Origin of the sequence: Kribbella aluminosa (genome assembly GCF_017876295.1) — a bacterium.
Taxonomy (GTDB): domain Bacteria; phylum Actinomycetota; class Actinomycetes; order Propionibacteriales; family Kribbellaceae; genus Kribbella; species Kribbella aluminosa.
The window spans coordinates 1299208-1353115 of the sequence record NZ_JAGINT010000001.1; the positions used below are offsets into that span (position 1 = coordinate 1299208).

Consider the following 53908-nt stretch of genomic DNA (forward strand, 5'->3'; position numbering starts at 1 on the left):
CTGTGGCTGCAGGGCAACGGCCGCGCCACCACCGAGAGCGTCGGCCAGTCGGTCGCGATCCCGGCGTCGGCGACCGCCGCCGGCCTGTCGTTCTGGATCCGCATCGACACCGCGGAGACCACCACGACCACGGCGTACGACACCGTGAAGGTCCAGGTCGTCGACGGTTCGGCGACGAGCACGCTGGCGACGTACTCGAACCTGAACAAGAACACGTCGTACGTGCAGAAGACGCTGAACCTGACGGCGTACAAGGGCAAGACCGTGACGATCAAGTTCGTCGGCCAGGAGGACTCCTCCGCGCAGACCAGCTTCGTCGTCGACGACAGCTCGCTCACCGTCAGCTGAGAACGTCCGGGGCGCGCGGTGCCTCCGCCCAAGGCCCCCGCGCCCCGGATTCCCTTATTTCCAAGGTGGTTCTGGTCGCGTCGACTCCGCCCCCGTCGACGCCGCTAGAGCTTCTTGCAGAGCTTGCCCGGTGGGATGGCGGCCTCGATGAGCAGCTTGCTCACCGGGGCCGCCAGCACTTTGAGCTGCGGGTCCTCGATCCGCGCGGTCTTCCCGTTCGCGGTGACGGACACGATCATGTCGTCGGGGTGCTTCGTGGCCGGTTTCGTCGCCACGAGGCTCGCCCAGTCGACCTTCTCGACGGCCGTGGTGATGATGGCCAGCAGCCCCGGATCGAGCTTGCACCGGAGTGTCTGCTTGCCGCGCGAGCTCACGGTCGCGACGCCGTCCGTACCGATCTGCACGCTGTCGTCGAACCCGGCGAACCCCCCGGTCCGGGCCACCGTGACCGGCAGGCCGGCGCCGACCGGGGCCGACTGCGTCACCGTCGGCATGGTGGGTGGCGGCGTACTGCTCGGCGTACCGATCGGAGCAGTGCCGGATCCTGACTCGCTGCCGCACCCGGTCAGCACGAGTCCTGCGACGGCCGTGCACATGGCCACTGCTGCGTATCTGCTCAGGTTCCTCACGCACAATGGATACACGCAAGGGTGCCGTTCGTTGCAGCTGTGACACGACTGAAATGTTCAGATCACCTGCGACACCAGGTCGACGAGCGCCCGGGTCAGCCGAACCCGCTGCTCGAACAGCTCGGGCGACGCGTCCGCATTACCGAACAGCTCCAGCGGCAGCGCGGTGAACGTGGCCCTGACGAGAAGCGAGCCCAGGTACCCGTACAGCACCTGCTCCGCGTCCACGTGCATCCCGTCTGCTGCAAGACCTTCCTGAAACGCTTTGAGGATCACCTTGTGTACTGCGGGCAGCGCCTCCGTCGAGAGCTCGCCTGCGTGCGCAAGACCCACCAGCAACTGCCCTAGGTCGAACCCGACCGCTTGTGGGCAGTCGAAGCCCCAGTCGATCACCACAAACTCGTCAGGGCTGTCGTGAGGCACCAGGAGGTTCTGCGGGCTCGCGTCTCCGTGCTGGTAGCACTGGGGGAGCGCGTCCAACGCGTCGAGCACCGCGGGGATCTGCTCGCCGAGCCCCAGCAGGTCGTCCTTCAGGCGGTGGTCGCTGAGGTTGCAGACCGCTGCCGCGAGCATGGGGTGCCGCCAGGTGCCCGGGTCCGTCAGAGCGGGCAGGGCGGTCTGTTGGATCCGTCCCTCCGCGTAGAAGCGCAGTCCGATCCCCGGCGTCGTGACCTGATCGCGTGGGAGGAACGGCCCGACCAGGTGCGGCTGGCGCCGCGCCGACAGCCTGCCGAGCAGGTACGCCGCCCGCTCGAACCGGTTGATCGGCCACGGACCCCACTCCTCGATCACGTTCTCCATCCACAGCGTCGCCCGGTCGTCGTCGTACACATCGATCCGGTACGCCGTCGGCAGCCGCATCCCCTCGGGGAGGACGCCCGCGATGTCGCTGCGGTGCACCGCGATCTCCAGCTCCCAGGGGAGGTTGAGGATGAACTGCGCCTGGAACTCCTCAGGCAGCAGCTGGAGCATCGGCCAGTGCCGGGCCGACTGGAACTTCTTCACGAAGCACGACCAGCTCGCGTCTCCCGCCGTACCGAACACGCGGTGCAGCGACTCGGTGCTCGGCGTACCGATCGGATAGTCGACCGCTTCGACCCGGGCGCTGCTCGGCACCGCCGTCGGGTCGCCGGTGATCGTCCGTACCAGCGCGGTCAGGTCGTCGTCGGGCAAGGCGTCCCGGCCCAAGGGTTCGAGTCCGGTGATCATGTTCCCCCCACGGAAGCAAAGTCACTTTACTATCGGCATAGTAAAGTTGGTTTATGACTTCCGTCAACGGCGCGGACCATGTGGCGCGGCTGCTCGGCGAGGCACTGCGCCGCGTCCGCGAGGAGATCGTGGCCGACTCAGAGCAACACTTCCCCGGCCTGCGCGTCTCGCACTACCGCCTGCTCGAACTCATCCCGCCCGAAGGCGCCCGCATCACCGACCTCGCCGAAGTCGCGATGATGACCAAACAAGGCCTCGGCCAGCACGTCGACTACCTCCAAAAACTCGGCTACACCGAATCCGCCCGCCTCCCCGAAGACCGCCGCGTCCGCCTGGTCCGCCGCACCCCCGCCGGCGACGAAGCCGTCGCCTACGGCCAGGCCGCCATCGCCCGCGTAGAACACGCCTGGTCCACCCACCTCGGCCCCACCCGCTACGCAGCCCTCCGCCAAACCCTCCAAGAACTAGGCAAACGGCGCTAACCCAGATCACACACACCTCCGGCGCGCCCGCAGTTGGCCCGCTCCACCGGCACGTGCGGTGCTACGGCGCGGGATTACGCGGCGCCGGACGTTGGGGTCAGCCGGCTCGGTAAGTGGCGATGCTTACGGCTATGTAGTGGCAGATGAAGGCGGCCACGGTGAAGGCGTGGAAGATTTCGTGGAAGCCGAACCAGCGGGGGGACGGGTTGGGGCGTTTGGTGCCGTAGACGACGGCGCCGATGGAGTACAGGCCGCCGCCGACCGCGATCAGCGTGACGACCGCCGCGCCGCCGGTCTGGTAGATGTCGCCCATCCAGAAGATGGCGACCCAGCCGAGCGCGAGGTAGATCGGCGTGTAGATCCAGCGCGGTGCGCTCAGCCAGAAGATCCGGAACAGGATGCCGGCGGTGGCGCCGCCCCAGACCAGGCCGAGCATCAGCAGGCGGTCCTTGCCGTGCAGCAGGACCATGCCGAGCGGGGTGTAGGTGCCGGCGATCAGCAGGAAGATGTTGCTGTGGTCGAGCCGGCGCAGGATCGCCTCGCCGGTCGGGCCCCAGTAGAACCGGTGGTACAGCGCCGAGATGCCGAACAGCAGCATCGCGCCGACCGTGTAGACCGCGGCCGCCCAGCGGGCGTTGGCGTGCGGGGCCAGGCAGATCAGGACGATGCCGGCGGCGGTGGCGAACGGGAACGTGCCGGCGTGCAACCATCCGCGGAGCTTGGGCTTCAGCGGGCCGAGTCGGCCGGACAGATTGTGACCGAGTTCCTGGGGCTGGGCGCTGGTAGCGGTCATCGCCGTCCTTTCGAGGGGTTCGGTCGGGTATACCTACGAAACCGTAACCTACGGAACCGTAGGTTCAATGGTCCAGAAGAATGAAATGTAGGCGACGTCACCCGGACGACGCGACACCTCCGCGTGTTCGATGCACGAACTTCAAGGAAAGTTCGACCTTGCTGACAGCTTGCTGTGAGGCACTCCAAGACCTCTCGCACCGGGGCGAATCTGGGCTAGCCTCGTGATCGAGAAGTCATTGAGGAGAGCACCCTGCCCATGCGGACACCTGGCAAGCAGAAGCTGCGCGACGCGGTCTACGGACTGTACGAACGCCGGCTCACCCGATCGCTGTCGCCGGACCGGATCCCGCGGCACATCGGCGTCATCATCGACGGCAACCGGCGCTGGGCCCGTCAGGTCGGCGACCCGGTGTCGCGCGGTCACGAGGCCGGGGCCAACAAGATCGCCGAGTTCCTCTACTGGTGCGACGAGGTCGGCGTCAAGGTGGTCACGGTGTGGATGCTGTCCACCGACAACCTGACCCGCCCGGCCGACGAGCTGGAGCCGCTGCTCCGGATCATCGAGCAGTCCGTCGAGGAGCTGACCGCGATCGGCCGCTGGCGGATCCATCCGGTCGGCGCGCTCGACCTGCTGCCGGGCAGTACGGCGGAGGCGTTGAAGGCGGCCGAGACCGCGACCCAGGACGTCGACGGCATGCTGGTGAACGTCGCCGTCGGGTACGGCGGCCGCCGCGAACTCGCCGACGCGGTCCGCTCGCTGCTCCTGGAGGAGGCCGCGCAGGGCATCTCGATCGAGGAGCTGGCCGACCGGGTCGACGTCGAGCACATCGCCCGGCACCTCTACACGAAGGGCCAGCCGGACCCCGACCTGGTCATCCGTACGTCGGGTGAGCAGCGGCTCGGCGGCTTCCTGCTCTGGCAGAGCGCGCTCAGTGAGTTCTACTTCTGCGAGGCGCTCTGGCCGGACTTCCGGCACGTCGACTTCCTGCGCGCGATCCGCAGCTACGCCCAACGCGAGCGCCGCTTCGGCAGCTGAGCGTCCGAACGAGGATTGGTCCGGACCTATTCACCAGTTGTCCGGACCAATTTCAATAGCGTGATCGCCTGCCGTTCACGGCCAATTCGCCTGCGCTGAACAGGCTCCCGGACAACCCCGTGAGATCGGAGATGTCCGGATGACCACCGTTTCCCGCCGTACGGTGCTCGGCGGTGCCGTGGGCGCCGCCGTACTGGCCGCCCTGCCGCCCAGCCTCCAGCAGGCCCTCGCCGCCCCGAGCCGCCCTGGCCGACTCGAGGACGTCGAGCACGTCGTGATCCTGATGCAGGAGAACCGCGCCTTCGACCACTACTTCGGTACCGCCGCCGGCGTCCGCGGCTACGGCGACCGTACTGCGGTCCGTGGCGTGAACGGCCTGCCCGTGATGTTCCAGCCCGACCCGTCCCGCAACGAGGGCTGGCTGGCGCCGTTCAGCATGAACGCCGCGCACACGAACGCGTACCGCCAGGGCGCCGCCGACTTCGGCTACGCGACCTCGATGAGTGCCCGCAACGAGGGCATCGCCGACGGCTACGTGACCCGCCGCGGCAGCGGCTGGCTCGGCCAGGGGTACTACGAACCCGCCGACATGCCGTTCTACGCCGCCCTGACCTCGGTCTTCACGGTCTGCGACGCCTACCACGCGTCCATGGAGACCAGCACGAACCCGAACCGCGAGCACTTCATGACCGGCACCAGCGGCGGCACCGTCCGCGACCTGCCGCTCTTCGACAACACCGAGATCTCCGGCGGCTACGAGTGGACGACGTACGCCGAGCGGCTCGAGGCGGCCGGGATCACCTGGAAGACGTACCAGGCGCTGGACAACTTCGACGACAACGCACTGGCCTGGTTCTCGGCGTTCGTGAAGGCGAAGCCCGGGTCGTCTCTGTACGAGCGCGGCATGCGGATGGTCGGTGACAGCGGCCAGCAGGGTGATGCGTTCGCGATGGGCGCCGCGCTGGTGAAGCAGTTCGCGGACGACGTACGAGCGGACCAGTTGCCGCAGGTGTCGTGGCTGGTCGCTCCTGCTGCGCTGTCCGAGCACGCGTCGTACACGCCGCCGAACGGCGAGCACCTGACCGCACAGCTGCTGGCTGCGCTGGCTGACAACCCCGCGGTGTGGGCGAAGACCGCGTTCATCCTGAACTACGACGAGCACGGCGGCTTCTTCGACCACATGCTGCCGCCGACGCCTCCCGTGGCTGCTGGTCGCGGCAAGAGCACGGTCAGCCCGGACGGTGAGGTCGTCGTACGTGTCCAGCGCTCCAACGGCAGTGCGGGGTACCGGGTTGTCAGTCAGAGCGGTCAGTACCGGGTCCGTGCCGCAGACGGGAAGCTGACGTGGTCGAACACGCTGCCGACCGGTGAGACCCAAGTAGGCGGGCCTACCGCGCTGGGGCTCGGTACGCGCGTGCCGATGATCATCGCCTCGCCCTGGACGCGCGGTAGGGCCGTCGACTCGACCGTGTACGACCACACGTCGGTGATCCAGTTCCTGGAGCGGCGCTTCGGCGTACTGGAGCCGAACATCAGCCCGTGGCGACGGGCGATCACCGGCGACCTGGTGTCGGCGTTCGACTTCTCCGGTGCGGAGCCGCAGTGGCCGCAGCTCCCGGACACCAGTGGCAACCGCAAGAAGAGCGACGACGCTGCAGCCCGCCCTGCGCCGACTGTGCCGAGCCCGCAGACCCCGCCGCGTCAGCAGCGTGGCACGAAGACCCTGCGCCCGCTGCCGTACTCGCTGACGCTGGCCAGTCGCGTCGAGCCCAGCAGGGTGACCGTGGACTTCGCCAACCACGGTACGCAGGCAGCCGTCATCGCGACGTACCCGGAGCCTGGTGAGAAGCCGCGGTTCTACACCGTCGAGGGTGGCAAGCGGCTGAGCGACGTGTGGAGCTACGGCGCCGCCGGGTTCGACCTGCGCATGCACGGCCCGAGCGGCACGCTCTGGCACGTACGGGGTCGCGACGGGGCGCTGGACGCCACCGTCGACCTGAACGACGCCGTACTGCTTGTGAAGATCGTCAACCACAGCCGCAGGTCGGAGACATTCCAGGTCGGCGATCTCGCGTACGGCGAGGGCACGCGGACGGTCGTCGTACCGGCCGGGGCCTCGCGCGCCGTGCCTGTACGGATCGCCTCCCACGGCTGGTACGACGTGGCGATCACTGCGACGGGCGACGCGTTCTTCTTGCGGCGGCGTGCTGGACGGCTCCCCAGCCGCAGGTCGGGCATCACGGACCCCGCCCTTGGGCTGCCGGACCCGGTGACCGTCTGGTTGACGCTGCCGGCTCCTGCGACAGGTGACCGCTCCAGCATCGTTCCTGGCCGTCCGACTGTGCTCACGGCCAACCTGTCGAGTGCGGACAAGGTCACCGGCGTGAGAGCAGTACTGGACGTTCCTGCGGGCTGGACTGCGAAGCCGGTGGCCGCCGCGCCGCAGAGCCTGGCTGCCGACCAGGTGACGACGGCGACGTGGGAGGTGACAGCACCGGCCGGAACAACCGACCTAGACCTGCGGCGGGTACGGGCGTTCGTCTACGGGCTGTCGGGCAACCGGCTGGCCGTCGCGGAGGCCGCGGCCGTCCCGAAGATTGCTGCGGTGCTGGGCGCGTCCGTGGGGTTGGGCAAGGTGTCGACGACGATCGACGAGCAGGTGATCGTCCCTGGCAAGCAGACGCCAGTGACCGCGACTCTCACGGCAGGCGACGACCTGACTGCGCTGTCAGCTGCTCTGACGGTGCCGGCGGGCTGGACGTCGTCCCTGGTCACTGCAGCGCCTGCCACGGTGGCCGCTAGCCAGGTGGTCACGGCTACCTGGAACGTCGCGTCGCCGGCCAACCTGACCAACCAGGACCCGCGCGCCTTGCAGGTCGCCGTACAAGCACAGGCACGCGGCAGGCAGGTCACGGCAACAGCCACGACCACACCGATGGTCGGGCCGGTGATGACCGGGCACTTGCTGGACGAGGACTTCGAGTCGCTGGCTGACCAGCTGCAGACGTCACTCGACCGCCCTGCGCCAGCCACGCTCCTGGGGTGGACAGCCACGCCTCCTGCGGGCTGGTCGGTGGTGAACGCACCAGGAATGCCGCAGGGCACGCGTGAGCTGCAGGGCTGGACGTTCATGACCAAGCGGCTGCACAGCACAGGTGCACAGGACCGTGACAAGTTCACGCTGGGCCTCGGAGTCCTGGCCGTCGCGGACCCGGATGACTGGGACGACACCGGTAACCCGTCGGCCAGTGGTGCCTTCGACTCCACGCTGGTGTCGCCGGCAGTACAGGTCCCCAGCGGTACGTCGAAGCTGTACCTGGTCTTCGACTCGCACTACCGCCAGGAGGCGCCGCAGAAGGTGTTGCTGACGGCCACGTTCGATACAGGTGCCGCCGTGGACCTGTTGCGCTACAGCAGTGACGCCTCCGGCAACGACAACGCCGGTAAGGACGCAGAGAACCAGGAGATCCGCAAGGAGATCGCCGTACCTGCTGGCGCCACGACCGTGACACTGAGGCTCCGTGTGTACGACGCCCGCAACAACTGGTATTGGGCGATCGACCACATCAGGCTGGACTCGAAACCGATCGGCTGAGCTCGGCCAGCGCAGGCGGTGTCGTCCCGCGGCCGCACCGCCTGCATGCCGTACGCCGACGCAGGTAGTACGCGTACGTCGCGACGCATTTCGAGCATCCCGGGCGTGTCGGCCATCATCTTGTGGAAATCGTCGCTGATGCCGACCGGCCCACCGACGAACAGGATGATCAAGTTCACGCGGTGCCAGTACAGGATGTCGCCGACGCCGCCCTGAGCGCCCGGTACGCCGGTGAACGCAAAAACCACCAGTGCTGGCGCGAGCGCGACAACAGCGACCAGTGTGTAGTCAGGAATCACCAGGGCGAGTCACCGGTGCGACCACGCGGTACGACGTACCCTCCAGAATCGAGGCCGAGGCGCGGTCGTCCGGGATCACCCAGTGGAGTGAAGCGGCTCCCCCGGGGTAGGGGGAAGCCGTAACGCCGTGTTAACCCCGTGGGCTGGCGTGTCGGGCTGCGCAGTTTGCGGGAGGCTCCTACCCTGGCAGAGACGGTCGGAGGGGAAGCCGGCTGTCACGGGAGGCCCGATCAGTTTGAGAATCTCGTTCCAGCCGGTTGCCCCATGAGGGGCCGAACGGAGTCCCCGAGACCTGAGGTCCCGGACTCACTGATCGCCGTTGCCGCACACGCGGCGGCGCGGACGGGGCCAACACCAGGCCCCGAGGGCGGCACCCGACCCATCACCTAACCACTGGCGGGCCGGGGCGAGGGTGTACGTCACGGCCTAGAAGAGGACGTGCGACATGGCCATCCACGCCAAGGCGTCAAGTACCTCATCCACACCGGACCAGCGCACCTTCGTGCTGGACACCTCGGTGCTCCTCTCCGACCCGCACGCGATGCTGCGGTTCGACGAGCACGAGGTGGTCGTCCCGGTGGTCGTCGTCACCGAATTGGAGGCCAAACGGCATCACCCGGAACTCGGCTACTTCGCCCGTACCGCACTGCGACTACTCGACGAGCTCCGGATACTGCACGGACGACTGGACGCACCCCTGCCAGTGGGGGAGGAGGGTGGAACGCTCCGGGTCGAACTGAACCACACCGACCCGGAGACGCTGCCGGCCGGTTTCCGGCTCGGCGACAACGACAGCCGGATCCTGGCCGTGGCCTGCAACTTCATGGCCGAGGGCAGGGACGTGACGCTGGTCTCGAAGGACCTGCCGATGCGGGTCAAGGCGTCGGCGTGCGGCCTGCAGGCCGAGGAGTACCGGGCCGAGCTGACGCTGGAGTCCGGCTGGACCGGGATGGCCGAGCTCGAGGTCGGTACCCAGGTCGTCGACGACCTCTACGAGAACGGCGCCGTGGAGCTGCCGGAGGCCGGCGAGTTCCCGACCCACACCGGGCTCGTGCTGCTGTCCGACCGGGGCAGCGCGCTCGGCCGGGTGATGCCGGACAAGCGCGTCCGGCTGGTTCGCGGTGACCGCGAGGCGTTCGGGATCCGTGGCCGGTCGGCCGAGCAGCGGGTCGCGCTCGACCTGCTGCTGGACCCCGACGTCGGGATCATCTCGCTCGGCGGTCGCGCCGGTACCGGCAAGTCCGCGCTCGCGCTGTGCGCCGGCCTGGAGTCGGTGATGGAGCGCCGGCAGCACAAGAAGGTGATCGTCTTCCGGCCGCTGTTCGCGGTCGGCGGCCAGGAGCTCGGGTACCTGCCGGGCAGCGAGGCCGAGAAGATGGGGCCGTGGGCGCAGGCGGTGTACGACACGCTGGGGGCGCTCACCAGCAGCGACGTGATCGACGAGGTCATCGACCGGGGCATGCTCGAGGTGCTGCCGCTGACCCACATCCGCGGCCGGTCGCTGCACGACGCGTTCGTGATCGTCGACGAGGCACAGTCGCTGGAGCGGAACGTGCTGCTCACGGTGCTGTCCCGGGTCGGCGCGAACTCGCGGGTCGTGCTCACCCACGACGTCGCCCAGCGGGACAACCTGCGGGTCGGCAGGCACGACGGAGTGGTCGCGGTGGTCGAGCAGCTGAAGGGGCACCCGCTGTTCGCGCACGTCACGCTGACCCGCTCGGAGCGGTCGCCGATCGCCGCGCTGGTCACAGAGATGCTGGACGACCTGCAACTGTAAGGAGTGTCGGTGTAGTTAGGTCATAGTTATCTGTAAAGCGAAGGTAAGAACGGTGCGGTCGCCACGCGGCGGCCGCGCCGTTGTTCCGTGACCTGCTTGTGATCACGGACGGTTTACGCCAGAGTATGTTCTCGTTGCAGCCGACGGGGGTCGGGTTTCTCGGAAGGACAGATGAAAGCGAAGCGCTCTGTCGCGGTTCTTGCAGTGACCGGAATCGCCGTGGTCTCCGTTGTCGCCGGTGTCGACCTCTTCAGCTCTCCTGGGAGCAGTAGTGCGTCGGAGCAGGTGTCCGGGCGGGCCGAGATGGCCGTCCTCAACAGTGGCAAGGTGCTGGCCAGTGACGACAAGCCCTCAACCGCGCCGAACTCCACCGCCGCCAGTGCAGCCGCCGACGCGATCCGGATGCGGAACCAGGTCGAGGCCATCGCGCAGCAGCAGGTAACCCTGCAGAACGCGGCCGACCAGAAGATGGCAGCCAAGAACGCCGCGCTGAAGCGCTACGAGGCCCTGGCACGCGCCGCCCGCTCGTCCAGCGAGGAGCGCGCCAGCCGGGACGCCGAGCGGAAGAAGTACGCGGGCACGCCTAAGGAGGTCGCAATGAACCTCCTCCCCGACCACGGCTGGAGTCAAAGCCAGTTCAGCTGCCTGGAGAAGCTCTGGAACAAGGAGTCCCGCTGGAAGGTCAGCGCGGCCAACCCGACCTCCTCGGCGTACGGCATCCCGCAGGCGCTCCCAGGCATCCGGATGGCGGCGTACGGCTCCGACTGGCGCACCAACCCGGTTACCCAGATCAAGTGGGGCCTCGACTACATCGAGGCCACCTACGGCTCCCCCTGCGGTGCCTGGGCCCACTCGATGGCCAAGAACTGGTACTGACTTCCCGCGTTCGCTAAGCGATCGGGGAGGATGGGGTTGTGCGGGAGATTGCGCGGGGCGTTGGTGGGCCGGGGGAGGTCGTGCTGCGGCGGCGGGACGACCAGGCGCTGGAGTTGCGCGTCAACGGCGTGTTCGTGATGGACGACCGGGAGACGTCGAGCGAGGAGTTGCTGGCGTCGGCGGCGCTGGAAGCGGTACGACGCCCCGACCGGGTGCTGGTAGGTGGACTCGGGCTCGGGTACACGGTCCGGGCGTTGCTGGGCGACGAGCGGCTCGGTGAGGTGGTCGTCGCGGAGATCGAGCCGGACCTGGTGGCGTGGATGCGCGCCGGCCTGGTGCCGTCGGTCCTCGACGACCCGCGGGTCGCGGTGGTCGTCGACGACGTCAGGACCGTGGTCGCCGACCTCCCCGACGCGTCCGTCGACGCGATCCTGCTGGACGTCGACAACGGCCCGGACTTCCTTGTCTACAACGAGAACTCGGCCATCTACACGTCCGGCTTCCTGACCACCTGCCACGGGAAGCTTCGCGCGGGCGGCGTCCTCACGGTCTGGTCCTCGTCGGCGTCCCCCGCCCTGCAGTCAGCCGTCGAGGCGGTCTTCGGCGCCTGCGAGGTGAAGCCCGTCCCGGTCGAACTCCAAGGCCGCGACGAGCTGTACTACGTCTACCAGGGCAGCTCGTAGCCGGCCGTGGCGTTGTCCACAGCTTGCCTATCAGCGCGTTCCGGCACGTCCGATCGACGTACTCTGCAGGTATGGGTGATGACGCAGAGTTCAGGATCGAGCACGACACGATGGGCGAGGTCAAGGTGCCTCGGGACGCGTTGTGGCGGGCGCAGACGCAGCGCGCGGTGCAGAACTTCCCGATCTCGGGACGGCCGCTCGCGCCGGAGCTCGTGCACGCGTTGGCGCAGATCAAGGCCTCGGCCGCGGTCGTGAACGCGTCGCTCGGCGTGCTCGACGCGGACCGGTCAGCCGCGATCGTCGGCGCCGCGGACCAGGTGGCCGCGGGGGAGTTCGACGCCGAGTTCCCGATCGACGTCTTCCAGACCGGTTCCGGTACGTCGACGAACATGAACGTCAACGAGGTCCTGGCCACGCTCGCGACCCGCGCGCTCGGCGCGGACGTGCACCCGAACGATCACGTCAACGCGTCCCAGTCCAGCAACGACACGTTCCCGTCGGCGATCCACGTCGCGGCCACCGCGGGCGTCGTGCAGGAGCTGCTGCCGGCGCTCGAGCATCTCGCGGATTCCCTTGCCCGTAAGGGATCCGAGTTCGCCGAGGTGGTGAAGTCCGGGCGGACGCACCTGATGGACGCGACGCCGGTGACGCTCGGCCAGGAGTTCAACGGGTATGCCCAGCAGATCCGGCGCGGGGCGTCCCGGGTGCGGGCGACGCTGCCGCGGGTCGCCGAGCTGCCACTGGGAGGTACTGCGGTCGGCACCGGGATCAACACCCCGCCCGGGTTCGCGGCCGCGGTGATCACCGAGCTGAATCGGCGGACCGGGCTGGAGCTGTCCGAGGCCGAGGACCACTTCGAGGCGCAAGGCGCGCGTGACGGTCTGGTCGAGCTGTCGGGGCAGCTGAAGACGGTGGCGGTCAGCCTGACGAAGATCTGCAACGACCTGCGCTGGATGGGATCCGGGCCGCGCGCCGGGCTCGGCGAGATCGCACTGCCGGACCTGCAGCCCGGGTCGAGCATCATGCCCGGCAAGGTGAACCCGGTGATCTGCGAGGCCACGCTGATGGTCGCCGCGCAGGTGATCGGCAACGACACCACGATCACCGTGGCCGGTGCCGGCGGCAACTTCGAGCTGAACGTGATGCTTCCGGTGATCGCCCGCAACCTGCTCGAATCCATCACCCTGCTGGCGAACAGCTCACGGCTGCTCGCCGACCGTTGCGTCGACGGCATCACCGCGAACGTCGATCACGCCCGCGCGCTGGCCGAGTCGTCGCCGTCGATCGTCACCCCACTGAACCGCTACATCGGGTACGAGAACGCTGCCGCAGTCGCCAAGAGTGCTTTGAAACAAGGGAAAACCATCCGCGAGGTCGTGATCGAGAACGGTCACGTCGAGAGGGGAGACCTCACCGAGGAGCAGCTCGACGCGGCCCTCGACGTACTGTCGATGACCCGGCCGGGCTCGTGACGCGGTACTGGCAGCCGGGTACGACGATCGAGTGGGTGTACGAGGGCAGCGGGCAGCATGCCGAACTGCCGAACGTGCGGCCGATGACGGTCGTGCGCGACGACGCCGACGGTCTGGTCGCCTGGCTCGCACCCGGTACGCCGTTGCTCAAACCGGTGCTGGTGGACGGGCGCGAGACGCGGTACGCCGGTCCGGTGCGGATGTTCACCGAGGACCGGGTGCTGAAGCTCGACGTCTGGCGCGGGACCGGGATCCTCAAGGCGTCGCCGTCGGGTAAGCCGTGGTCGGTCTGGTACTTCTGGAGCGACGACGGGACTTTCCGTGGGTGGTACGTGAACCTCGAGCGGGAACACGTGCGCGACCTGGCGGCCCGGCGTACCAGTACCGCCGATCACGTCCTCGACCTGTGGATCAATCCGGATCGCAGCACCGAGTGGAAGGACGAGGACGAGTTGGAGGGCGCGGTCACCGCGGGGAAGTTCACGCCTGCGGAGGCGGAGCGGATCGTTGCGGACGCCCATGCGGCGATCCGGGACGTCGAGGTGTGGGTGGCGCCGTTCTGCGAGGACTGGCAGGCGTGGGTCCCGCCGGCGAGCTGGCGAGTGCCGACCGCGCCGACGACCCACCAGCCGGCGCTGATCGCGGAGGAGCTGCACAGCTGACAACGGGTGGGTCACGAGCGGTTGCAAGTTGCCCGCGCGGGATTAGCTTGGAGGTATGTACACCATCGAGCTGCAAGCCGAGGAGCTTCAGATGCTGCGCTCGGCCCTTGGGTGCTACCTCCAAGCCTTCGGCCACAACGAGGCAGACCTCGTCCGCGCCGCCAAGGCCCTCCTACTCAAACTCCCCGAGGAGCCCGAAACCAAAGCCAGCTGACGGCACCCGTCCAGCTACGCGGACGCACCGTCAACGCCACCGGCTGACCCCAGCCATCGCTTTCAGCTGCGCGGGCGAACCGTGAGCGGGACCGGCTGACCCCCAGCCTTTGCTTTCCACCTACGCGGGCGAACCGTGAGCGGGACCGGCTGACCCCCCAGCCTTTGCTTTTCAGCTGCGCGGGCGAGCTGTCAGCGGGACCGGCTTCCTCGTGTCTGTGAAGAAGTCGTTCCCCTTGTCGTCCACCACGATGAACGCCGGGAAGTCCTCGACCTGGATCTTCCAGATCGCCTCCATCCCGAGCTCCGGGTACTCGATCACGTCGACCGACTTGATGCAGTCCTGTGCCAGCCGCGCCGCCGGTCCACCGATCGACCCCAGGTAGAACCCGCCGTGTTCCTTGCACGCCGCCGTCACCTTCGCCGACCGATTGCCCTTGGCAAGCATCACGAACGAACCACCCGCCGCCTGGAACTGGTCGACGTACGCGTCCATCCGCCCCGCCGTCGTCGGCCCGAACGACCCCGACGCGTACCCCTCGGGCGTCTTCGCCGGCCCCGCGTAGTACACCGCGTGCTCCCGCAGGTACGACGGCATCGGCTCGCCCGCGTCCAGCCGCTCCTTGATCTTCGCGTGCGCGATGTCCCGCGCCACCACCAGCGGCCCGGTCAGCGACAGCCGCGTCTTCACCGGCAGCTTCGACAGCTCCGCGCGGATCTCGCTCATCGGCCGGTTCAGATCGATCCGTACGACGTCGGACGCGTCGTCGAGGTGCTCGTCGGTGGTGTCGGGCAGGAACCGCGCCGGGTCGCGCTCGAGCTGCTCCAGGAAGACACCTTCCGGCGTGATCTTCGCCAGCGCCTGCCGGTCCGCCGAGCAGGACACCGCGATGGCGACCGGGCAGGACGCCCCGTGCCGCGGCAGCCGGATCACGCGGACGTCGTGGCAGAAGTACTTCCCGCCGAACTGCGCGCCGATCCCGAACTCCTGCGTCAGCTTGAAGACCTCCTCCTCCAGCTCCACGTCCCGGAACCCGTGCCCGACCGGCGATCCGGCCGACGGCAGCGTGTCGAGGTAGTGCGCGGAGGCGTACTTCGCGGTCTTCAGCGCGTACTCCGCCGACGTACCGCCGACCACGACCGCGAGGTGGTACGGCGGGCAGGCCGCCGTACCGAGAGAACGGATCTTCTCGTCCAGGAACTCCATCATCCGCGACGGGTTCAGCACCGCCTTGGTCTCCTGGTACAGGAACGACTTGTTCGCGGAGCCGCCGCCCTTGGCCATGAACAGGAACTTGTACGCCGGGTCACCCTGGGCCGGCGTCGAGTACAGCTCGACCTGGGCGGGCAGGTTGGAGCCGGTGTTCTTCTCGTCCCACATGGTCAGCGGGGCCATCTGCGAGTAGCGCAGGTTCAGCTTGGTGTACGCGTCGTACACGCCACGGCTGATCCACTCCTCGTCGACCGCGCCGGTGAGCACGCCCTCGGACTTCTTGCCCATCACGATCGCGGTGCCGGTGTCCTGGCACATCGGGAGTACGCCGCCGGCCGAGATGTTCGCGTTCTTCAACAGGTCCAGTGCGACGAACCGGTCGTTCCCTGACGCTTCCGGGTCGTCGATGATCCGCCGCAACTGCTCGAGGTGCGCGGTCCGCAGGTAGTGCGAGATGTCGTGCATCGCCTCCGCGGTCAGCTGCTGCAATACCTCGGGCTGCACCTGCAGGAACGTCCGGTCGCCGACGGTGAACGTACTGACACCCTCGGTCGTCAGCAGCCGGTACTCCGTCTCATCAGCACCCAACGGCAACAGCTCGGAGTAGTTGAAGTCCGCAGACACCGCACATACCTCCACACAAACTGGACTGGACGCCCCAAAGCCTAGTTCTCCCCACCCGCCACCCCCACGCGACCTCCGTCTCACCCCCGACTGAGGCCACCCTCACCCGATCGCACGAAACGCCAAGCGCCCGCCATTTCCAGCCCCAGCGACATCCGGTTCCAAGCCAGCGCCCGGCCGTCCCGCTGCTGACCTCCCGCGCGCAGCGGGACCACCTCGCGGAGGGCGAAGGACAGGGCGTTGATGACCAGTTGCCCGGCGACGAACAGCACCCCGCCGGGCATGGTCAGCTGCTGGTGACCCGTTGCCTGTGCGGTGAGCACCAGGACGATGCCGGCGACCGTGGCCGGGAACGCGATCAGGTAGGCGACGGCCAGTTGCCGTGCGCGGCGTACTCCACCCCAGTTCATGGCGGACAGTATGCGGGATCAGGGATGGGTTCAGGGGTGAATCGGGGAGGCAACCGGTCTGCGGCCGGGGGTGCGCCCGCGTATGGTTTCTAGCGTGGCTCAGGATGACGTTCCCCAGGAGAACCGACCGCAGGACGCGGTGCCGGCACCGATCGATCCGGCGCTGCGGCGGCGGGTGTCGGACCTCGAGCGGGAGGAGGTCGCCGACGTACTGCGCGACGCCGCCGGCGAGGGCCGGTTGTCGTACTCCGAGCTGGAGGAGCGGCTGGAGACGCTGTACGCGTCCAAGACGTACGGCGAGCTCGTCGAGCTGACCGTGGACCTGCCCAACGGCCCCCGCGCACCCGGTGCGACGCAGGGCGCCCCGGCCACGGCTCCGCAGTACGGCGGCGCGCTGGTGGAGACCGGGCCGGTGCTCAACGTGTTCATGTCCGAGACCAAGCGGATGGGCAACTGGCTGGTCCCGCAGCGCCAGGAGGTGAACGCGGTCCTCGGCGACGTGACGCTGGACTACACCGAGGCCCAGATCCCGTTCGACGAGATCCAGATCGACGTGAAGTCGATCCTCGCCGACGTGAAGATCCGCGTCCCGCAGAACGCGATCGTCCTCCTCGACAGCAACCCCATCCTCGGCTCCGTCTCCGAACAGGAAGCCGGCCTCAAAGCCGTCCCCGACCCTAACGCCCAGCCGGCCACCCCCAAACGCTTCCACATCCGCGGCACCGCCATCCTCGGCGAAATCAAAATCAAACGAGGCCCCCGCCTAACCAAACGCCTCGGCCTCACCTGATAGAACCGCACGCGCACTGCACAGAGAGTAGCCGAGTTGGTATAGCATTCTTGCTATGCCCTGGGGTACCGTTGAACTTGAGGCCGAGGTGCGCACCTGGCTCGAAGCACTGCCGACCGACCTGTTCGCGCGAGTCGCCTTCTATGTGGACCTGCTCGCTGAGCGGGGTCCGCTGCTGGGCGAGCCATACACCAAACAGATCGACGGAAAGCTTCGTGAGTTGCGCTTCTGGGTCGATCAGGACGCGATGCGGATCACGTACTGGGTTGCGACCGATCGGCGAATCGTTCTGCTCACCGTCTTCAGAAAGACTCGAATGCGGGAGGTGCGGGAGATCGGCAGGGCAGTGCGGGCGTACCGGAGATGTGTGCGGGAAGCGCATGTGGTCTCAGGTTTGGAGGAGGACTGAGGTGACTGAGCGCAGTGGTTGGGACGGGCTGCGGGGACGGCGGATGGCGGAGCCCGGTGCTTCAGATGCGTACGACGCCACGCGGCGTGCGTTCGAGCTCGGGGCAGCGGTGCGGACGATGCGCGAGGAGCGCGGGTGGACGCAGACTCGGCTGGCAGACGCTGCTGGGATGACTCAGTCCGCTCTGGCTCGCTTCGAGGCTGGTGGGACGGTGCCCACGCTCGTAGTGCTGGAGCGGATCGCGCACGCCTTTCATGCACAACTTGTGGTCCGCTTCGACGAGACAACCCCGGCGGCCTAGCCGCCGTTGGACGTACGGCGGTGTTCCTCGAGGAGGTCTGCCAGCCAGTACCTGAACGTCGGCAGGTTGCGTACGTACTGCTGGCCGATGCGTAGCTTTCTCTTGCGTGCGTCGGTACGACGGTGAACGAGCGACCAGCTGCCGGACCGTCCAGCTCGGTGATGGTCTCGCTCCAAGCCACGGCCCGCCTGCAGCTCAGCGGCCCAGACCTCCGTAAGCCCGTCGCCGATCGCCGTCATTGGCGTCCCGCGGAGTTCTCCGACCGCCGATGCTCGTCGAGTACCTCACTGAGCCAGGTGCGGAATGACTCGAGATCGTTGACGTGGTGCTGGCTGATGGTGAGTTCCTTCGCCCAGACGTTCTTCGGGTGCAGGCGAAGCTGCCGGACCAGCTTCGCGCCGGTGACAGAGCCGATCGAGCCGGTCTCGGTCCAGGGCATGGAACGGCGCCCGCGATGGATGCCTACTCGGTCGACGACTACATACGGCCGTTGCGTGACGAGTTGCCGGATGATCACGATCGCGACGCCGACGTACGCGAGGATCACCAGATACCCGAGGAAACGCCAGATGTCGTCGGCCAGCATGTCCGGCAGCTTGACCGCCGCCATCACCGAGTACCCGAGCACGAGGAAGATCGGGTACTGAATGAACGACCACCGCCGAAGCGGGAACTCGACGCGTCCGTTGCGGTGCCACTCAACCATCCAGGCCTCGGGCAGGCGTTCGCCCATCACCGTCATCTTTCCCCCAGGCGGTCATTCGATGGCCAAGGATGACAGCTCGGGGCGGGTGGAGGACAGCCCTTAGTTGGGTTGGGTGCGGCGTCTTGTGGTTGCGGTCCAGCGGCCGGCGTGATGGGTGATGGCTATCGGGTGGGCGAAGGTTGTGGAGATGAGGTCGGTGGTGATGACTTCGTCGACCGGGCCGGCTGCGAGGAGTTGGCCGTCGCGGATCAGGGCGGCGTGGGTGGTGCAGGTGGGGAGTTCCTCGAGGTGGTGGGTGACGAGGATCCAGGCCAGGTGTGGATGAGTGGTGTGGATCTGGTCGAGGACCTCGAGGAGTTGTTCGCGGGCGGCGACGTCGAGGCCGGTGGAGGGTTCGTCGAGGAGCATCAGCTGGGGGTCTGAGATGAGGGCGCGGGCGATCAGGGCGCGGCCGCGTTCGCCTTGGGAGATCGTGGTCCAGGGCGCGTCGGCCAGTGCACCGACGCCCAGCAGGTCGATGAGCTCCAAGGCACGCGCGGATTGAGCGGGCGTGGGTTCCCAGCGGGCCATGCGTTCGATGGTGCCGGTGAGGCCGGTGAGTACGACGTCCCGGATGCTCAGCGGCGACCGCAGCGGGTGGCGTGGGTTGACGTGGCCGATGGACTCCCGCAGTGTGCGGATGTCGACCGTACCGAGGCGCCGGCCGAGGATCTCGACGGTGCCTCGGGTCGGGTGGGTGACGGCGCCGCAGAGCCCGAGCATCGTGCTCTTGCCCGCGCCGTTCGGCCCGAGCAGCGCCCACCGCTCGCCTTCGCCCACGGTCAGCGTCACCCCGGACAGCAGCGGTTTGCCGTCCCGGACGAAGTCGACGTCCTTCAGTTCGAGCACCCGTAAACCTCCTCGTACAACGCCTTCAACTCTTCCGCACCCGCCTCGCGCCCGGTGGCATCGGTATGCCGCTGCACATGCCCGGCGAACTCCCGCTCGGCGGCAGGACTCAGCCGGATCCCGTACACAGACTCCAGCACATGCGCGATCCCACCCTTGCCCGACTGGCTGTTCACGCGTACGACGGCCTCGTACCCGCGGCCCACATCCGCCGGATCGATCGGCAGGTACGGCACCTCCCAGAACCCGTCGCCCTGTACGGCGAACCCCTTGCGGATCGCGTCCTGGTGCGTACCGGAGAAGGCCGTGTACACGAGCTCCCCGACGTACGGGTGCCGCGGATGGATCGGCATCCGCGTGCAGTACTCGACAACGGAACGGATCCCGTCGATGTCGGAGAAGTCGATCATCGGGTCGACGCCCTGCGCGTGCAGGTTCAGCGCGAGCGTGGCGATGTCGACGTTTCCGGTACGTTCCCCGTTTCCGAAAACGCATCCCTCGACCCGTTGGGCTCCGGCGAGTACGGCGAGCTCGGCGCAGGCGACGCCCGTACCGCGGTCGTTGTGCGGGTGCACCGACAGGATGACGCCGTCCCGGCGCGGCAGGTTCTGGTGCATGTACTCGATCTGGTCGGCGTACACGTTCGGCGTCGCGGCCTCGACCGTGGCGGGCAGGTTCAGGATCACCGGCCGCTCGGGCGACGCGTCCCACTGCTTGGTGAGCCGGTCCGCGAGCTCGAGTACGAAGTCCGGCTCGGTCAGGTTGTACACCTCGGGCGAGAACTGGAACCGCACCGAGTCCCCGGCCAGCCGCTGGATCTCCTCCGACCCGGCACAGATCATCGACGTCAGCTCGTCCCGGGACTTCCGCAGTACGACGTCCCGCCACACCGGCGCGGTGGCGGCGTACAGGTGGATGACGACGTCACCGCGCATCCCCGCGACCGACTCGACCGTCCGGGCGATCAGGTCGGGACGCGCCGGAGTGAAGACCACGATGGTCACATCGTCCGGGACGAGATTCGACGTAGCCAGCAGCCGGACGAAGTCGAAGTCGGTCTGTGACGCCGACGGGTACCCGACCTCGATCTCCTTGTAGCCGATGGCAACCATCAGCTCGAAGAACTTCCGCTTCCGCTCCGGATCCATTGGTTCGGCCAACGCCTGGTTGCCGTCCCGGAGGTCGACCGGGACCCAGAGCGGCGCCGCGGTGATCCGGCGGTCCGGCCAGGTGCGGTCGACGGGTGCGACCGGGACCTTGGCGAAGATGTCGCGGTACCGGTGGCTGGGCATCGGGGAGGGCTGCTGACGATTCACGACGAAGGTCCTTCCAGGCAGGTGGAGGACCGGCGGAAAACTGCACTCCACGGAGGGAGCGCCGGTCGAATCAGCTCCCGCCGTGGCGGCCAAGAAGGAGGAGACCCGGAAGCTTGCGCATGCCGAGCACGCTATCAACTCCTCAGACAAGCTGACAACCCGGGTCCGCTTAGACTGACCCGCATGATTCGCCGACACCCGCTCGCCGAGCAGGCCGCCGAGGAGCTGCTGCGCCGGATCGGCAGCGGGGAATGGGCGCTCGGCGCCAAGCTCCCGGGCGAGACCACGCTGGCCGCGCAACTGGGCGTCGGCCGGTCGACGATCCGGGAGGCCGTCCGCGAGCTGGCCGGTCGCCGGGTGCTGGAGAGCCGGCAGGGCGCGGGCGTGTTCGTGATCGCGCTGCAGGCCGCCGAGGACTGGGACAAGGTCCTGCGGAAGGCGGACATCACCGACGTACTCGAGGGCCGGCTGGCGATCGAGACCGAAGGTGCCCGGCTGGCCGCGGCCCGCCGTACGCCGGGGGACCTGAAGAACTTCCGCTACACGCTCGCGGACCGCAAGCGGGCGGCGGCGAACGCCCCCGACGACTGGTACATCGAGGCCGACCTCGCGTTCCACCGGGCTGTGGTGACGGCGGCGCACAACGCCGTACTGACCGAGCTGTTCGACACGTTCGTACCGCGGATCCGGCGGGCGATGATCGACATGCTCAAGCTCGACGACGAGCACCGGCACCGGCACGACCAGGCGGCGCACGAGGCGATCGCGGAGGCGATCCGCGTGAAGGATCCCGAGCTCGCGGCGGCCCGCGCCCGCGAGCACCTCAGCGCCGTACGGAGCTCAATGTCCTAGGTGCTGCTCGTGCAGCGCGCGCAGCCAGGGCGTGAGCGCGTCCAGGTCCTCGACGTTGTCCTGCGAGATCGAGATCGGACGGGTACGCCGGTTCGCCGGGCGTACCTGGATCGCCCGTGCGAGCGGCAGGCCGGCCGGTTCGTCGATGCCGGTGATGCCTGACCAGGGCAGGCTCCGGCCGCGGGTGATGCCCTCGGCGTTCACCGTGACGACCGGGCGGTTCGTGACCAGCTGCCACGCGGTCAGCGTCGTCCCGTAGACGAACGCCGCGAGCGCGGTCAGCCGCAGTACGCCGAGGGCGCCGGACACGCCGTCCGCGCGCAGGTGGTCGACGTTCGTCCACGCCGACAGCACCATCAGCAGGCCGAACCCGACCAGCCGCACCCACAACCGGCTGCGGCGCGGCGGGAAGTCCACGCTGCCCTTGGACTCCAGCTCGGCGGACCACGCCTCGACGGACACCGTCAGGAACCCCAGGTCGCCGTGTACTCGGCCGCGGTCGGCGGGTCGGCGCCGTGCCGCGTGCAGGTGATCGCGGCCGCCCGTACGGCGTGGTCAACGACGTCGTGCAGATCCTCCGGCGTCAGCCCGGCCAGTCGCCGCTCGCCGAGCAGCCCGCGCTTCTCCAGGCCCGCGATCAGCGCGGCCATGAACGAGTCGCCGGCGCCGACCGTGTCGACGACCTGGATCGCCGGCGCGGTCACGTCCACCTGTGCGTCCCGGCTGACCCCGAGCGCGCCCTTGCCGCCGCGGGTGATCACCACGCACTGCGTCCGCTCCGCGGTCAGCAGCTCCGCGGCGATGTCGGCCGGCTCGATCCCCGGACGCAGGAACTCGCAGTCCTCGTCGCTCAGCTTCACCAGGTCGCTCAACGCGGCCAGCCGCCGTACGACGGCCCATGTCGAGACCGGGTCCGGGGTGATGCTCGGCCGCGCGTTGGGGTCGAGCGTCACGGTCACCGGCTGCTCCGCGACCGACTCCAGGAACGCCCGGATCGCCGCCGCTCCGGGCTCGAGCACGGTCGCGATCGACCCGGTGTGCACGGCCGGGCAGCCGCGGGACAGCGACAGTGCCGGCGGCTCCCAGGTGATGTCGAACTGGTACGTCGCGACGCCCGCCGCGTCCAGCGTCGCCGTCGCCGTACTGGTCCGGAAGTTCGGGTCGACGGACCCCGGCGCGAGTTGCACGCCGTTCCCGAACAGGTGCGCGCCGAGCTGGTCCCCGTACCCGTCCGTCCCGAACCGGGTCACCAACTCGGTCGGCACCCCAAGCCGGGCCAACCCGACCGCCACGTTGGCGGGCGACCCGCCGGGCGTCGCAGTGGTCTTCCCGTTGCCGTTGCGGGCCGCCTTCGGCGCCGTACCGACGATGTCCACGAGAGCCTCGCCGATGACGAGGACAGGCGCGCTCATCGGGCGTGCTCGAAGTCGATCGCGGAGTACGCGCGGAGCTTCTCCAGTTGGTGGACGCTCTCGATCGAGCGGATCGTGCCGCTGCGGGAGCGCATCACGAGCGAGTGCGTGCGGGCCGTCGAGCGGCCGTACCGGACGCCGCGGAGCAGCTCGCCGTCGGTGATGCCGGTCGCGACGAAGAAGCAGTCGTCGCCGCTGACCAGGTCGTCGGTGTCGAGCACCCGGTCCAGGTCGTGCCCGGCGTCGAGCGCCTTCTGCCGCTCGGCGGCGTCGCGCGGCCAGAGCTTGCCCTGGATCTTCCCGCCGAGGCACTTCATCGCGCAGGCCGCGATGATGCCCTCCGGCGTACCGCCGATGCCGAGCAGCATGTCCAGCCCGGTGTCCGGCCGGGCCGCCTCGACCGCGCCGGCCACGTCGCCGTCGGAGATGAACTTGATCCGCGCGCCGGTGGCCCGGATCTGGGTGGCCAGTGCGTCGTGCCGCGGCCGGTCGAGCAGTACGACGGTGACGTCGTCGACCGACGAGCCCTTCGCCTTCGCCACCCGGCGGATGTTCTCCGCGACCGGCAGGCGGATGTCGACCACCCCGGCCGCCTCCGGGCCGACCACCAGCTTCTCCATGTAGAAGACCGCCGACGGGTCGTACATCGAGTTCCGCGGCGCGACCGCCATCACGGCGATGCCGTTGTTCATGCCCTTGGCGACCAGCGTCGTACCGTCGACCGGGTCCACCGCGACGTCACACTCCGGGCCCTCGCCGGCGCCGACCTGCTCGCCGTTGAACAGCATCGGGGCGTTGTCCTTCTCGCCCTCGCCGATCACCACCACGCCGTTCATCCCGACGGTGCCGATCAGCGTCCGCATCGCGTTCACCGCCGCGCCGTCGGCGCCGTTCTTGTCGCCGCGGCCGACCCAGCGCCCGGCCGCCATCGCTGCGGCCTCGGTGACCCGGACCAGTTCGAGGGCGAGGTTCCGGTCGGGCGCATGCGCTTCGACCTCCAGATGGGCCGGTGGCGTCGTCGGGTCGGTCACGCCGCTGCCTCGCTGCGCTCGGCTCCGGCCTGACCGACAAGGTCGGCTCTGCTGGTTGTTCGCTCGCTGCGCTCGCTCATGTCCACGGATCGTAGCCAACGTCCTCGAGGCCGCGTCCGGCGATCCCCCGCCTACTGCGCGGCACTCGGTACGGCGCCTGCTCGCTACGGCGCGGGATCGCCGGACACGTCCTGGGCGGTGTTCGGGCGGATTGCGCCTCGCGAGACACTGTGGGCATGAGTTCCACAGGTCAGGACGCTTCCGGCGAGGCCGCGGCCCAGGAGAAGGCCCAGGAAAAGGCTCGGGAGAAGGCGCAGTCCCTGGCGGAGGCGAACGAGTACCGGCAGGCGTACCGGCGGGACAAGGCGAAGTCGCAGACCGTCGGCAACATGGTGTTCGCGATGGTGATCTGCCTGGCCGTGGTCGCGTTCCTGATCATCGTCACCTGGCGGCCGAAACACGAGCAGGTGAAGGCGGTCGAGTACACCGCCCAGCTGCAGGACGCCCGCAAGGCCGCGCCGTGGGTCCGCGGACCGGAGCCGATGCCGTCCGGCTGGACCGCGACCAGTGTGGAGTTCCACGCCCCGCAGCAGGAGCCGATCACCTGGCACCTGGGGACCGTGACCGACAAGTTGCTGTACGTCGGCCTCGAGCAGTCGACCATGGCGACCGGGAAGTTCCTCGCCGACAGGCTCGGCCGCACCGCCGACGACGGCACCGCGACGGTGGCCGGAGCGACCTGGCAACGCAAGGTCCTGCTCGACCGGAAAAACGAGAACGCCTTGGTCCTGGTGGGTTCCGGCGTAACCACGATCGTCACCGGAAACGCCGGCTACCCGGCCCTGGCAACGTTCGTCACCGCTCTGCACTGACAACGTTCGTCACCGCTCTGCACTGAGAGATGGAGTGCCGGTCTCTCCTCGCCCTACTGCCCGGTATTGACCATTTGGTGGGCGTTTGCGCCCACGTTCCGGACGGCCGTTGACACCTGAGTGCGGCAGGCGGTTCCATCAAAACTCGGCTTGTACGCTCGGGGACAGCGAAAAGAGTCTCGGATGCCCATGCCGTCACGGTGGGGGAGTTGACCCGCCGATGTTCATCACGGGGCTGCTCCTGGGCGCTGACGCCGCACCACATCTCGGTGCGCCCTGGCAGTTGCTGGCCTATCGCGGCGGGACGTTGTTCGGCGCGGCGCTGGACGGTGCGCGGGAGTGCGGGTTCGACCAGCTGGTGGTGACGCTGGGCAGCGCGTCCGGGCAGATCCGCGACCGGATCGACCTGGACGGCGTCCGGGTGGTCGAGTCGCCGCACGCCGACACCGGCAGCTCGTCGATCGTGCCGGCGCTGGACGCGGTCGACCGCCGCGCCGACGGGATCGTCGTACTGCTCGGGGATCAGCCCGGGATCACGTCGGCCGCCGTCTGGTCGCTGGTGGCGGAGGTGGCCACGCCGATCGGCGTCTGCCGGTACGACGACGGCGAGAGCTTCCCGTGCTGGTTCGGCCGCGAACTGTTCGGCGAACTCCGCGAGCTGCGCAGCGACCCCGACCTGTGGAACCCGATCCAGGACGGCAACCACCCGGTCACCAGAGTCGATGCCATCGGCAACATCCCGCCGCGCGCGACCACCTGGTCGACGTACCACCAACTGCTGTCCGGCACCCCAGGCCCGCCCGAGGAACTGCACTCCGCCCGCCCCAGCGCCTACGCCCGCCGCCGACGCCGCACCGCCCCCTAGCCCAACCCCAGCCGCGAGGGCCGCACCCTAGTCCAACTCCAGCCGCGAGGGCCGCACCGCCCTCAGCCCAACTCCAGCGACGGGCTCGCCCGCGTCTTAGTCGGCGCCTGCCAGGCGGAGGCCGACGACGCCGGTGACGATCAGTGCGATGCAGGCCAGGCGTGCGGGGGTGACCGGCTCGTCGAACAGGATGATGCCGAGCGTGACCACGCCGACCGAGCCGATGCCGGTCCAGATCGCGTACGCCGTACCGACCGGCAGCCGGTCCAGCGTTTTCGCCAGCAGGGCGACCGAGATCACGCCGAACACCAGCACCCCGAGGGTCGGCCACAGCCGGCTGAACCCTTCGCTCGGCTTCAGGCTGAGCGCGAACGCGATCTCGAACACCGCCGCCGCGAGCAACACGATCCAGGCCATCAGACTGCCACCACTCCCGTCATGTGCTTCCTCCTACGCCATGAGCGGACTACAGTCCGTCTCATGAACGACCGTACCGGACCGAAGTCCGCTTCACAACGCGAGTTGCCGGTGGTTGGCACACCGCGCCCGGAGCGAGCCGACGCCCGGCGCAATCGCCTGCGGGTGCTGGAGGCGGCCGACCGGCTGTTCACCGAGCACGGGGTGAAGAACGTCTCGCTCGACGCGATCGCCGCCGAGGCGGGGGTCGGGAAGGGAACCGTGTTCCGCCGGTTCGGCGATCGCGCGGGTCTCGCGGTCGCACTTCTCGACGAGCGCGAGCAGGAACTCCAGGCGAAGCTGCTCACCGGCCCGCCGCCGCTCGGCCCGGGCGCCTCACCGGTCCTCAGGGTGATGGCGTTCCTCGATGCGTACCTCGACCTGCTGGACCGGCACGTCGAGCTGTTCATGGACAGCGAGAACGCCTCGGACGGCGCGCGCTACCGGATCGGGTCGTACCACCTCTGGCACCGCCATCTGTCGCACCTGATTGAGTCGGCCCGCCCGGACCTCGACGCGGACTACCTGGCCCACGTACTGCTGGCGCCGCTGGCCGCCGATCTGCACAACGCCCTGCGGAGCCAGGGATACGAGCTCGACCGGATGAAGACCGGCCTGAAAGCCGTCGCCAAGAACCTGCTCAGCGCTTGAACTTGCCTTGACCGTCACGACGTCACCGGCCAGACGCTCGGTCCAGGCCAGAGCGTCGTCCAGCGTCGGGCGGCGTTTCTCGTACGCCTTGTCGAACGACCAGTGGTACTTCCGTGCCTGCAGTGGTTCCGCGGCCAGCTCGGCGACCGCAAGCGTTTTCGGAAACTCGGAAACCGCCTGCCACTGGGTCCGCAGCATTCGCACGAAGCGCAGGCCCGTCAGGTGGCTCAGGTCACCGCCGGACGTACCGGCCGGGCTTGCGGAACCTTCACATCAGCGGCGCGATCAGCCTGATTTCCGGGAGCTTCCCGAGTGAGGAGTACATCCGGCCGGAGGTTTCGGAGAAGCCGTAGCGCAGATAGAACGTCCGCGCACGCATGTTCGCCTCAAGCACCCAAAGCTGCACATTGGTACATCCGGCGGCCCGCCAGCTGGCGACCCGGACCTCGGCGGCGCCGGGCAGATCCTCTGGGTTCGCCGCCCGGGTGATCAGTTCGGCTTTTCCTCGTGGGCGGCCTGGGCCTTGGTGAGGCGTTCGCGGGCGCCGTCGAGCCAGCGTTGGCAGGTGGTGGCGAGTTCCTCGCCGCGTTCCCACAACGCCAGCGACTCCTCGAGCGTGGTGCCGCCGGCTTCGAGTTTGCGGACCACGTCGACGAGCTCCTCGCGGGCCTGCTCGTAGGTGATCTCGGGTCGGTCGCCGCTCACTTCTTCTCCTCGGACTTGACTTCCACCGCGAAGCGGCCGTCGGTGACCCGCGCCTGCAGCAGGTCCCCGGGCGCCACCTGCGCCATCTCCCGGACGGCCGTACCGTCGGACAGTTGCAGCACGGAGTACCCGCGCTCGAGCGTCGCCTTCGGTGACAACGCCCGGACGCTCGCCAACCGGTGCGCGAGGTCGTCACTCGCCCGGTCCAGCCGATGCGTGAGCGTCCGGCGATTGCGCTCGACCAGCGCCGCGATCTCGTCGGACCGCCGCTGCAGGTCGCTGACCGGCGCTGCAAGAGCGGGCCGCGAACGGATCGCCGCCAGCGCATGCGCCTCGCGATCCAGCCAGGACCGCACCGCCCGCAGCCCGCGCTCGCGGAGCAGCCGGACGCCGTCCAGTTCCTCGCGTACGTCGGGCACGATCCGCTTCGCCGCATCCGTCGGCGTGGACGCGCGCAGGTCCGCGACCAGGTCGAGCAGCGGCGTGTCCGGCTCGTGGCCGATCGCGCTCACGACCGGCGTACCCGTCTTGGAAACCGCCCGGATCAGCCCCTCGTCGGAGAACGGCAGCAGATCCTCCAGCGACCCGCCGCCGCGGGCGATCACGATCACCTCGACCGCGTCGTCCGCGTCCAGCTTCCGCAGCGCGGTCATCACCTCGGCGGCCGCCGACGGACCCTGCACCGACGCGTACTCGATCCGGAACGCGACCGCCGGCCAGCGACGCTTCGCGTTCTCCAGTACGTCGCGCTCGGCCGCGGAGTCGCGCCCGCAGATCAGGCCGATCGTGTGCGGCAGGAACGGCAGGCGCTTCTTCCGGTACGGCTCGAACAGGCCCTCGGCGCCGAGCAGTTGCTTCAGCCGCTCGATCCGCGCCAGCAGCTCACCGATACCGACGTGCCGGATCTCGCTGACCGCGAGCGCGAGCGTGCCGCGGCGGGCGAAGAAGTTCGGCTTGGCGTGCACGAGGACCCGGGAGCCGTCCCGGACGTCGACGGTCTCGAACACCCGCCGGTTGCAGGTGAACCGCAACGAGATGTCCGCGTCGGTGTCCCGCAGCGTGCCGAACACGGTCGTCGTACCGCGTCCGATCGAGACGTCCGTCAGCTGCCCCTCGACCCACACGGAGCCGAGCTGGTTGATCCAGCTCGCAATCCCGTTCGCGATCGTGCGAACGGCCGCAGGCGCTTCCGGCGACGTCTCCAAAGCCACCCCCAGACCCTACGACCCTGCACCGACAATCCCTAACGTTGAGTAATGCGCCCACTCCTCCTGCTGGACTTCGACGGCCCGCTCAACCCGCACACGGCCGTCGGCGTACCGCCCGGCTACCGGCGGCACAAGATCACCGAGGCACGAAGACCTGGCACGCAGCACGGCCCGGAGCTGAACGCGCTCACGGACCCCTTCGGCCTGGTCTGGGCAACCAGCCGGTCTACGACGAGGTCGGGGAATCCGAGAGGGAACGCTTTCCGGGGCGGCTCATCCGGCCTGTCGACGCTCGTACCGGACTGAGAGCTCGGCACTTCGCCACGCTCCGGGCCTGGGGCCGTAAATCCTTTGCGGACAAGGGTTTTCCCGGGCATTCTTGAGACCTGGAAACACCTCCCGCGGGGGAGCCGTCCGGACAGGGCGGACGGCTCCTCGACGTACCCTCGGCGCTGATCGTCGTGATGCTGCTCACAAAGCCGGGGACGGGTACGCCGACGCCGGGGCTCACTTCGTTCGGTGATGCCGCCGTGGCGGTCGCGTTCTACACGCTGGCGCCGGCGGTTTCGCACGTGGTACGGATCCGGAGGCGTTGAGCCCGGGCCCGTACGATGGGGCCGTGACTTCCCAGCCTGACGAGACCGGTGCTCCGACCGTGACGAAGACCAAGCGGGTGCTGCTGGCGGCCCCGCGTGGATACTGCGCGGGTGTGGACCGGGCCGTCGTCGCGGTGGAGAAGGCGCTCGACCTGTACGGGCCGCCGGTGTACGTCCGCAAGGAGATCGTGCACAACAAGTACGTCGTACAGACGCTGCAGAAGCGCGGCGCGATCTTCGTCGACGAGACCTCCGAGGTGCCCGAGGGCGCGACGGTGATCTTCTCCGCACACGGTGTCGCCCCGGTGGTGCACGAGGAGGCGGCCGCGCGGCAGTTGAAGACGATCGACGCCACCTGCCCGCTGGTCACCAAGGTGCACCACGAGGCCAAGCGGTTCGCCGCGACCGACCACGACATCCTGCTGATCGGCCACGAGGGCCACGAGGAGGTCATCGGCACCAGCGGCGAGGCCCCGGAGCATGTGACGCTCGTCGACGGGCCGGACGACGTACCGAACGTCACCGTCCGCGACCCCGAGAAGGTCGTCTGGCTGTCGCAGACCACGCTGTCTGTCGACGAGACGATGGAGACGGTACGCCGGCTGCGCGAGCGCTTCCCGCACCTGCAGGACCCGCCGAGCGACGACATCTGCTACGCCACCCAGAACCGGCAGGCCGCGGTCAAGAAGCTCGCCCCCGAGGCCGACCTGATGCTGGTCGTCGGCTCCCGCAACTCGTCGAACTCGGTCCGCCTCGTCGAGGTCGCGATCGAGCACGGCGCCAAGGACGGCTACCTGGTGGACTTCGCCGACGAGATCGACGAGGCCTGGCTCGAAGGCGTCGACGCGGTCGGCGTCAGCAGCGGCGCCAGCGTTCCCGAGGTCCTGGTCCGCGACGTACTGCGCTGGCTCGCCGAACGCGGCTACGCCGACGTACAAGAGGTCACAACCGCCGAGGAGAGCCTCACCTTCGCCCTTCCCCGAGACCTCCGCACAGACCTGAAGGCGGCGGGCCTCCCCTCCACCGGCACCTCCGATCACGCCTGGACTATTTGATCTCCAGACGGGTGGTCGCGGTCGTGGGGAACCAGCCCTTCGTGCCGCAGTACTGGATCGTGTACGTGAACTTGTAGGTCCCCGGCTTCTTGAAGGTGTGCGGGTCCGGGATCACGTACGTCTCCGACCCGACCTTGAGCTTCTTGGTGGTGCAGCTGATCGACCCGCCGTCGGAGCCGCTTTGGTAACCGTCGCTGTAGGAGTAGACGGTTCCGCTCGACAGGTTCATGAACGAGTGGTCCGGCAGCAGCGTGCCCTCGGGAATCCCTGTCGGGACGAACGCCTTCCCGGACAGCGCGACCGTCATCTCGACCGTACGGCCCTTGACGGTCGGTTTCAGCACGACCTTGATCGGCGGTGGCGGCTTCGGGGTTGCGGTTGGGGGACCGGTGATCGCCGTCTGGGGTGCACCCGGGGTGTTGGTGATCGGCGGGGCGCCGCCGATGTTCGTGACGTTGCCCAGGGCAAGGGCGATTGCCAGCACGCAGGCGGCGGCCAGGGTCATCACGCCTGCCGTACGACGACGCCGTACCTTCCGGACGCGGGCGAACACCGCCTCGCTCGGGAGCGCGCTCGGCGGCGGCGGATCCGCGACCAGCTGGGTGAACCGGTCCTTCAGTTCATCGGTCATGGCTCAGGCCTCCTTCTGGACGGAGACGGCGGCTACGAGGTGATGTTCGCGGAGCTTCGCGAGCCCGCGGGACACGTTGCTCTTCACGGTGCCGAGCGAACAGCCCATGATGTCGGCGATATCGGCCTCGGGCAGATCCTCGAAGTACCGCAGTACCAGCGTCGCGCGGGTCCGGCGGGGGAGCGTGGCGAGGGCCCTGAGCAACAGGTCCCGGTCGTCGACGACGCCGTACTCCGACTGCGTCTCCGTCTCGGGCAGATGCTCCGTCGGTGTCTCGCCCTTCCACTTCCGGCGCCACCACTGGGTGCTGGTGTTCACCATCACCGTGCGGGTGTAGCTCTCCAGCGCGTTCGCACTGCGCAACGAGTTGCGGTGGAACCACACCTTGGTCAGCGAGGTCTGCACCAGATCCTCGGCAAGATGCCACTCACCCGTCAGCAAGTACCCGAACCGCTGCAACGCCGTGAACCGCCCGTCCACGAAGTCCGCGAACTCCCGATCCCGTCCTGGATCCATCCCAACCCCCAGCTTGTATCCGACCAGGAGTGTGATGAGCGAACGGTCCCGAAAGGTTGACCTGTGATCCGACCGAGCGAGGGTTGTGATGTTCAGGCCCGTGGCCGGCGAGTGGACCTGCATGCAGGCAAAACCTCCCCGCGCGGACCACAATCGGCCTGTTCGAGGCAGTTCTGCCTGCATGGCGAACCGGCTCAGACGACGGCGTCGTACCGCTCCTGTGACCGGGTGATGGCGGGCATGTGGGTCTCGGCCCAGTTGGTGAGGACGCTGATGGGGTCGACGAGGGAGGCGCCCATCGGGGTGAGGGTGTAGACGACGCGGGGTGGGATCTCGGGGAAGACCTCGCGGGTGAGCAGGCCGTCGCGTTCCATCCGGCGCAGGGTCTGGGTGAGTACCTTGGGTGCCACCTGGCCGATTCCGTCGCGGAGCTCGGTGAAGCGTTGCGGGCCGGTGCGCAGGCGCAGTACGACGAGGACCGTCCACTTGTCGCCGAGCCGGTCCAGGATGAGCCGGGTCGGGCAGTTCGGGTCGAAGACGTTTCCTTTGGTTACCACAAGGTACTTATAGCACGTTGAAGTAGCCAGTTACCAATGGATACTGTCAAGGTCAGACCGATAGAAACGAGGAGCAGGGATGAAGATCGCGGTGTTCGGGGCGAGCGGGATGGTCGGCAGCCGGGTGGCGGCCGAAGCGGTGAGCCGCGGTCACGAGGTGACCGGCGTGACGCGCTCGGGCGGCGAACTTCCGGCCGGCGTGCGCGCTGTGCAGGCGAGCGCGAACGACGCCGCGGCGGCGAAGGAGCTCGCGGCCGGCGCGGACGTACTGGTCGCGGCGATCGGCCCGAGCCGGACCGGCGGGGACCACCAGGAGTACCTGGACGCCATCGACAACCTGATCGCCGCGGTGCGCGGTACGGCGACCCGGTTGTTCGTCGTCGGCGGCGCCGGCAGCCTGGTGATCGACGGCAACCGGGTGGTCGACGGCCCGGACTTCCCGGCCGAGTACAAGAACGAGTCGCTGACCCTCTCCCAGGCGCTCGAGAACCTCCGCGCGACCGGCGACGACGTGAACTGGACGATGCTCTCGCCCGCATTGGTGATCGCTCCCGGCGAGCGCACCGGCAGCTTCCGGCTCGGCGGCGACGAGCCGATCGGCGACCACATCTCCGCCGAGGACTACGCGGTCGCGCTGGTCGACGAAGCCGAGAAGCCGGCCCACAACAGAAAACGTTTTACGCTGGGCTACTGAGGTCCTTTCCGAGGTACCCGCGGGCCAGCATCGTCACCCATTGGTAGACGGCGTCCTCCGCGGGTGCCAGCGGCCCGGGCCGGAAGTGCGGCGACTCGGCTCCGCGCTGCACCGACTCGCAGGCCGCCCAGTCCTCGCGGTTCGTGATGTCCCAGAACTCCACGGCGTACGACGGATCCGTCGTCTCAGCCCGGAAGTACCACGAGCACTCGATCGTGGTCAGCCCCGGCGCCCGCGGCGCGACCAGCTCGGTGAGTCCGCCGACGTGATCCTCGAACGCCGCCGCCGTACCGGTCGCGTTCACGAACAGCCACCCGTGCCACACCTCGGCCGGCAGCTCGACCAGCCCGTACGGCGTGATGTCGAACGAATCGCCCATCCGCGGCGCGTTCCTCACCGACCCGTCGAGCTCGTACGACCACCCGTTGTACGGGCACACCACGGCCCGTCGATCGCCGGCCTCATCGCGCTGCAGCAGTTCGTGCCCGCGATGCCTGCATACGTTGGCGAAAGCCCGCGGTCGATCGCCGAACGTCAGCATCGTCGCGATGTCGCCGACGGTCACCTCACGGTACGTCGTACCGCCCGCGAGCTCGTCGACGCGGCCGAGACACGTCCACGTCCCGGCGAAGAAGTGCCGGCGTTCCCACGCGAGCACCTCCGGATCGACGTACGCCGCCCGCGGCAGCATGACCGATTCGCCGTGCGGCCGCAGCGAAGCTTCCAGGGCGCGGGCGTCGACGGGAGGGTTCGCCATCCACCTACTATCGGCTGAACTCGACGTACTTGCCCAGGACGTAGTCCCAGCCGGTGTCGTATCCGAGCCGGGCTCGGCCGCCGTCGCCGCGCCGCTCCCATCCGGCGTGCACGAGCGTCACCTCAGTGCCGTCGCCGGTCGCGGTGAACGTGACGGTCACCTGTCCGGCCTCCGCGGGATCCTGCCCCGGGTGCCAGCTGAAGCTGAGCGACGTCGGCGGGTCCCACTCCGACAAGATGCCCCAGGTCGCGAGCTCGCCCGCGGCGCCGTACTCGACGATGCGTCCGCCGACGGAGCCTTCCAGCCGTACCTCGTTGGCCGCCTGCTCGCCGACCGAGTGGCTGAACAGCGGCCACCACTGGGACGTTTCGGCGGTGAACGCCTCGAAGGCGCGGTCGACACCGACCGGCACCGTGACGGTCTTCACCAAGGGTGAGATGTCTTGTTCCACAGTCATTTCCGTTCCTCCTCGGTCCGCCGCACGTGGTCTGCGTACGCCTGCAGCGTGTCGCCCCAGAACTCGTCGAGCCAGCTGCGCAGCTCGTCGAGCCCCGCCTGGTGGACGCGGTAGATGTTCCGCGTCCCGCGCGACTCGTGCTGGACCAGGCCGACTGCGCCGAGCACCTTCAGGTGCTGCGAGATCGCCGGCCTGCTGACGGGCACGCGCTCGGCCAGTACGCCGACCGAGCACGGCCCGCCGGTACGCAGGGTCTCGAGGATCACCCGCCGCGTCGGGTCGCCGAGTGCGTCCAGCACCGGCCCGACTGCCTCCAGCGATCCGTAAGTCTCCACGAACGGTAAGTTGCCACTAACGGAGCGAGGAGTCAACCCTCAGCTCAACGGATCGAGGATCAGCGCCGCCTGCTGCGGGTTGCCGTCGTGCACGAGCGCCTCGTGGTTGCCGACGTCGTCGAACGCGAACCCGTACGCCCGGCCGTCCGCCATCTGCGCGTGGATGGTCTTCGAGTACTGGTTCGTGATCGCGTCCTGGTAGAAGCTGGCGTCGTTCGGGTCCGGCTGGTTCGGGTTCGTCAGCAGGGTGGAGCGGTTGTACCCGGCGCACAGCGTGCGCGAGATCGGGCCGCGGACCTGGTCGTTCGGTGCGTCGAGCAACTTGACGCAGCCGAACACGCTGGCCGAGTCCGGCTTCTGGAACGACGTGACGACGGCGCCCGCGCTGTTGGTGAAGTTCATGACGTTGCCGGACACCTTGCCGAAGTACTTGGTGTTCGGCTGGTCCCCGAACGGCGTCACGGTCAGGGTCTCCGAGCTGTACTTCGACCACACCCGGTTGATGTAGTCGTCCATCGCGCTCGCGGGCAGTGCGCCGGTCTCGACGCCGTACAGCGGGGAGAGCGCGCGGAGTACCGAACCGTCGGGGGCCGTCTGGATCAGGCCGCCCCAGCCGCCGGCGGTGTTGCGGAGCGTGTTGTAGACGGCGTTGTACCCGCCGGACCTGAGATGTCCGGTGGTGCTGGAGTTCACGCTGACGGCGTACGGCGCCGAGAACATGTCGACCTGGGTGCTGTTGATCCACAGGCCGCCGTCGTTGAGCGTGTACTCGGACCAGTTGAACAGGACGTTCCGGTTCGGGTCGGACGGGTTCTGTACGGCGGGCTGGACGAGGCCGCCGGTGGTCAGCTTGAAGACGAGCTTCTGCCCGTACGAGAAGTACACGCGACCGGAGAACTTCGGCATCTGGATCGTCACCGACTGACCGTTGGCCGGACCCGCGATCGAGGCGTCCGGCGCCGGGGTCGGCGGATCGCCGCCGGCCGGCCAGGCGTGGAAGGTGCCGGAGGCGTCGGCCCAGCCCTGCTGTCCGGTCGCCAGGTTGGTGCCGAGGTTGTAGATGTACACGGCGTCCCCACGCCCTGAGTTGTTGGTGATCGTCAGCGGGATGGTCGCCGGAACGGCCGCGTCGGCATGCCGGTCCGGGGTCGCCGACAGTACGCCGGCCACCGCGACCGCGGCCGCGACGACACCCAGCATTCGCAGTCTGAAGCGCATCAGTTTCTCCTCACGTCCGCCTGAGAGAGCGCTCTCATCGTTTCGCGAGAAGGACACCGACTGTCAACCGTTCGTTACTGTCGGCTTTCCGACACCGGCGGGCGGATCGCCAGCCCATCACAATCCCCGAGCGGCAACCGGCGACGCGCTCGGACACCGCGGCAGCCGTCAATTGTGATGGCCTGGCGGTCCGCTGCACGCCCCGGACGCAGGCTCGACGGCCCGGGTCACGTGGCGATCGATCCAGCCGAGCCCACCCGCCGCTCCGGACACGCATCAGCTGGAACGAGTCCCGGTCGCCGCTGCTGCTCGGCGGCGGGCAACTCGATGAGCGCCTACGCAGGGTGCCCTCCTCGGCGCGCGGCCAACTGGCGGGCGCCCACCCGGAGACCGGCTACCCGGAAAGCGGCTACTCGAGGGACGTCAGTGGACAACTGCCCGACGCGCAGCTACTCGGTGGGTGGCTGTTCGGGGAGGCCCTCGCCGGTGAGGCCGTCGATCGACTCGCGGATCAGGTCCGCGTGGCCGGTGTGGCGGGCGTACTCCTCGATCAGGTCGACGAGGATGTACCGCAGGCTGGGGGAGTCGCCGTTGCGGCCCTGCCAGTTCGCCAGCTGGTCGACTCCGCCGGTCGCGAGAACCTCCACGACCGCGGCGCGGGAACGCTCGACGGACGCCTCCCACAGGCCCATCAGTTCCTCGGGGGAGTCGCCGGCCGCGCTGTGCCACTCCCAGTCCGGGTCGGCATCCCAGTCGGCGCTGTCCCACGGTGCGCCGAGCTCCTTCCCGAGTAGGCGCCTGGTGAAGTACTCGTCCTCGACCAGCGCCAGGTGCTTGAGCAACCCGCCAAGCGTGACCGTCGAGGGCGGGTGCAGCTTGTTCAGCCCGGCTGAGTCCAACCCGCCACACTTCCACGCAAACGTCCGACGATTGCGCTCGAGCGCCCCCACCAACGTCGCAACCTCACTCCCAGCAACCGGCGGCCCCACCAGCGGTGTCGTATCCATACGAACCACGCTATCCCCAGTCCCGGACAATCCCCGTCCGGAACATCGTCAGCACGTGGTACCCCAGTCCGCTCAGGTGAATCCACCAGCCCGCTCCGAACTCGCCAGCCCCGCACCCGGATGGAGCGAGCCGGGCTGAGGCTCGCTCCGGGTTGAGCGAGGCTCGAGCTGCGGGCGGTGGTCAGCCTGTTTGGGAGGGAGGCCAGCGGTGGGTGGTGGGGGGCTCGTCGAGGGCCAGGAACTCGGGGGCGGTGAGGGGGCGGACGGAGGCCTCGATCGACTCCATTGCGGTCAGTTCGGATTCGGTGACGTGTAGGTCGCGGAGCTTCCGGGCGGTGATGAACACCCGCCGCTCGAACGACCCTACGGTCCCGTTGTACGCCTCGACCGCGGACGTCAGCGATCGCCCGACCCGTCCGAGGTGCTCGCCCATCGTGCCGAGGCGTTCGTACAGCTCGCGGCCGAGCTCGAACACCTGCTGTGCCGACTCGGTCAGCGCAGACTGGTTCCAGGCATAGGCCGCCGCACGTAGGGTCGCGATCAGCGTGGTCGGCGTCGCCAGGATCACCCGTCGCTCGGCGGCGTACTCCAGCAGGGACGGCTCGACGTCGAGGGCCGCCGACAGGAACGACTCGCCCGGCACGAACAGGATGACGAACTCCGGCGACGGTGACAACCGAGTCCAGTACGCCTTCGCTGCCAGCTGATCGACGTGGGTCCGCAGGTGCCGCGCGTGCGCCCGCAGCCGGTCCTCGCGGAACGCGGCGTCGTCGGACTCGCACGCGTCCAGGAACGCGGCCAGCGGCACCTTCGAGTCGACGACCAGATTCTTGCCCTCGGCAAGTCGCACCACGAGATCCGGCCGCAGTACGCCGTCCTCGCCGGAGGTGGTCGTCTGCTCGGTGAAGTCGCAGTGCGCGACCATCCCCGCGAGCTCGACCGTACGGCGCAGATGCAGCTCGCCCCACCGCCCGCGGACCTGCGGCTTCCGTAACGCTGTCGACAGCGACGCCGTCTCACGCCGCAACGCCTCGCCGCTCATCCGCACCTCGTTGACCTGCTGATGCAGCTGGCTCTGCCACGCGGCCCGCCCCTGCTCGAGCTGATTCAGCTGCGCATGCAGCCGATCGAGCGCCTCCTTCACGACCGCCTGCCCGCCCAGTTGCTGCCCGACCGACGTCCGCTCCTGCGTCAACTCGACCACCCGATCCTCGGCCGCATCCCGCTCAGCCGTGATCCGCGCCAGCTGCGCGCCGTCCCGCCCCCGCACCCACAACACCCCGAACACAGCACCCAGCAACAGCCCGACCACCAGGAAGAGCAGAACCAGTAAGACCGTAGAACCTTGCAATTTGAGGTCACCCCTCTGAGCGTCGAGCTAGCAACCACGACGCTACCGAGTGCGACCGACAAATTTTGCGAGACCTGTGCTGGTGGCGACCCAACAAGCCAGCCCTCGCGAGGACCTCGACGACATCGGGCAGCTCATCGAGACTGCGATCGCAGCACTGACGCACATCATCGAGCAGGAGAACGGGCGGTAACACCCGGGCACCAACCCGCGATCACTCCGGTACAGAGGGAGGCCACCAAATGAGTATCGTTGTAGCCATCATCAACGGCATGGTCAGGGTTGACTGTCGCCATGTTCGGCCGGGGGCTGCCCCTGCCCAGTCAGTCGGCAGGGATCTCGTACAGCAGTTCGTAACGGTCGCCCGTCAAGGTCATCTCGTTCACCTCGACCGGGCGGCCGTTGCTGTCGTAGGCGACACGTTGCACCACTAACACCGGGACTCCTGCACCCAACTGGAGCGCCGTCGTCTCGTCGCGGTTCGGCATCCTGGTCTTGACCAGTTCTGTGTACCGGCTCGGCTTGTAGCCGGCGTCCTCGAGTCGCGAGTAGATGCCGCCCGGACCGGTGTCCATCTCCTCGGCCTGAGTGCCCCTCGTCAGGTCTCGTGGTAGCCGCGAGGTGGCGATCTGGACCGGCTGTCCGTCAGCCAGCATGAGGCGTTCGCGTACGAGCAGTTCGCTACCTGCCGGTACGTCGAGTATCGCGGCGTGCTCCGCGGAGGCTTCCTCGAACCTGATCGTCACCTGGACAGTCGGCGTGAACGCGTTCGCTGCCGCGTCGCCGAGGAAGTAGGCCTGATTGGCGTCACGCGCGGCCTTGCTGAGCCTGTTGCGGCTGAGGCGTACGACGGACGCCGTAGCCCGGACGAACACCCCGCGACCGTGCTCGGCGGCTACGAGCCCCTCGGAGCGCAGTAGGCCCATCGCTTCCCGGACGGTGATCCGGGACACGCCGTACGCGCCGATCAGGGTCCGCTCGGAGGGGAGTTTGGAGCCGGCGGGATAGGTGCCATCGCTGATCTTGCCCCGTAGATCTGCCGCCACCTGGCGGTACGCCGGAACACCGCTGACGCGGTCGATCATTGAACCTCTCCATACACCTCGTCATGTCGTCCTGATCGGGCCCAGTTTGCCACTCAGGACACGGGAACCAACCCCTGGGATTGACGGCTCGCCGTTTGAATTGGCACACTTCTAACTGGTCATGACGACATGACCACCAGTGTTCGGCGGTGATTCAGGGGGTCACTCATGGCAGTTGAGAAGAACGAGCGGGGCTGGCCGATCCTGTACGCGGCGCAGGATCTGGCGTGCGACGGCATCAACCGGTTGACGGACCGGGCGTGCATCGTCGGCCAGCACCGCGGCTACCACCGGGACGAGACGGGCGCTCGCTGGCTGGACGGTGAAGAGGACGACTTCCTGCCTGAGCTGCATACCTGAGCGGCGGGGTGTGCATGTCGATCCCAACATCCGTGTACGCCCCGCCTTCCACATAAACGCACCGCGCCGCGGGCTTCTTCGCTTCGCCCCTCCGGCCTAAGGCCGCTTGTCAGCAGCGCGCACAACGGCCCGGTCGGGATTCATCCTTACCTACTATTTCAGCGCTGCTGGCAGTTCATTGCTGGGAACGTGTACCCCTGCGCCTTCAGTACCGGCAGTACCTGCTTCAGGGGCCGCGACGGTCTGTGCGCGGTTGCCGCCGCCGTCGTGCATCAGGATGATCCGGCCGCTCTTCGCGTGGGTCAGGATGTTGTGCGCGATCACGCTGGTGCCGGGGCGGGCCCAGTCCCGCGGGTCGACGTCCCAGAGCACCTGGACCATGCCGGCGGCCTTGATCTCGGCGCGGACCTTCACGTTCGTCGCGCCGTACGGCGGCCGGAAGCAGGTGGATCGCGGGCCGTCGAAGATCTGGTGGTGCCGTTGTGCCGCGGACAGCTTGGTCAGCTGCGGGTGGCTGATCGAGTGGCTGCCGATCGCGTTGCCGGCGGCAAGTACCTTGTCGCGCAGGCCGGGGTGCTCGCTCTGCATCTCGCCGAGCTCGAAGAACGTCGCGTGCGCACCGTACGTCGCCAGCGTCGCCAGCACCTGCGGCGTCCACGTCGGGTCCGGTCCGTCGTCGAAGGTCAGGAACAGCACCTTCTTGCCGGAGGCAACAGACGTGGTCGGGTTCGGCGGCACTGGCCTGACCGACGTCGTGGTCTGCGTCGGCGTACCGCTCGGAGTGGGAGCACTGGTCGGGGTACCGGACGATGATGTCGTCGCCTTTGTGGTGGCGGCGGCCGCGTGCGGTTGCCGTTGCTGCGCCACCGCCGCGGCCATCATCCAACCGCCGAGTGCGGCGAGTGCGATCATCGTCGTGGCGAATGCGGCGAACTTGCGGGTCATGGCGTTTCCCCTTGTATTTCAGGCGGTTCTTCCCCAGTGCTCCCCCTCAGGAGCGCCTCACACCACAAGAGACGCCGCGTCTCGCGGAATGGTTGGCCCCGTCATGTTGCGGTGAGATCTCGACTGTCGCGGATGCGCCGCGGTGGTACAGCCGGCCCTCGAAGGCCTTCACACTCGCCACCAGGACGAAGCTCATGCTGACCAGCAACGACCACGCGCCGAACTTGGCCGGATGCACGAGCCGCCACACACTCACCTGGTCCGGGTAGTTCCAGGCGTCCAGGAAAGTGCCGAAATTCTCCGCGATCCAGAGGAAAAACCCGATCAGCGCGAACGCCACCGCCAGCGGCATCCGATACCGACGTACGCCGACCGTGAAGAACACCCAGGTACGCCGCAACCCGACGAGCAGGCCGAGCGCGATCGGGATCCGCAGATCCGGGATCCAGTGGTGGGTGAAGAAGTTCGCGTAGATCAGTACCGCGAAAATCGTGGTCGGGATCGGCCGGTAGTTGCTGACCCGCAGGTCGAACCGCCGCCACGCCTGACAGATGTAGCTGCCGACCGCGGCGTACATGAACCCGGCGAACAGCGGTACGCCGCCGAGCTTCGTCACCGCGTCGCCCGGGTACTCCCACGAGCCGACCCGGACCTTGAACAACTCCAGCCCGAGTCCCACGAGGTGGAACCCGAAGATCACGGCCACCTCGCGCCACGTCTCCAGCCGGACCGCCCAGAACAGCACGGTCAGCGCGACGCAATAGATCAGCAACGCGTCGTACCGCGCGATCGGCAGGTCGACGTACTTCGAGATCGCCAGGCCCGCGAACAGACACACAGGGAACAGGCACGACACCAGCTCGAGCCACCCGAAACGGAACAGCTGGAGACAGCCGAACACGAAGCGTGAGCGCGATCCGGCACGATCTGTCCACGTGGTCACGCAGTGGCTGACGCTGCCCGCGCCCGCCTGGTTGGGCAGGAATCGGTCACGCCGCGTACCCTTGCCTCCCGTGGCACTCACCATCGGAATCGTCGGACTCCCGAACGCGGGCAAGTCCACCCTGTTCAACGCACTGACCAAGAACGACGTGCTCGCCGCGAACTACCCGTTCGCGACCATCGAGCCGAACGTCGGGGTGGTCGGTGTGCCGGATCCGCGGCTGGCCAAGCTGGCCGAGGTGTTCGGGTCCCAGAAGCTGATTCCGGCCACCGTGCAGTTCGTCGACATCGCCGGGATCGTCCGCGGGGCGTCCGAGGGCGAGGGGCTGGGCAACAAGTTCCTCAGCCACATCCGCGAGTCGGACGCGATCTGCCAGGTCACCCGGGTGTTCCGCGACGACGACGTCACACACGTCGACGGCAAGGTGTCGCCGGCCGACGACATCTCCACCATCCAGACCGAGCTGATCCTCGCCGACCTGCAGACCGTCGAGAAGGCGATCCCGCGGCTGGAGAAGGAAGCCCGGCTGAAGAAGGAGTCGGTCGCCGTACTGGACGCGGTCCGGGAGGCGCAGAAGCACCTCGAGGCCGGTACGCCGATCACCGCCACCGACGTGGACACCGACGCGCTCCGCGAGCTGATGCTGATGACCGCGAAGCCGTACCTGTACGTCTTCAACTGCGACGCCGACGAGCTCGCCGACGAGGAGCTCAAGCAGAAGATGCGGGACCTGGTCGCGCCGGCCGAGGCGATCTTCCTGGACGCCAAGTTCGAGGCCGAACTGGTCGAGCTCGGCGACGAGGACGAGGCCCGCGAGATGCTCACCGAGATGGGCATCGACGAGCCCGGCCTCGACGTACTCGCCCGGGTCGGCTTCGACACCCTCGGCCTCCAGACGTACCTGACCGCGGGCCCGAAGGAGTCCCGCGCCTGGACGATCAAGCGCGGCGCCACCGCTCCGGAGGCAGCCGGCGTCATCCACACCGACTTTCAGCGCGGCTTCATCAAAGCCGAGATCGTCTCCTTCGACGACCTGATCGAAGCCGGCTCGATGAACGCCGCCCGCTCCGCCGGCAAGGTCCGCATGGAAGGCAAGGACTACGTGATGCAGGACGGCGACGTCGTCGAGTTCCGCTTCAATGTGTGACCATGACGCGTGAAGAGTTCGTAGCCTTCGTACGAAAGGCCCGTGAGGGTGTTGTCGCGACGGTCGACGCCGACGGCAGCCCGGAAGCCGCACTGGTCGGTATGGCCGTCACCGATGCGGGTGACGTGCTGTTCGACACGTACACCGCGACGCGGAAGGTCGACAACATCCGCGTCCACGAACGTGTCGCTCTCGTGATCGGGTGGGACGACGGTGTGTCCGTGCAGGTCGAGGGATCCGCGGAGATCCTGTCGGGCGCCGAGCGGGACGCCTGCGGGACGGCGTACCTCGAACAGTTCCCGGGCTCACGTGCGCTCGTCGACGGGTTCTCGCTCGTCCGCGTGGTCCCGAACTGGCTCCGCCACTACGACGCCCGTACCGACCCCGCGGCTGTCACCGAAGGGAACCCCTGGTAGGGCTAGGAGACCAGGCGTTCGGGCTGGGTGACCTCGGACCAGAGTGTGTCGAGGGAGAGGTTCAGGACGTCGGCTATGGCGGCGATGGTGGGGAAGGCGGGGGTGGCGACCCGCCCGGACTCTATTTTGCGGAGGGTTTCGGGGGAGACGCCGGCGTCGAGGGCGGTTTGGAGCATGGAGCGGTTGCCGCGGGCGCGGCGGAGGAGCGCGCCGAGGCGTTCGCCGCGCTCGACTTCCGCGGGGGTGAGCGGGAGCCTGACCATGATCCGATAATAGTACCGGGATAATATGGCCGGTATAGTTATTGCATGATCGAGATCCTGGACACCCGTGAGTTGGCGCAGGCGAAGCAGACCGGCGCACTGGTCGGCGGCATTCTGCAGGACCTGAAGAGCCGGACCGCGGTCGGGACGAATCTGCTGGACATCGACCAGTGGACCAAGGAGCTGATCGTCGGGGCCGGCGCGCAGTCCTGCTACGTCGACTACGAGGCGTCGTTCGGGCGCGGGCCGTTCGGGCACTACATCTGTACGGCGGTGAACGACGCCGTCCTGCACGGGAAGCCGTCCGACTACAAGCTCGCCGACGGGGACCTGCTGACGCTCGACCTGGCCGTGTCGCTGGGCGGGATCGCGGCCGACGCGGCGATCAGTTTCATCGTCGGCGAGACCGCCGCGCCGGAGGACGTCGCGATGATCGAGGCCACCCGGCGGGCGCTGGACGCGGGGATCGCGGCCGCCGTGCCGGGCGCGCGGGTCGGCGACATCTCGCGCGCGATCGGCTCCGTGCTCGGCGCGGCGGGGTATCCGATCAACACCGAGTTCGGCGGGCACGGGATCGGTTCGACGATGCACCAGGACCCGCACGTGGCGAACACCGGGCGGCCTGGTCGCGGGTACAAGCTCCGCCCCGGCCTGCTGCTCGCGCTGGAGCCGTGGGTCATGCAGGACACCTCCGAACTGGTCACCGACGAGGACGGCTGGACCCTGCGCAGCGTCACCGGCTGCCGCACCGCCCACACCGAACACACCATCGCCATCACCGACAACGGCCCCGAGATCCTCACGATCTCGAGCTAGCTTGGCCGAGGTTCAGGACGGACGGTGCTGGTTCGCTAGTTGCTCGGCGGCTTCGTGGACCAGGGTGATGAGTTCTGCGGGGGCGATGACCTGGGCGGTGCCGGCTTGGGCCAGTACGGCGGCCTGGGCTTCGTGGGGGTTTTCGAGGTCGGCGTGGACGATCCACCAGCCGTCGGCGGCGGGGAGCATCGGCTGGGTCGGGCGGAAGCGGCGTACGGCGTGGTCGCGGACCTTGAGGACGATCGGGTACGACGGGCGGGAGGCCTGGAGCTCCCGCTGGGACTGGGCCCAGTAGGCGGCGAGGTCGAAGCCGGGCGGTCTGGTGAACGTGTCGCCGGTGAGCTCGGCCGAGGTGAGCCGGGAGAGCCGGTACGTCCGCAGTCGCCCGTCGGTGCGGGCCGCGACCAGGTACCAGGTACGCGCCTTCGCGACGAGCCCAAGCGGCGCAACCGCGAACGGCCCGCGCCCGGGCGCGACGGGAGTGGGCGCTGCTGGAGTGGAGGTTGGCGGTGGGTTGGGTGGGTCGCCGTACGTGATGTTGAGGTGGTGTTGTTCCCAGAGGGCCTGGCGGCAGAGGTCGAGCCAGCGGGGGGTTTCGCGGCGGTCGTCCCAGCCGGCGTGGTCGATCAGCAGGCGCTGCCGGGCGTACTCCGCTTCGCGCCGGGTGCCCTCGGGCAGTGAGGCGATCAGCTTCGTGACGGCGAGTTCGCTGGACGCGTCGAGCCCGAGGTCGGCCAGCACATGCGCGGTTGCGCCGACGAACACCGACATGACCTCGGACGGTGTGAGCCCGGTCAGCCGGCTGCGGTAGTCCGGCAGTAGCGCCCACCCACCGCCACGCCCGCGGATCGAGTACACCGGCACGCCGGCCAGGCTCAGCACCTCCAGGTCGCGCTGGATGGTCCGCGGCGACACGTCCAGCGCCTGCGAGAGCTGGTCGACCGTCGTCTGCCCACGCGTCTGCAGGTGCAGGAGCAGCCGGAGGAGGCGTTCCGCGCGCATTGTCCGAGTATCGCAGCAAAATAAGCCACGTATGGGCGTCTTTTGTTCCTACGGTCGGCGTCATGACTGCTGTCGAGGTGGAAAACCTCTCGATGTCCTACCAGGCCCCGATCCGCAAGGGTGGGCTCCGGGCGGCCTTCCGTTCGCTGGTACGCCGTGAGTACAAGACCGTCCAGGCCCTCGACGACGTCTCGTTCGGGATCGCGCCGGGGGAGGTGGCCGGCTTCATCGGCCCGAACGGTGCCGGCAAGACGACGACCATGAAGATCCTCAGCGGGATCCTGCACCCGACGGCCGGCCGCGTCCAGGTGCTCGGCAGCGTCCCGTGGCACCGCCGTTCGCCGTTCCTGAAACGGATCGCGTTCGTCCGCGGCAGCCAGCCGGTCGGTGGTTCGCAGGAGCTGACCGTGATGGACTCGCTGGAGTACCAGCGGCTGCTGTACGACGTCCCGCGCCCGGCGTTCCGCAGTACTCTCGCCGAACTCCAGGCGCTCCTCGAGCTCGAACCGCTCGTCGAACGACAGCTCCGCGCGCTCAGCCTGGGCGAACGGATGCGGGTCGGTCTCGCGATGGCGCTGATCTACCGCCCCGAGGTGCTGTTCCTCGACGAGCCGACGATCGGGCTGGACGTCAGCGCCGCGAGCCTGATCCGCGAGTTCGTACGGGAGTACGTCGAGCAGACCGGCGCGACCGTACTGCTGACCAGCCACTACATGGCCGACGTCGCGTCGCTCTGCCCGCGGCTGATCCTGATCGACCACGGCCACGTGCAGTACGACGGGCCGTTGAAGGAGCTGTCCGCGCGACTCTCGCCGTACAAGCTGATCCGGATCTCCACGCGTGACGACCCGTCCGCGTTCGGCGAGGTGGTCGAGAAGTCCGACGGCCAGTGGGTACTTCGGGTGCCGCGGGACGAGGTCGCCGGTACGACGGGCCGGCTGCTGCAGGCGCTGGAGGTGGTGGATCTCGCGGTGGAGGAGCCGCCGCTGGAGAAGGTCATCGACCAGGCGTACCGGGAGGGGCTGCGATGAGAACCCTGCCGAGAACTGGAGCACTGCTGGGGTTCCGGCTCCGTCAGGACGTGCTGGAGTGGTCGGGCGCGTGGTGGTTCCTACTGACGCTCGTCGTGCAGGCCGTGGTGGCGCCGCTGATCGGGTTGTTCGTCTGGTCGGCGGTGTACCCGGACGATCCGGCGATCGGGCGGTACTACGTCGCGGTCATCCTGGTCACGTTGATGACCGAGTCGTTCGAGCAGCACACGTTTTCCGAAAGGATCTACGACGGGACGCTGAGCCACGAACTGCTCCGTCCGCAGCCGGTCGTGCTCGGCGTGATCGGGACGAACCTGGCGGTCCGCGCCTGGCTGACGTTGCTCGGGGCACCGATCGTGCTGCTCACCGCTCTGGCGTTGCGGGTCGGGTTCGACTGGTGGGCGGTGCTGCGAGCGGTGCCGTACCTCGTCCTCGCCGCGGCACTCGTTTTCCTGTGGACGTTCCTGCTGTCGTTGACGGCGTTCTGGACGGATCGGGTGCATGCGGTGGTGGGGTTCGGCGGGCAGGTGATGTTCCTGCTCGGCGGTACGGCGGCACCGATCGGGGTGCTGCCGGACGGGTGGCGGCGGGTCGCCGAGGTGTTGCCGTTCTACGGAATGAACGGGTTGCCGGCGTCGGTCGCGGCGGGGACCGGGGCGGGCGGATCGCTTGGGTATCAACTGGTATGGGTGGTGGTCCTGGTGGGTGTGGTCGTGGTGCTGTGGCGGGCCGGCGTTCGGCGGTACACGGCGGTGGGATCGTGAAGCTCCTTCGGCTGCTTGGCGCGGGCTTCTCGATGTCGTTGCGGCGGAGCGTGGCGTTCCGGATCAACCTGTTCTTCGACGTACTGCTGGCGTTCACAGGCCTGGGGACGGCGATCGCGGCGGTGCTGATCGTGTTCACCCGGGCGGATACGTTGGCCGGCTGGTCGATGGCGCAGTTCCTGGTGCTGATCGGGACCTATCAGTTGATCACCGGGCTGCGGTCGGCGTTCATCGATCCGAACCTGTCGTGGTTCCCGGAGACCGGCATCCGGAACGGGAAGCTCGACGGGTACTTGCTGCAGCCGGCGTCGAGCCTGTTCCTGTCCAGTTTGTCGTTGTCGTCGCCGTTGCAGCTGATCCAGTTCGTGCTCGGGATCGGCGTACTGGGGTGGGGGATCGCGGCGGCGGACCGTTCGCCGAGTGTGGGCGGGGTGGCGAGCTGGTTGCTGTTGGTCGTTGCGGGTGTGGTGGTGACGTGGGCGTTGAGCGTGTTGCTGGCCTGCTTGGCGTTCTGGGCGCCGAAGCTGCAGCTGGACGTCTTCTACCACTCCGCCTGGCAGCTCGGCCGCTACCCGACCGACGTCTTCGCCCGCCCGCTGCGCATCCTCCTCACCTATGTCTTCCCGATGGCGCTGATCGCCAGCATCCCGTCCACCGCACTCCTCCGCGGACCCCGGCTCGGCGTGCTGGTCGCCGGAGTTGCAGCCTCAGGCGGGGCGGCCGGGCTGGCGGTGCTCACCTGGCGGGCCGGCCTCCGGCGCTACACCGGGGCGACGTCGTGAAGATCCGCAGGAGGAAATGCGGTCGCTCCGCGGTGGTCGTACGCGTTAGCGTCCCGCCTATGGTTGATGCCTTGTTCGGGGTGCCTCGGTTGGTGGCGGTGTATGACGCGCTGGATCCGGATCGGCGGGATCTGGAGCACTACGCGGCGATCGTGGACGAGTTCGGCGCCGCGCGGGTGCTCGATGTGGGGTGCGGGACGGGTGAGCTGACCTGTCTGCTCGCGAGTGCCGGGGTGGACGTGACGGGGGTGGACCCGGCGGAGGCGTCGCTGGAGGTTGCTCGGGGCAAGGAGTTCGCGGATCGGGTGCGCTGGTTGCACGGAGATGCGACGACGTTGCCGCCGTTGCAGGTCGAGCTGGCGTTGATGACGGGGAACGTGGCGCAGGTGTTCCGCGCCGGCGAGGACTGGGCGGCGACGGCGCGCGGGGTGCATGCGGCCTTGGTTCCCGGCGGGCGGTTCGTGTTCGAGACGCGGGATCCGGCGCGCCGGGCGTGGGAGGAGTGGACGCGCGAACACACGCATCAGGTGCGCGAGATCGACGGCGAGACGGTGGAGGCCTGGACCGATCTGGTCGAGGTGAAGTTGCCGTACGTCACGTTCCGCGGCACCTACGTGTTCTCCTCCGACGGCGCCGTCCTCACGTCGGACTCGACGCTGTGGTTCCGCGAGCGGGATGAGGTGGAGCAGTCGCTGACCGCGGCCGGGTTCGCGGTCGACGACGTACGGGAGGCTCCGGACCGGCCGGGCAAGGAGTTCGTGTTCGTGGCTAGGAAGCTGTGAGCAGCGCCGTCAGCGTGTGATGGGCGGTGCGGGACATCATCGGGTTGGTCTCGACGTAGTACCAGAGGCAACCGATCGCCTGCGCGAACGACCACCCCATCCCGCGCCGCCACTCGGCGTCGTCGCTGCCCAGCGCGGTACGGAACGCCGTACGCGCCGTCGCGTCCAGCAGGTTCCAGGCCGGCTGCAGGTCCATCGCCGGATCGGACACGGCGAACGTGCCGACGTCGATCACCCCGGCCAGCCGGCCGTCCGCGACCAGCAGGTTGCCGGGCATCAGATCGCGATGCGTCCACACGTCCGGCTCGGTGCGAGGCGTCGTCCGCAGGTCGGCCCACAACTGGGCGAGCCCGTCCACGTCGATAATCCCGCGACTGCGCTCCAGCCCGTCCGCCACGTACTCGTCCTGCGAGGTCAGGACGCCGCCGCGCCAGGTCCCCTGGAACACCCGCCCCGCGGTCGGCGCGGCCCGGAGCGCCAGCACGAACCGGGCGAGATCCTCGGCGTACGCCGTCGAACCGGCCACGTCCGCGTCGTACGCGATCGTCCCGTCCACCCACGTCTGCACCGCCCACGGCTGTGGATAACCCGGACCGGGCGCACCGATCGCGACCGGCTCCGGTGTCGGGTACGGCGACATCGCGTGCAGCCGTCGCGCCGCCTCTGCCTCGTCCTCGAGCTCCTGCTGCATGGTCGCTGTGTCGCCGGGCAGGACCGGGAGCCGGGCGACCAGCGCGTCGCCGATCCGGAAGAGCGCGTTGACCGTCCCGTGCGACCGTACGGCGCGGATCGGGAGCGCGCTCCACTCCGGGAACTGCTCCTTCACGAGCCCTTCGACCAGGTCGACCGTCACGTCCAGCTGTCCCTCGTGCATCACGCCGAGCAGTATCCGGGAGCGGTCGGGGTGTCGCACACGATTTAGACCAGCACTGCAGGGGCGACCCGAGCTGAGCCGATCCCGCGGTCAGGCTTGCCGAGGCGGAAGCGGACCTTGCCCTTCAGCACGGTCCCGGACTCGGCCATGCCCGCCACCAACGATTCGCCGGGGAAGAGCGTGAACGTCCAGCGCTCGTTGTGCTCGCAGTCCGGCGGCGTCGCACCGCACTGCAGCAGCCGGGCGCCCCACACCTGGCGGGTCATCCAGGTCCGGGTGTCCTGCCCGTCCACCACGAATCCGTCCGAGGCCAGCACGTCGTTGTAGCTGCCGAGGGACGGACCGTACGACCCGATCACGCTGACCACCAGCTGCCACGGGCCGCCCGCGGGCAACGCGACCCCGGCCGGCAGGCGCTCGTCGAACACGTCGGGCGACGACGTCGGGCGCACCTCAAGTGGAAGCGACGCCCGCGTGTCGAGCAGCGCGGGATCAGGGACGAGCAGTACGCCGTACTCGACCTCGTCGGCGAACCGGGCCGACGCGAAGTGCTCGGTCAGCGCACGGGTGGCCTGCTCAGCGTGTGACCAGGCGAAGGTGCCGCGCAGGTACTCCGCGGTGATCGCAGGCAGACCGCGCTCGGCGACGAGGGCGGCGACCGGCGCGGTGTTCCATACGGCGACCAGCCGGCGCACGGACGTGGTGACGAAGTCAGTCATCCCGCGAAACAGTAGCCAGCGGGTCCGACAGTTTCAGTGCGTCGCGAGTGGGCGGGCGCGGTCGGTGGCGAGGCGGATCGCGAAGACGGCGAGCGCCGTACCGGTCAGGTAGCGGTGGATGCGCATCCAGGTCGGGCGGCGGGAGAGGAACACCGCGACCGAGCCGGCGGTGATCACGAAGACCGCGTTCATCAGCACGCCGACGGTCAGCTGGCCGAGGCCGAGGATCAGGCTCTGCAGGCCGAGGTGCCCGCGGGACGGGTCGAGGAACTGCGGGAGTAGCGAGATGTAGAGGATCGCGATCTTCGGGTTCAGCAGGCAGGTGAGCAGGCCCATCCCGAACAGCTTGCGCGGGCGGTCCGGTTGCAGGTCCTGCGTGGCGAACACCGACGTACCGCCGGGGCGGAACGCCTGCCAGGCGAGCCAGAGCAGGTACGCCGCGCCGCCCAGCTTCAGCGTCAGGTAGATCTCGGGGACCAGCGCGAACAGGGTCGCGAGCCCGGCGCTTGCCGCGAGCATGTACGTGAGGAAGCCGAGGCCGACGCCGGCCAGCGAGATCAGCCCGGCCCGGCGGCCCTGCGCGATCGAGCGGGAGATCAGGTAGATCATGTTCGGCCCCGGCACGATCACCAGGCCCAGCTCGACCAGCGCGATCCCGAGCAGCGCCTCGTTGCTCACCAGCATTCCGTGTCCCTCTCTCGGCGTACGACGAACCTAACAGCGCGGCTCATCCGGTCGCGGGGATTCCCACGGGCCGGTATTGCACTCGCGGATCATGCTCACCCTCGGTTAGCGTGGGTGCGTACGCCTACGGTTTGAAGGAGACGGGTATGAGCGACGAGTCCAGCGAGCCGGCGGACGATCTGCAGCAGAAGTTTCGGGAAGCGCTCGAGAAGAAGAACGCCGGGAAGCACTCGCATCCGGGATCCGGAGTGCGGGGGCAAGGCGTCGGCGACGCGCACAACGACAAGCAGAAGCGCCAGTTCCGGCGCAAGTCCGGCAGCTGAAGTTCCGCCGCACTGTCCACCCATCCGATATGAGCCCCGGGTTGCCGCCCGGGGCTCGACCTTTGCCCGTGAACAGGTTCTGGCGGGGTTGCCCAGGTTATTTCCTGTTCACCGACCCGGGTGTCTGTCCGTGGTCGCGGGGCGCGGCGCGGCCGGATACGGCTCTGGGTGGTGCACCGAGGCTCGACTACAGTCGGCGACGTGAGCGAGCCGTTGCATTTTGTCGTCAAGACCCGGTTGGTCGAGGTCGTCGAACGGCTGGGGGAGGGCGCCGCGCTACCGCCCGAGCGGGTGCTGGCGAAGGACTTCGGGGTGTCGCGGTGGACCATGCGGCAGGCGATCCGGGAGCTGATCGCGGACGGCCGGCTCCGGGCGCGGCAGGGGCAGGGGACGTTCGTCGCCACGCCGAAGCTGGTGCAGCCGTTGGCGCTGGTCAGCTACACCGAGGCGCTGCGGGCGCAGGGGCACACGCCGGCGCGTGAGGTGGTCGCGTTCGACGAGGTGGTCGCGGACGTCGAGCTCGCGGAGCACTTGAAGATCGCCGAGGGCGACCCGGTGCACCGGCTCGAGCGGGTGCTGTACGCGGACGGCCAGCCGATCGGGCTGGAGACGACGTACCTCTCGGTCGCGCGCTTCCCGACGCTGCGCGACGTACTGGAGCCGACCGGTTCGCTGTACCGCTGCCTGACCGATCAGCTCGGGGTGCAGTTCGGCGACGGCGAGGAACTGGTCGAGACCGTGATCGCGACGCCGCGCGAGGCCGAGCTGCTGAAGGCCACCCAGTCGCTCCCGATGCTGCTCCTGCACCGCAACAGCCGCGACACCTCCGGCCGCCCGATCGAATCGGTCCGCTCCCTCTACCGCGGCGACCGCGTCGGCTTCCGCGCCACCCTGCGCCCCTGACCCCCGCCGCTCCCGCGGCGGCCGCCGCCGTCCCGCTCAGGTACGCCTGCCGGTGTCAATTGTGATGGCCTGGCGATCCGCCCAACTGTTCGCCCGCGGTTCATCCGGCGGCCAGCCGCCCCGCATACTCCCTTCATTGGTCCGGACCAATCTTGGTCCCGACGAGAGGAGCGGACGTGCGGGTGGTTGTGGTGGGTGGTGGCGTGCTGGGCACGTTCCACGCCTGGCAGGCGGTACAGCGCGGGTACGAGGTGCTGCACCTCGAGCGTGAACTCGAGGCACGCGGCGCCAGCGTGCGGAACTTCGGCCTGGTCTGGGTCAGCGGTCGCGCCGACGGCGCCGAGGTCGAACTCGCGCAGCGAGCCCGCGACCTGTGGACCGAGGTGCCGGGGATCGGTGTCCGGACCGCCGGCTCGCTGACGGTCTGCCGGAGTGAGGCCGAGCTCGCGGTCGCCAAGGAGGCGGCGGCGCGGCCGGACGCGGCGGCGCGCGGGTTCCAGGTACTCGACGCGGAACAGGCCCGGGAGCGCAACCCCGCGCTGAAGGGTGAGCTGCAAGGTGCGCTGTGGTGTGCTCGGGATGCGATCGTCGAGCCGCGCGAGGTGCTGCCGGCGCTGCGGGCCGAGCTGCAGAAATCGGGCCGGTACCGCTTCCTCGGAGGACGGGAAGTGCGGAACGTCCGGACGGGTGAGGTCGTCGACGACCACGGCGAGGTGCATGCGGGGGACCTGGTGTTCCTGTGTACGGGCGCGTGGCACAGCGGGCTGATCCGCGAGCTGACCGACGACCTTCCGGTACGGCGGGTTCGGCTGCAGATGATGCAGACCGCGCCGCTCGACGACGCGCTCACCACGGCGGTCGCGGACGGGGACAGCTTCCGGTACTACCCGGCGTTCAACAGTCCCGCGCTCGATGAGCTGCCGCCGCAGGAGTCGATCGCCGCGGAACACAGGATGCAGTTGCTGATGGTGCAGCGGACGCACGGTGGGCTGACCATTGGTGACACCCACGAGTACGACGAGCCGTTCGGGTTCGACGTGCGGAGCGATCCGTACGAGTACCTGCGCGGGGTGGTCGAACGCATTCTCGGCCGGCCGCTGCCCATGATCACCCGGCGATGGGCCGGGGTGTATTCGCAGGCGACCAGCGACGAGGTGGTCGTACGGCGGGAGGTCGCGGACGGGGTGCACCTCGTGACGGGGCCCGGCGGGCGCGGGATGACGATGTCGCCGGCCATCGCCGAGGAGACCTTCGAGGCGATCGAGCGAACCGGTCCGTCGGCGGGCGGGACGCCGATGGCGCCCGCAACCTCCGAGCGCGCCGGCTCCTCGCGGGCGGGGGACGGGCGATGATTCAGCTGGCTGTGCTTGACATGGCGGGGACGACGGTTGCCGATGACGGGCTGGTCGAGCGGGCGTTCACCGCGGCGATCGGGGCCCAGGGCATCGAAATCGGGACACCGCGGTACGACGAGATGATCGCCCACGTTCGCGCCACGATGGGCGAGTCCAAGATCACCGTGTTCCGGGCGCTGCTCGGCGCCGAGGACGCGGCGCAGGAGGCGAACGCGGCGTTCGAGGCGGCGTACGGCGAGCTGATCGATGACGGGCTGGCGCCGATCGACGGGGCCGCGGACGCCATCCGGCAGCTCCGGGACGCCGGGATCAAGGTCTGCCTGACCACCGGCTTCTCCGAGACCACCCAGCACCGGATCCTGACCGCTCTCGGCTGGCAGCAGCTGGCCGACCTGACTCTCTGCCCGGCTCAGGCGGGCCGCGGCAGACCGTACCCGGACATGGTGCTGAAGGCACTGCTCGAACTGCGCGCCGACGGCGTCCAGAACGTGGCCGTGGCCGGGGACACCGCCTACGACATGACGACGGGGATCCTGGCCGGTGCCGGGATCGTGGCCGGCGTCCTGACCGGTGCCCACGGCAACGAGCAACTGACCGCCGCGGGCGCTACGCACGTACTCGAGTCGGTCCGGGACCTGCCCGGCCTGCTCCTCGATCGAAGGCTGGAGAAGTGAAGGCATTCAAGACCCTGCTGGCCGCCGCTCTCGTGCTCGCCGGAACCGCCGCCTGTGGCGGTACCGGTGCGGCCTCGACCG

At 68.7% G+C, this 53908-nt stretch carries 67 protein-coding genes (2 of these 67 running past the window's edge); 34 read left to right on the forward strand and 33 right to left on the reverse strand.

Going from position 1 to position 53908, the window contains the following annotated elements:
* Positions 1-348: the end of a M4 family metallopeptidase gene (locus JOF29_RS06455; RefSeq protein ID WP_245357468.1), read on the forward strand. It extends 1734 nt beyond the left edge of the window; the window shows 348 of its 2082 coding nt (coding positions 1735-2082); its start codon lies beyond the left edge, outside the window; it ends in the stop codon at positions 346-348.
* Positions 349-452: 104 nt separating this feature from the next.
* On the opposite strand, the gene JOF29_RS06460 is transcribed toward JOF29_RS06455, so the two are convergent.
* Positions 453-944, reverse strand: a complete 492-nt coding sequence (locus JOF29_RS06460; RefSeq protein WP_245357469.1) for a hypothetical protein — start codon at positions 942-944, stop codon at positions 453-455.
* Positions 945-1034: 90 nt separating this feature from the next.
* Positions 1035-2186 carry a phosphotransferase gene (locus JOF29_RS06465; protein WP_209693315.1) on the reverse strand — a complete coding sequence of 384 codons (1152 nt, stop codon included), beginning with the start codon at positions 2184-2186 and terminating at the stop codon, positions 1035-1037.
* Positions 2187-2239: 53 nt separating this feature from the next.
* Between JOF29_RS06465 and JOF29_RS06470 the strand changes: the two genes are divergently transcribed.
* On the forward strand, positions 2240-2668 hold the full coding sequence (locus tag JOF29_RS06470; protein ID WP_209693316.1) for a MarR family winged helix-turn-helix transcriptional regulator: 429 nt from the start codon (positions 2240-2242) through the stop codon (positions 2666-2668).
* A gap of 97 nt (positions 2669-2765) precedes the next feature.
* On the opposite strand, the gene trhA is transcribed toward JOF29_RS06470, so the two are convergent.
* Complete coding sequence (gene trhA / locus JOF29_RS06475; protein WP_209693317.1) at positions 2766-3461, reverse strand: PAQR family membrane homeostasis protein TrhA; 696 nt, start codon at positions 3459-3461, stop codon at positions 2766-2768.
* Positions 3462-3719: 258 nt separating this feature from the next.
* Between trhA and JOF29_RS06480 the strand changes: the two genes are divergently transcribed.
* The 8 genes from JOF29_RS06480 to JOF29_RS06515 all read left to right on the forward strand — a co-directional run bounded on the left by JOF29_RS06480 (position 3720) and on the right by JOF29_RS06515 (position 14077).
* Positions 3720-4499, forward strand: a complete 780-nt coding sequence (locus JOF29_RS06480; protein WP_209693318.1) for an isoprenyl transferase — start codon at positions 3720-3722, stop codon at positions 4497-4499.
* 139 nt (positions 4500-4638) lie between these two features.
* Entirely contained in the window at positions 4639-8094 is a 3456-nt protein-coding gene (locus JOF29_RS06485; RefSeq protein ID WP_209693319.1) for a phosphocholine-specific phospholipase C, read from the forward strand.
* A gap of 744 nt (positions 8095-8838) precedes the next feature.
* Positions 8839-10170 carry an RNA 5'-3' helicase PhoH2 gene (phoH2, locus tag JOF29_RS06490; RefSeq protein WP_209693320.1) on the forward strand — a complete coding sequence of 444 codons (1332 nt, stop codon included), beginning with the start codon at positions 8839-8841 and terminating at the stop codon, positions 10168-10170.
* A 204-nt stretch (positions 10171-10374) separates the two neighbouring features.
* The gene (locus tag JOF29_RS06495; RefSeq protein WP_307863172.1) at positions 10375-11046 is read left to right on the forward strand and encodes an aggregation-promoting factor C-terminal-like domain-containing protein; all 672 of its coding nucleotides are present in this window, start codon (positions 10375-10377) and stop codon (positions 11044-11046) included.
* A gap of 38 nt (positions 11047-11084) precedes the next feature.
* Positions 11085-11729, forward strand: a complete 645-nt coding sequence (locus JOF29_RS06500) for a spermine/spermidine synthase domain-containing protein (protein WP_209693322.1) — start codon at positions 11085-11087, stop codon at positions 11727-11729.
* Between the two features lie 71 nt (positions 11730-11800).
* Entirely contained in the window at positions 11801-13201 is a 1401-nt protein-coding gene (locus JOF29_RS06505; protein ID WP_209693323.1) for a class II fumarate hydratase, read from the forward strand.
* Positions 13198-13863, forward strand: coding sequence for a DUF402 domain-containing protein (locus tag JOF29_RS06510; protein WP_307863173.1), 666 nt, complete (start codon positions 13198-13200; stop codon positions 13861-13863). Before JOF29_RS06505 ends, JOF29_RS06510 begins: the two co-directional genes overlap by 4 nt.
* Positions 13864-13918: 55 nt before the next feature.
* Positions 13919-14077, forward strand: coding sequence for a hypothetical protein (locus JOF29_RS06515; protein ID WP_209693324.1), 159 nt, complete (start codon positions 13919-13921; stop codon positions 14075-14077).
* A gap of 171 nt (positions 14078-14248) precedes the next feature.
* Here JOF29_RS06515 and JOF29_RS06520 read toward each other — a convergent pair whose 3' ends face one another.
* Positions 14249-15913 carry a fumarate hydratase gene (locus JOF29_RS06520; RefSeq protein ID WP_209693325.1) on the reverse strand — a complete coding sequence of 555 codons (1665 nt, stop codon included), beginning with the start codon at positions 15911-15913 and terminating at the stop codon, positions 14249-14251.
* A gap of 80 nt (positions 15914-15993) precedes the next feature.
* The gene (locus JOF29_RS06525) at positions 15994-16323 is read right to left on the reverse strand and encodes a hypothetical protein (protein ID WP_209693326.1); all 330 of its coding nucleotides are present in this window, start codon (positions 16321-16323) and stop codon (positions 15994-15996) included.
* A gap of 94 nt (positions 16324-16417) precedes the next feature.
* Here JOF29_RS06525 and JOF29_RS06530 point away from each other — a divergent pair, with 94 nt between their 5' ends.
* Genes JOF29_RS06530 through JOF29_RS06540 form a run of 3 tightly spaced genes read left to right on the forward strand, consistent with a single transcriptional unit; the run spans position 16418 to position 17823 of the window.
* A complete protein-coding gene (locus JOF29_RS06530) occupies positions 16418-17113 on the forward strand; it encodes a DUF1707 SHOCT-like domain-containing protein (protein ID WP_209693327.1) in 696 nt (231 codons plus the stop codon).
* Positions 17114-17168: 55 nt separating this feature from the next.
* The gene (locus tag JOF29_RS06535; RefSeq protein ID WP_209693328.1) at positions 17169-17522 is read left to right on the forward strand and encodes a type II toxin-antitoxin system RelE/ParE family toxin; all 354 of its coding nucleotides are present in this window, start codon (positions 17169-17171) and stop codon (positions 17520-17522) included.
* Position 17523: 1 nt separating this feature from the next.
* A complete protein-coding gene (locus tag JOF29_RS06540; protein WP_307863174.1) occupies positions 17524-17823 on the forward strand; it encodes a helix-turn-helix domain-containing protein in 300 nt (99 codons plus the stop codon).
* Here the strand turns inward: JOF29_RS06540 and JOF29_RS06545 are convergent.
* The 4 genes from JOF29_RS06545 to JOF29_RS06560 all read right to left on the reverse strand — a co-directional run bounded on the left by JOF29_RS06545 (position 17820) and on the right by JOF29_RS06560 (position 20733).
* Positions 17820-18062 (reverse strand): hypothetical protein, encoded by a 243-nt coding sequence (locus JOF29_RS06545; protein WP_209693329.1) that lies wholly within the window; start codon positions 18060-18062, stop codon positions 17820-17822. The two genes, JOF29_RS06540 and JOF29_RS06545, sit on opposite strands and share 4 nt — an antisense overlap.
* The gene (locus tag JOF29_RS06550; RefSeq protein ID WP_209693330.1) at positions 18059-18556 is read right to left on the reverse strand and encodes a hypothetical protein; all 498 of its coding nucleotides are present in this window, start codon (positions 18554-18556) and stop codon (positions 18059-18061) included. The genes JOF29_RS06545 and JOF29_RS06550 overlap by 4 nt, the downstream gene beginning before the upstream one ends.
* A gap of 72 nt (positions 18557-18628) precedes the next feature.
* Complete coding sequence (locus JOF29_RS06555; RefSeq protein ID WP_209693331.1) at positions 18629-19417, reverse strand: ABC transporter ATP-binding protein; 789 nt, start codon at positions 19415-19417, stop codon at positions 18629-18631.
* Positions 19405-20733: a 2-isopropylmalate synthase gene (locus tag JOF29_RS06560; RefSeq protein ID WP_307863175.1), complete on the reverse strand. Its 1329-nt coding sequence runs from the start codon at positions 20731-20733 to the stop codon at positions 19405-19407. The genes JOF29_RS06555 and JOF29_RS06560 overlap by 13 nt, the downstream gene beginning before the upstream one ends.
* 183 nt (positions 20734-20916) lie before the next feature.
* Between JOF29_RS06560 and JOF29_RS06565 the strand changes: the two genes are divergently transcribed.
* Positions 20917-21585 carry a FadR/GntR family transcriptional regulator gene (locus JOF29_RS06565; protein ID WP_245357471.1) on the forward strand — a complete coding sequence of 223 codons (669 nt, stop codon included), beginning with the start codon at positions 20917-20919 and terminating at the stop codon, positions 21583-21585.
* On the opposite strand, the gene JOF29_RS06570 is transcribed toward JOF29_RS06565, so the two are convergent.
* Genes JOF29_RS06570 through glpX form a run of 3 tightly spaced genes read right to left on the reverse strand, consistent with a single transcriptional unit; the run spans position 21574 to position 24028 of the window.
* Entirely contained in the window at positions 21574-22047 is a 474-nt protein-coding gene (locus JOF29_RS06570) for a PH domain-containing protein (RefSeq protein ID WP_209693332.1), read from the reverse strand. The two genes, JOF29_RS06565 and JOF29_RS06570, sit on opposite strands and share 12 nt — an antisense overlap.
* A 2-nt stretch (positions 22048-22049) precedes the next feature.
* Positions 22050-22997, reverse strand: coding sequence for a carbohydrate kinase family protein (locus JOF29_RS06575; RefSeq protein ID WP_209693333.1), 948 nt, complete (start codon positions 22995-22997; stop codon positions 22050-22052).
* Positions 22994-24028 (reverse strand): class II fructose-bisphosphatase, encoded by a 1035-nt coding sequence (glpX, locus tag JOF29_RS06580; protein ID WP_209693334.1) that lies wholly within the window; start codon positions 24026-24028, stop codon positions 22994-22996. Before glpX ends, JOF29_RS06575 begins: the two co-directional genes overlap by 4 nt.
* A 236-nt stretch (positions 24029-24264) precedes the next feature.
* Between glpX and JOF29_RS06585 the strand changes: the two genes are divergently transcribed.
* The gene (locus tag JOF29_RS06585) at positions 24265-24900 is read left to right on the forward strand and encodes a DUF4245 domain-containing protein (RefSeq protein WP_209693335.1); all 636 of its coding nucleotides are present in this window, start codon (positions 24265-24267) and stop codon (positions 24898-24900) included.
* A 220-nt stretch (positions 24901-25120) separates the two neighbouring features.
* Positions 25121-25765 (forward strand): nucleotidyltransferase family protein, encoded by a 645-nt coding sequence (locus JOF29_RS06590; protein WP_209693336.1) that lies wholly within the window; start codon positions 25121-25123, stop codon positions 25763-25765.
* Positions 25766-25861: 96 nt separating this feature from the next.
* Here JOF29_RS06590 and JOF29_RS06595 read toward each other — a convergent pair whose 3' ends face one another.
* On the reverse strand, positions 25862-26182 hold the full coding sequence (locus JOF29_RS06595; RefSeq protein ID WP_209693337.1) for a DMT family transporter: 321 nt from the start codon (positions 26180-26182) through the stop codon (positions 25862-25864).
* Positions 26183-26245: 63 nt separating this feature from the next.
* Here JOF29_RS06595 and JOF29_RS06600 point away from each other — a divergent pair, with 63 nt between their 5' ends.
* Positions 26246-26872, forward strand: a complete 627-nt coding sequence (locus JOF29_RS06600) for a TetR/AcrR family transcriptional regulator (protein ID WP_209693338.1) — start codon at positions 26246-26248, stop codon at positions 26870-26872.
* Positions 26873-27140: 268 nt separating this feature from the next.
* On the opposite strand, the gene JOF29_RS44345 is transcribed toward JOF29_RS06600, so the two are convergent.
* The 3 genes from JOF29_RS44345 to xseA form a co-directional block, all read right to left on the reverse strand.
* Positions 27141-27266: a hypothetical protein gene (locus JOF29_RS44345; protein ID WP_281067214.1), complete on the reverse strand. Its 126-nt coding sequence runs from the start codon at positions 27264-27266 to the stop codon at positions 27141-27143.
* Positions 27267-27361: 95 nt separating this feature from the next.
* Positions 27362-27577: an exodeoxyribonuclease VII small subunit gene (locus JOF29_RS06605; protein ID WP_209693339.1), complete on the reverse strand. Its 216-nt coding sequence runs from the start codon at positions 27575-27577 to the stop codon at positions 27362-27364.
* Positions 27574-28788 carry an exodeoxyribonuclease VII large subunit gene (xseA, locus tag JOF29_RS06610; RefSeq protein ID WP_209693340.1) on the reverse strand — a complete coding sequence of 405 codons (1215 nt, stop codon included), beginning with the start codon at positions 28786-28788 and terminating at the stop codon, positions 27574-27576. Before xseA ends, JOF29_RS06605 begins: the two co-directional genes overlap by 4 nt.
* Before the next feature lie 45 nt (positions 28789-28833).
* On the opposite strand from xseA, the gene JOF29_RS06615 reads away from it, so the two are divergent.
* The 3 genes from JOF29_RS06615 (at position 28834) to JOF29_RS06620 (ending at position 30436) form a co-directional block, all read left to right on the forward strand.
* Entirely contained in the window at positions 28834-29091 is a 258-nt protein-coding gene (locus JOF29_RS06615; RefSeq protein WP_209693341.1) for a hypothetical protein, read from the forward strand.
* Between the two features lie 155 nt (positions 29092-29246).
* Positions 29247-29381, forward strand: a complete 135-nt coding sequence (locus JOF29_RS44350; protein WP_281067215.1) for a hypothetical protein — start codon at positions 29247-29249, stop codon at positions 29379-29381.
* A 23-nt stretch (positions 29382-29404) separates the two neighbouring features.
* Positions 29405-30436, forward strand: a complete 1032-nt coding sequence (locus JOF29_RS06620; RefSeq protein ID WP_209693342.1) for a 4-hydroxy-3-methylbut-2-enyl diphosphate reductase — start codon at positions 29405-29407, stop codon at positions 30434-30436.
* Here the strand turns inward: JOF29_RS06620 and JOF29_RS06625 are convergent.
* The 3 genes from JOF29_RS06625 to JOF29_RS06635 form a co-directional block, all read right to left on the reverse strand.
* Positions 30429-31067, reverse strand: a complete 639-nt coding sequence (locus JOF29_RS06625) for a hypothetical protein (protein ID WP_209693343.1) — start codon at positions 31065-31067, stop codon at positions 30429-30431. The two genes, JOF29_RS06620 and JOF29_RS06625, sit on opposite strands and share 8 nt — an antisense overlap.
* Before the next feature lie 3 nt (positions 31068-31070).
* Entirely contained in the window at positions 31071-31583 is a 513-nt protein-coding gene (locus JOF29_RS06630; protein ID WP_209693344.1) for a SigE family RNA polymerase sigma factor, read from the reverse strand.
* A gap of 194 nt (positions 31584-31777) precedes the next feature.
* The gene (locus JOF29_RS06635) at positions 31778-32140 is read right to left on the reverse strand and encodes a winged helix-turn-helix transcriptional regulator (protein WP_307863176.1); all 363 of its coding nucleotides are present in this window, start codon (positions 32138-32140) and stop codon (positions 31778-31780) included.
* 79 nt (positions 32141-32219) lie between these two features.
* Between JOF29_RS06635 and JOF29_RS06640 the strand changes: the two genes are divergently transcribed.
* Positions 32220-32834, forward strand: coding sequence for an NAD(P)-dependent oxidoreductase (locus JOF29_RS06640; RefSeq protein WP_209693345.1), 615 nt, complete (start codon positions 32220-32222; stop codon positions 32832-32834).
* Here the strand turns inward: JOF29_RS06640 and JOF29_RS06645 are convergent.
* From JOF29_RS06645 to JOF29_RS06675, 7 genes are all read right to left on the reverse strand, one after another.
* Positions 32818-33591 carry an aromatic ring-hydroxylating oxygenase subunit alpha gene (locus tag JOF29_RS06645; RefSeq protein WP_209693346.1) on the reverse strand — a complete coding sequence of 258 codons (774 nt, stop codon included), beginning with the start codon at positions 33589-33591 and terminating at the stop codon, positions 32818-32820. The two genes, JOF29_RS06640 and JOF29_RS06645, sit on opposite strands and share 17 nt — an antisense overlap.
* Before the next feature lie 7 nt (positions 33592-33598).
* Positions 33599-34048 (reverse strand): SRPBCC domain-containing protein, encoded by a 450-nt coding sequence (locus tag JOF29_RS06650; protein WP_209693347.1) that lies wholly within the window; start codon positions 34046-34048, stop codon positions 33599-33601.
* Complete coding sequence (locus JOF29_RS06655) at positions 34045-34383, reverse strand: ArsR/SmtB family transcription factor (RefSeq protein ID WP_209693348.1); 339 nt, start codon at positions 34381-34383, stop codon at positions 34045-34047. Before JOF29_RS06655 ends, JOF29_RS06650 begins: the two co-directional genes overlap by 4 nt.
* A gap of 39 nt (positions 34384-34422) precedes the next feature.
* A complete protein-coding gene (locus tag JOF29_RS06660; RefSeq protein WP_209693349.1) occupies positions 34423-35601 on the reverse strand; it encodes a glycoside hydrolase family 64 protein in 1179 nt (392 codons plus the stop codon).
* 449 nt (positions 35602-36050) lie between these two features.
* On the reverse strand, positions 36051-36608 hold the full coding sequence (locus JOF29_RS06665) for a DinB family protein (RefSeq protein WP_209693350.1): 558 nt from the start codon (positions 36606-36608) through the stop codon (positions 36051-36053).
* A gap of 181 nt (positions 36609-36789) precedes the next feature.
* On the reverse strand, positions 36790-37920 hold the full coding sequence (locus JOF29_RS06670; protein WP_307863177.1) for a DNA recombination protein RmuC: 1131 nt from the start codon (positions 37918-37920) through the stop codon (positions 36790-36792).
* 362 nt (positions 37921-38282) lie between these two features.
* Entirely contained in the window at positions 38283-39044 is a 762-nt protein-coding gene (locus tag JOF29_RS06675) for a GntR family transcriptional regulator (protein WP_209693352.1), read from the reverse strand.
* 168 nt (positions 39045-39212) lie between these two features.
* Here JOF29_RS06675 and JOF29_RS06680 point away from each other — a divergent pair, with 168 nt between their 5' ends.
* A complete protein-coding gene (locus JOF29_RS06680; RefSeq protein ID WP_209693353.1) occupies positions 39213-39404 on the forward strand; it encodes a hypothetical protein in 192 nt (63 codons plus the stop codon).
* A 153-nt stretch (positions 39405-39557) separates the two neighbouring features.
* Here JOF29_RS06680 and JOF29_RS06685 read toward each other — a convergent pair whose 3' ends face one another.
* Together JOF29_RS06685 and JOF29_RS06690 are read right to left on the reverse strand one after the other, a co-directional pair.
* A complete protein-coding gene (locus JOF29_RS06685; protein WP_245357472.1) occupies positions 39558-40349 on the reverse strand; it encodes a polysaccharide deacetylase family protein in 792 nt (263 codons plus the stop codon).
* A 46-nt stretch (positions 40350-40395) separates the two neighbouring features.
* On the reverse strand, positions 40396-41373 hold the full coding sequence (locus tag JOF29_RS06690) for a DUF817 domain-containing protein (RefSeq protein WP_307863178.1): 978 nt from the start codon (positions 41371-41373) through the stop codon (positions 40396-40398).
* On the opposite strand from JOF29_RS06690, the gene ychF reads away from it, so the two are divergent.
* Positions 41363-42439 (forward strand): redox-regulated ATPase YchF, encoded by a 1077-nt coding sequence (gene ychF / locus JOF29_RS06695; RefSeq protein ID WP_209693355.1) that lies wholly within the window; start codon positions 41363-41365, stop codon positions 42437-42439. The genes JOF29_RS06690 and ychF overlap by 11 nt on opposite strands.
* A 2-nt stretch (positions 42440-42441) precedes the next feature.
* Positions 42442-42855: a pyridoxamine 5'-phosphate oxidase family protein gene (locus JOF29_RS06700; RefSeq protein ID WP_209693356.1), complete on the forward strand. Its 414-nt coding sequence runs from the start codon at positions 42442-42444 to the stop codon at positions 42853-42855.
* A gap of 2 nt (positions 42856-42857) precedes the next feature.
* Here JOF29_RS06700 and JOF29_RS06705 read toward each other — a convergent pair whose 3' ends face one another.
* Entirely contained in the window at positions 42858-43118 is a 261-nt protein-coding gene (locus tag JOF29_RS06705) for a helix-turn-helix transcriptional regulator (RefSeq protein WP_209693357.1), read from the reverse strand.
* A gap of 45 nt (positions 43119-43163) precedes the next feature.
* Here JOF29_RS06705 and map point away from each other — a divergent pair, with 45 nt between their 5' ends.
* Positions 43164-43934, forward strand: a complete 771-nt coding sequence (gene map / locus JOF29_RS06710) for a type I methionyl aminopeptidase (RefSeq protein ID WP_209693358.1) — start codon at positions 43164-43166, stop codon at positions 43932-43934.
* Between the two features lie 12 nt (positions 43935-43946).
* On the opposite strand, the gene JOF29_RS06715 is transcribed toward map, so the two are convergent.
* On the reverse strand, positions 43947-44936 hold the full coding sequence (locus tag JOF29_RS06715) for a helix-turn-helix transcriptional regulator (RefSeq protein WP_209693359.1): 990 nt from the start codon (positions 44934-44936) through the stop codon (positions 43947-43949).
* A 62-nt stretch (positions 44937-44998) separates the two neighbouring features.
* Here JOF29_RS06715 and JOF29_RS06720 point away from each other — a divergent pair, with 62 nt between their 5' ends.
* The 4 genes from JOF29_RS06720 to JOF29_RS06735 are packed head-to-tail and all read left to right on the forward strand — an operon-like array spanning position 44999 to position 48295.
* Positions 44999-45967 carry an ABC transporter ATP-binding protein gene (locus tag JOF29_RS06720; protein WP_245357474.1) on the forward strand — a complete coding sequence of 323 codons (969 nt, stop codon included), beginning with the start codon at positions 44999-45001 and terminating at the stop codon, positions 45965-45967.
* Positions 45964-46731, forward strand: a complete 768-nt coding sequence (locus JOF29_RS06725; protein WP_209693360.1) for an ABC-2 family transporter protein — start codon at positions 45964-45966, stop codon at positions 46729-46731. The genes JOF29_RS06720 and JOF29_RS06725 overlap by 4 nt, the downstream gene beginning before the upstream one ends.
* Positions 46728-47513, forward strand: coding sequence for an ABC transporter permease (locus tag JOF29_RS06730; RefSeq protein WP_209693361.1), 786 nt, complete (start codon positions 46728-46730; stop codon positions 47511-47513). The genes JOF29_RS06725 and JOF29_RS06730 overlap by 4 nt, the downstream gene beginning before the upstream one ends.
* A 59-nt stretch (positions 47514-47572) precedes the next feature.
* Entirely contained in the window at positions 47573-48295 is a 723-nt protein-coding gene (locus JOF29_RS06735) for a class I SAM-dependent methyltransferase (protein ID WP_209693362.1), read from the forward strand.
* On the opposite strand, the gene JOF29_RS06740 is transcribed toward JOF29_RS06735, so the two are convergent.
* From JOF29_RS06740 to JOF29_RS06750, 3 genes are read right to left on the reverse strand one after another with little or no spacing between them, the layout of a single operon-like run.
* Entirely contained in the window at positions 48282-49208 is a 927-nt protein-coding gene (locus JOF29_RS06740; protein WP_209693363.1) for an aminoglycoside phosphotransferase family protein, read from the reverse strand. The genes JOF29_RS06735 and JOF29_RS06740 overlap by 14 nt on opposite strands.
* Positions 49209-49213: 5 nt before the next feature.
* Positions 49214-49888: a hypothetical protein gene (locus tag JOF29_RS06745; protein ID WP_209693364.1), complete on the reverse strand. Its 675-nt coding sequence runs from the start codon at positions 49886-49888 to the stop codon at positions 49214-49216.
* 33 nt (positions 49889-49921) lie between these two features.
* Positions 49922-50572, reverse strand: coding sequence for a LysE family translocator (locus tag JOF29_RS06750; RefSeq protein ID WP_209693365.1), 651 nt, complete (start codon positions 50570-50572; stop codon positions 49922-49924).
* Positions 50573-50718: 146 nt separating this feature from the next.
* Between JOF29_RS06750 and JOF29_RS06755 the strand changes: the two genes are divergently transcribed.
* The 5 genes from JOF29_RS06755 to JOF29_RS06775 form a co-directional block, all read left to right on the forward strand.
* Positions 50719-50895 carry a DUF5302 domain-containing protein gene (locus tag JOF29_RS06755; RefSeq protein WP_209693366.1) on the forward strand — a complete coding sequence of 59 codons (177 nt, stop codon included), beginning with the start codon at positions 50719-50721 and terminating at the stop codon, positions 50893-50895.
* A gap of 201 nt (positions 50896-51096) precedes the next feature.
* Positions 51097-51798 carry a GntR family transcriptional regulator gene (locus JOF29_RS06760; RefSeq protein WP_209693367.1) on the forward strand — a complete coding sequence of 234 codons (702 nt, stop codon included), beginning with the start codon at positions 51097-51099 and terminating at the stop codon, positions 51796-51798.
* Between the two features lie 176 nt (positions 51799-51974).
* The gene (locus tag JOF29_RS06765; protein ID WP_209693368.1) at positions 51975-53150 is read left to right on the forward strand and encodes a TIGR03364 family FAD-dependent oxidoreductase; all 1176 of its coding nucleotides are present in this window, start codon (positions 51975-51977) and stop codon (positions 53148-53150) included.
* Positions 53147-53827 (forward strand): phosphonatase-like hydrolase, encoded by a 681-nt coding sequence (locus JOF29_RS06770; protein ID WP_209693369.1) that lies wholly within the window; start codon positions 53147-53149, stop codon positions 53825-53827. The genes JOF29_RS06765 and JOF29_RS06770 overlap by 4 nt, the downstream gene beginning before the upstream one ends.
* A protein-coding gene (locus JOF29_RS06775) for a 2-aminoethylphosphonate ABC transporter substrate-binding protein (RefSeq protein WP_209693370.1) crosses the window boundary here: on the forward strand, positions 53824-53908 show its start. 944 nt of this gene lie beyond the right edge of the window; the window shows 85 of its 1029 coding nt (coding positions 1-85); the start codon lies at positions 53824-53826; the stop codon falls past the right edge of the window. The genes JOF29_RS06770 and JOF29_RS06775 overlap by 4 nt, the downstream gene beginning before the upstream one ends.

Excerpts from the sequence above, each read along its gene's own strand:
- trhA (WP_209693317.1), bottom strand. The coding sequence starts at position 3,461 with ATGACCGCTACCAGCGCCCAGCCCCAGGAACTCGGTCACAATCTGTCC.
- JOF29_RS06515 (WP_209693324.1), top strand. The coding sequence starts at position 13,919 with ATGTACACCATCGAGCTGCAAGCCGAGGAGCTTCAGATGCTGCGCTCG.
- JOF29_RS06750 (WP_209693365.1), bottom strand. The coding sequence starts at position 50,572 with ATGCTGGTGAGCAACGAGGCGCTGCTCGGGATCGCGCTGGTCGAGCTG.
- JOF29_RS06535 (WP_209693328.1), top strand. The coding sequence starts at position 17,169 with ATGCCCTGGGGTACCGTTGAACTTGAGGCCGAGGTGCGCACCTGGCTC.
- JOF29_RS06505 (WP_209693323.1), top strand. The coding sequence starts at position 11,801 with ATGGGTGATGACGCAGAGTTCAGGATCGAGCACGACACGATGGGCGAG.
- JOF29_RS06720 (WP_245357474.1), top strand. The coding sequence starts at position 44,999 with ATGACTGCTGTCGAGGTGGAAAACCTCTCGATGTCCTACCAGGCCCCG.
- JOF29_RS06480 (WP_209693318.1), top strand. The coding sequence starts at position 3,720 with ATGCGGACACCTGGCAAGCAGAAGCTGCGCGACGCGGTCTACGGACTG.
- JOF29_RS06735 (WP_209693362.1), top strand. The coding sequence starts at position 47,573 with ATGGTTGATGCCTTGTTCGGGGTGCCTCGGTTGGTGGCGGTGTATGAC.
- JOF29_RS06585 (WP_209693335.1), top strand. The coding sequence starts at position 24,265 with ATGAGTTCCACAGGTCAGGACGCTTCCGGCGAGGCCGCGGCCCAGGAG.
- JOF29_RS06685 (WP_245357472.1), bottom strand. The coding sequence starts at position 40,349 with ATGACCCGCAAGTTCGCCGCATTCGCCACGACGATGATCGCACTCGCC.
- JOF29_RS06545 (WP_209693329.1), bottom strand. The coding sequence starts at position 18,062 with ATGACGGCGATCGGCGACGGGCTTACGGAGGTCTGGGCCGCTGAGCTG.
- JOF29_RS06470 (WP_209693316.1), top strand. The coding sequence starts at position 2,240 with ATGACTTCCGTCAACGGCGCGGACCATGTGGCGCGGCTGCTCGGCGAG.
- JOF29_RS06630 (WP_209693344.1), bottom strand. The coding sequence starts at position 31,583 with ATGGATCCAGGACGGGATCGGGAGTTCGCGGACTTCGTGGACGGGCGG.
- JOF29_RS06755 (WP_209693366.1), top strand. The coding sequence starts at position 50,719 with ATGAGCGACGAGTCCAGCGAGCCGGCGGACGATCTGCAGCAGAAGTTT.
- JOF29_RS06465 (WP_209693315.1), bottom strand. The coding sequence starts at position 2,186 with ATGATCACCGGACTCGAACCCTTGGGCCGGGACGCCTTGCCCGACGAC.
- JOF29_RS06645 (WP_209693346.1), bottom strand. The coding sequence starts at position 33,591 with ATGGCGAACCCTCCCGTCGACGCCCGCGCCCTGGAAGCTTCGCTGCGG.
- JOF29_RS06675 (WP_209693352.1), bottom strand. The coding sequence starts at position 39,044 with ATGATCGACCGCGTCAGCGGTGTTCCGGCGTACCGCCAGGTGGCGGCA.
- map (WP_209693358.1), top strand. The coding sequence starts at position 43,164 with ATGATCGAGATCCTGGACACCCGTGAGTTGGCGCAGGCGAAGCAGACC.
- JOF29_RS06600 (WP_209693338.1), top strand. The coding sequence starts at position 26,246 with ATGAACGACCGTACCGGACCGAAGTCCGCTTCACAACGCGAGTTGCCG.
- phoH2 (WP_209693320.1), top strand. The coding sequence starts at position 8,839 with ATGGCCATCCACGCCAAGGCGTCAAGTACCTCATCCACACCGGACCAG.
- JOF29_RS06550 (WP_209693330.1), bottom strand. The coding sequence starts at position 18,556 with ATGGGCGAACGCCTGCCCGAGGCCTGGATGGTTGAGTGGCACCGCAAC.
- JOF29_RS06680 (WP_209693353.1), top strand. The coding sequence starts at position 39,213 with ATGGCAGTTGAGAAGAACGAGCGGGGCTGGCCGATCCTGTACGCGGCG.
- JOF29_RS06660 (WP_209693349.1), bottom strand. The coding sequence starts at position 35,601 with ATGCGCTTCAGACTGCGAATGCTGGGTGTCGTCGCGGCCGCGGTCGCG.
- JOF29_RS06715 (WP_209693359.1), bottom strand. The coding sequence starts at position 44,936 with ATGCGCGCGGAACGCCTCCTCCGGCTGCTCCTGCACCTGCAGACGCGT.
- JOF29_RS06485 (WP_209693319.1), top strand. The coding sequence starts at position 4,639 with ATGACCACCGTTTCCCGCCGTACGGTGCTCGGCGGTGCCGTGGGCGCC.
- JOF29_RS06565 (WP_245357471.1), top strand. The coding sequence starts at position 20,917 with ATGATTCGCCGACACCCGCTCGCCGAGCAGGCCGCCGAGGAGCTGCTG.
- JOF29_RS06725 (WP_209693360.1), top strand. The coding sequence starts at position 45,964 with ATGAGAACCCTGCCGAGAACTGGAGCACTGCTGGGGTTCCGGCTCCGT.
- JOF29_RS06665 (WP_209693350.1), bottom strand. The coding sequence starts at position 36,608 with ATGGATACGACACCGCTGGTGGGGCCGCCGGTTGCTGGGAGTGAGGTT.
- JOF29_RS06460 (WP_245357469.1), bottom strand. The coding sequence starts at position 944 with ATGTGCACGGCCGTCGCAGGACTCGTGCTGACCGGGTGCGGCAGCGAG.
- JOF29_RS06700 (WP_209693356.1), top strand. The coding sequence starts at position 42,442 with ATGACGCGTGAAGAGTTCGTAGCCTTCGTACGAAAGGCCCGTGAGGGT.
- JOF29_RS06625 (WP_209693343.1), bottom strand. The coding sequence starts at position 31,067 with ATGACCGATGAACTGAAGGACCGGTTCACCCAGCTGGTCGCGGATCCG.
- JOF29_RS06640 (WP_209693345.1), top strand. The coding sequence starts at position 32,220 with ATGAAGATCGCGGTGTTCGGGGCGAGCGGGATGGTCGGCAGCCGGGTG.
- JOF29_RS06615 (WP_209693341.1), top strand. The coding sequence starts at position 28,834 with ATGCGCCCACTCCTCCTGCTGGACTTCGACGGCCCGCTCAACCCGCAC.
- JOF29_RS06705 (WP_209693357.1), bottom strand. The coding sequence starts at position 43,118 with ATGGTCAGGCTCCCGCTCACCCCCGCGGAAGTCGAGCGCGGCGAACGC.
- JOF29_RS06525 (WP_209693326.1), bottom strand. The coding sequence starts at position 16,323 with ATGAACTGGGGTGGAGTACGCCGCGCACGGCAACTGGCCGTCGCCTAC.
- JOF29_RS06770 (WP_209693369.1), top strand. The coding sequence starts at position 53,147 with ATGATTCAGCTGGCTGTGCTTGACATGGCGGGGACGACGGTTGCCGAT.
- JOF29_RS06575 (WP_209693333.1), bottom strand. The coding sequence starts at position 22,997 with ATGAGCGCGCCTGTCCTCGTCATCGGCGAGGCTCTCGTGGACATCGTC.
- JOF29_RS06590 (WP_209693336.1), top strand. The coding sequence starts at position 25,121 with ATGTTCATCACGGGGCTGCTCCTGGGCGCTGACGCCGCACCACATCTC.
- JOF29_RS06745 (WP_209693364.1), bottom strand. The coding sequence starts at position 49,888 with ATGACTGACTTCGTCACCACGTCCGTGCGCCGGCTGGTCGCCGTATGG.
- JOF29_RS06595 (WP_209693337.1), bottom strand. The coding sequence starts at position 26,182 with ATGGCCTGGATCGTGTTGCTCGCGGCGGCGGTGTTCGAGATCGCGTTC.
- JOF29_RS06650 (WP_209693347.1), bottom strand. The coding sequence starts at position 34,048 with ATGACTGTGGAACAAGACATCTCACCCTTGGTGAAGACCGTCACGGTG.